Origin of the sequence: Mycobacterium sp. 1164966.3, from assembly GCF_001665395.1 — a bacterium.
In the GTDB taxonomy this organism is placed as follows: domain Bacteria; phylum Actinomycetota; class Actinomycetes; order Mycobacteriales; family Mycobacteriaceae; genus Mycobacterium.
Genome location: NZ_LZSG01000018.1, coordinates 1 through 57,671 on the forward strand (window position 1 = coordinate 1; position 57,671 = coordinate 57,671).

The window sequence follows — 57,671 nt, forward strand, 5'->3', positions numbered from 1 at the left end:
CCCCGCGCCCCCCCCCCCCCCCCCCCCGCGCCCCCCCCCACCCCCCCGTTGCGCCCCCCCCGCTGGGCCCCCCCCCCCCCCCCGCCCCCCGGCCCCCCCCCCGGGGGGGGGGGGGCCCCCCCCCCCCCCCCCCCCGGCTCGCCCGTCACGAGTTCGCCACGCCGTCCTTCTTCAGCACCTTGTCGACTTCCTCGACCGCCGTGAACGCCTGTGAGATGTCTAGGCCGTTGGCCTTCCCGTTGTCGCTGCCGTCCTGCGGCTTGGTCGCGAACATGTTGGTGACCATCTGGTAGATCGGGCCCAGCGCACCGACCAGTTCGGCCAGCCCCGCACCCCCGTTGAGGATGTTGAGGTTGGCATGCTGCAGCCCCAGACCCTGGGCCAACTCGCGGGCGATGGCAGGCATGACCTCGACCCGCTTCGCCTCGATCTGCGCATTGTTGTTGGCGGCCAGCGCCTCGGCCTTTTTCAGCGCACCGGCGGCCTCGGCCAGTTCGTAGGCTTGCTTTGCGACGGCTTCAGCCTCACCCTCGGCCCGTCGGGCAGCGGCTTTGGCTTCACCCTCGGCGCGGGTGGCCTCAGCTTTGAACGCTGCGGCATCACGTTGGGCCTCGGCCTCGACTTTCACCTTTGCCGCAGCAGCCTGGGCCTGCTTCACCTCGCGAGTCGCGGCGGCTTCGGCCTCGAACCCGGCCCGGTTGGCGGCGGCTTCGGCCGCACTGGTCTGGGCGTCTGCCTCGATGCGCAGCCGTCGGGCCTGCGCCTCGGCGGGCTTGATCTGCTCGGCGATCAGCTCACGCTCACGTAGCGCCGCGTTGGTGTCGGCGACCGCTTGGCGGCGCTCCAGCACCTGCCGCTCCACGTCGGCCTCCGCCAATTGGCCGGCGGCGGCCGCCTCGGCGTTGGCCTTGTCGACTTCGGCCTTGATCGCGGCCTGCTTGAGTTGGGTCTCGCGGATCTGGTCGTTCTTCTTGCGCTCGGCTTCTTGTCGGGCCTGGGCCGATTCTTGATCGGCGCGAGCAGCGGCAATGGCAGCTTCCTTGGCCGCCTCGGCAAGGTGAGGGGCCGCAAGGTTGTCCAGGTAGCCGGAGCCGGCGTCGTCGAAGTGCTCGATCTGCAGCGAGTCCACCGTGAGACCGAGCTTGCTCATCTCGAATTGGGACTGCTTGAGAATCTCCTCGGCCAGCGCGTCGCGGTTGCGGTGGATGTCGACCACTTTCATGGCCCCGACGATGGAGCGCAGGTGCCCGGCGAAGATGTTGCGGGTCATGTCCTCCATCTCGCCCTTTCGCTGCTCACCGAGAAATCGTTGAGCAGCGGCGTTGACGGCGGGAATGTCGGACTGAACCTTGAAAGCCACGACCGCCTTGAGGTTGAGCAGAATTCCCTCGGTACTGCGGCACGTCTCCTCGATCTCCACCTTGTGCAGGTCCAGGCCCAGAAAGCGCACCTTGCGGAAGCCCGGCAGTACCCATGCGCCGTGCCCGATCACCACCTTGAACTGCGCGCCTTCGGTCTTTTGCTTGCCGCCCGAAATCAGCATGGCCTGATCGGGGTTCGGCACTCGGTAACCGAGCATTTGTTGTTCTCCTTATCTATTGGATTTTTCGTAGCCCGTTCGCCAAAGGCGTTTGGTCGCCAGTGACGAAGTGGTTTAGGTGTTGTCGGCGCACGCACCGGTGATCGGAAGGGAATCTGGGCTAGCGGAAGACGGGGTTCGGGCGGTACCCGTCGTCAACCCCAAACCGCAGCCGCGACGCCACCCGCCGGCCAATGGTCCGCTTCAGCGTCTGGGTGGTGTTCAACTGAGTTCCCTTCGCGGGAGGGGTGCATCCCGATGCAGTCGGTCGCGGCGGCCGACAACGCTCATTCTGCGCTGAAAATCTTGCAAATTCCTTGCGTTTTTTCGCGATCGGCATGACGTCGCGTGCGCTTCGACCCCCGACGATTCCGGGCTGTCGGTCAAGAGATCCGCCTCAGCGCGATTGCGAATCAGTTAAGCGGTTATCCCAGACCTATAGCCTTTCGGGGCTGCAGCCGCACGCACGACCAACTAGGGGAGCACAAGTGGGCATTGGAATAGAAGTAGCAGGCCTGACCAAATCCTTCGGCCCTACCCGCGTCTGGGAAAACGTCACCATGAACATCCCGGCGGGCGAGGTGAGCGGACTCATAGGCCCGTCGGGGACCGGCAAGTCGGTGTTCTTGAAGTCATTGATCGGGCTGTTGCGCCCAGAACGCGGCAGCATCATCGTCGACGGAGTCGACATCATCGAGGCGTCAGCCAAAGAGCTGTACGAAATCCGCAGGCTGTTCGGAGTCATGTTCCAGGACGGTGCGCTGTTCGGCTCGATGACGCTGTACGACAACACCGCCTTCCCGCTGCGCGAGCACACCAAGAAGAAGGAAAGCGAAATCCGCGACATTGTCATGGAGAAGCTCGCGCTGGTGGGCTTGCAGGGCGACGAAAAGAAGTACCCGGGGGAGATCTCCGGTGGTATGAAGAAGCGCGCCGGGCTGGCCCGCTCACTGGTGCTCGACCCGCAGATCATCCTGTGCGACGAGCCTGACTCCGGCTTGGACCCGGTACGCACCGCCTACCTGTGCCAGCTGCTCATCGACATCAACGCGCAGATCGACGCCACGATCCTGATCGTGACGCACAACATCAACGTCGCGCGCACCGTTCCGGACAACATCGGCATGCTGTTCCGCAAGCACCTGGTGATGTTCGGTCCTCGCGAAGTGCTGCTGACCAGCGACGAACCAGTTGTCGGGCAGTTCCTCAACGGCCGCCGGATCGGCCCGATCGGTATGTCGGAGGAAAAGGACGAGGCGACGATGGCCGAAGAGCAGGCCATGGTGGATGCCGGTCAGCACGCCGGTGGTGTCGAGGACATCGAGGGCGTGCCACCGCAGGTCGTCGCAACGCCGGGGATGCCGGTGCGCAAGGCCGTCGAGCGTAGGAGGGCCCGGGTGCGCCAGATCCTGCACTCACTGCCCCCGGAGGCGCAAGAAGCCATCCGCGCCGACCTCGAGGGCTCCGAGACGGCATCGGCGGGTTCAGGCGGCCGCTGACTGGTGTGTTGCCGGGCGCGGAGAATGCGCTTATCCATGACTGATAATATGGTTCTCATGTCTCTGCGTCGCTACAGCATCATGCCATGACACGACAATCGCTTCTTAATGCCGGAAACGGCTTGCCGAAGCACGTGCAGGGTGCGGCTGACCCGCGGTTCTCCTGCGCCGTCCAAACCTTCGCCAAGCTGTTCTGCGATCCCCGGTTCGGCGGCGGGTCGCTGTCGGTGTACGTCGAGGGCGAACCCGTCGTCGACGTGTGGACAGGCTGGTCCGATCGGCACGGCGAGGTGCCCTGGACGGCGGACACCGGGGCCATGGTCTTCTCCGCAAGCAAGGGCGTGGCCGCGACGGTCCTGCACAGGCTCGTGGATCGGGGGTTGCTGTCTTATGACGAGCCGGTGGCACGGTATTGGCCGGAGTTCGGTGCCAACGGCAAGGCGGACATCACCGTCCGCGACATGCTTCGTCACCGGGCTGGGCTGTCGCACCTGCAGCGGGTCACCAGGGACGAGCTGTTGGATCACCGCTCGATGGAGCAGCGGATCGCGGCCGCGCCCGTCGATCGCTACGCCGGACGCGCTGCGTATCACGCGTTCACCTACGGCTGGCTGGTCTCCGGTCTGGCCCGGGCCATCACCGGTATGGGCATGCGCGAGTTGTTCCGTCGCGAGATTGCAGAACCACTCGACACCGACGGTCTGCACCTCGGGCGGCCACCGAAGGATGCGCCAACCAAAGTCGCGCAGATCATGTTTCCGCAAAACACCCGGGCCAACCCGCTTATCGATCGCTTGGCGCCGAGGCTTGCCGAGGCGCCGATAGCCGGTGGCTTGGGCGCAATGTACGTCCCGGGCATCACCTCGCTGGTGCAGGGCGACATCCCCTTCCTCGACAGCGAGATCCCCTCGGTGAATGCGGTGGTGACCGCCCGCGCGCTGGCGAAGATGTACGGGGCCCTGGCCAACGGGGGGCGAATCGACGGAACTCAGTTCCTGTCTTCGGAATTGGCGGACGGCCTGCTGGGCAAGATCAGTCTGCGGCCCGACCTCAACCTGGTGTTTCCCATGTCATTTCATCTCGGCTACCACGGGTCACCGGTGCCCGGGCTGTTGCGTGGATACGGCCATGCCGGTCTGGGCGGGACTATCGGATGGGCCGATCCGGCCACCAAGAGCTCTTTCGCGTTCGTGCACAATCGGCTTGTCACACCGATCGTCGTCGACATGGCCCTCTTTTCACTGCTTATCCTGCCGCTGCGACGCGCCGTCACGGCCGTCTCCAGGAGCGGCTTCGACGTTGTGCCGCGGTTCGGTTCGTCCTATCGCGAAGCGGGAGCGCAAGCCCTGGGGTGAGCCGGCTCATCTCCGTCGCGAAGCCGCCGAGATAGACGCGCGCTTCGGCTTGCTGTGGGACCATGTCGCGAATGAAGGACGACGACCCCGAGAAACGGATCCGCGAGCTGGAAAGCGGGTTCGGCGGCCCGATGCCGCCCACCGGTGGTCCGTTTTACGACGCCGGCTTCACGTCACCGCCGCGCCGGACTGGATTGCGCTGGCCAGTGCTTGCTTTCTTCGTCCTGGCGATTCTGGTGCCGATCGCGACGGCAGTTGTCTGGGGGATCACTTCGGTGCGCAATACGACCGCCAACCTCAACCGCGGCGGAGCGACCAGCGACGTCCCGATCACCCTCGAGCACGGCGCCACCTTCAGCCTCGGCGGCAACGGAGCCAACGACACGATCGCCTGCAACGACGGGAACCTGACGCTGAATGCCAATAACAGCACCGTCAACGTCACCGGCCACTGCGTCAGCCTCCAGTTGCGCGGCTTCGACACTCACGTGAACGTCGACAACGCCGACCGCATCGAGGTATCCGGCTATGGCAACGCGGTCACCGAAAACGCGTGCAATGACGGCAAGCTGAGTTTCGCGGGCTACGGCAACACGTTCACCACTCGCGGGCACTGTGCCAGCCTGACGCTCTCCGCCTACGGCAATCGGGTGCAGGCCGACAGCATCGACGGCATCGCAATCACCAATTACGGCAGCCGGGTTGCCGTCACCGGTCGCTGCGGCAGCTTGACGGTTTCGTTGTATGACAATCAGGTGCAGTGCGACAGCGTCGACACCGTCGAGTTTGCGGGTTACAGCTACAACAACACGGTGACCTACCACACCGGCTCGCCGAAGGTCACCAAGTCCGGCCGCAACAACAACGTGAATCAGCGTTGACTTTGACGCGCTCGCGGTCGGAAATCTCCGCCCCCGATCGACGAGGATCTCCGCGTATCCGCTGATGTTTTGCCGCCCGCGGCGACGCATGCTGGCTAACATGAGCCAGATCGATCGACGCGCGGACCTGTCGCCGGTGGACTGGAGCGAAGTTGACGTGAGCGGCCTTTTGCCTACGGGCACGGTCACGTTGCTGCTGGCCGATGTCGAAGGCTCGACGCGGCTGTGGGAAACCCAGCCCGACGAGATGACCGCAGCCATCGCCCGTTTGAACGAGACCGTGTCGCAGATCATCGCCAGGCATGACGGGGTGCGACCGGTCGAGCAGGGCGAGGGCGACAGCTTCGTGGTGGCGTTCACCCGTGCCTCGGATGCGGTAGCCGCCGCGCTGGAGCTGCAGCGCGCCCCGTTGGCGCCGATCCGGCTGCGCATCGGCGTCCATTCCGGCGAGATACAGCTGCGCGACGAAGGCAACTACGTCGGGCCGACGATCAACCGCACAGCGCGGCTGCGCGATCTGGGACACGGCGGCCAGACCTTATTATCCGGTGCGACAGAGCAATTGGTGGTCGACCGACTTCCGGCCGGCGCATGGCTGATCGATCTGGGCACTCATCCGCTGCGTGATCTGCCTCGTCCCGAACGGGTGATGCAGCTGTGTCATCCCGATCTGGTCAATGAGTTTCCGCCGCTGCGCGACCCCAAAGCCGTTGTTTCCCAGCGTCTTCCGGTTCAGCTAACGAGTTTTGTCGGCCGCGACTCGCAGCTGACCGAGGTACAGGAACTGTTGGCCCACAACCGACTGGTCACACTGACCGGCGCCGGCGGGGTGGGCAAGACCCGGCTCGCGGTGCAGATCGCCACGCAACTGGCCGGCGAGTTCGCTGACGGCGTCTGGTACGTCGACCTGGCACCGGTTACCGATCCCGACGTCGTGCCGATCGCGGTGGCGCGTGCGCTGGGTCTGCCTGACCAGCCGGGCCGCTCGACGATGGACACGATCCTGCGGTTCGTTGCCGACCGGCAGATGCTGGTGGTCCTGGACAATTGCGAGCATCTCTTGGATGCGAGCGCGGAGCTGATCATGGCTCTGCTTGGTGCCGACGGCTTGACCTTGTTGGCGACGAGCCGCGAACCGATCGGCGTGGCCGGCGAGGTCGGCTGGCGGGTGCCGTCGCTGTCGCTGGCCGACGAAGCCGTCGAACTGTTCACCGACCGTGCCCGACGCGCCCGGCCGGATTTTGCAGTCACCGACGACAATGCCGCGGCGGTCGCTGAAATCTGCCGGCGGCTGGACGGATTGCCGCTGGCGATCGAACTCGCCGCGGCGCGGGTGCGCGCGTTGTCGCTGACCGAGATCGTCGACACCTTGCACGACCGCTTCCGGTTGCTGACCGGTGGGGCGCGCACGGCGGTCCGCCGTCAGCAGACGTTGCGTGCGTCGGTCGATTGGTCACACGCGTTGTTGACCGCTTCCGAACGCGTGCTGTTTCGTCGTCTGGCGGTATTTCTCGGCGGGTTCGACCTCGAAGCCGCCCAAGCCGTTTCGGGCTCTAGTGACGTCGAGCGCTACCAGGTGCTCGATCAGCTCAGCCTGCTGGTCGACAAGTCGCTGGTCGTCGCGGACGACAGCGGGGACCGAACCCGTTACCGGCTGCTGGAGACGGTGCGCCAGTACGCGCTGGAAAAGCTCAGCGAGCCCGGCGAGGCGGATGCTGTGCGCTCTCGGCACCGTGACTTCTACATTTCGGTGGCGGCCGCGGTCGACGCGCCGGCAGGTAGCGACTATGAGCGGCATGTCGAGCGTGCCGAAATGGAATTCGACAATCTGCGAGCTGCGTTTGACTGGTGCCGAGAAAACTCCGACATCGAGCTGGCGTTGACGCTGGCGTCGTCGCTTCTGCCGCTGTGGTTCGCTCGGGGTCGCGTCCTGGAAGGGTTCGCATGGTTTGCCGCGGTCCTCACCGATGACGTTGCACAGGATCCCGACCTGCCGGCAGCGGTCCTCGCCCGAGCGTTATCCGACAAAGCGTTGCTCGACTCCGGGATCGGCGCTCCGAACGTGAATCAGGCGCAACAAGCCCTGGCAGTTGCACGCGACATTGGGGACGCGGCCGTGCTGGTGAGAGCACTGACCGCCTGTGGCCTGACCGCTGCCCACAACGCTGAACTGCCAGGGCAGTACTTCGCCGAAGCGATCGAACTCGCGCGCCACTCGGACGACAAATGGTTGCTCAGTCAAATCCTGGGCTGGCGGGCGCACGCGGCGTTGCTTTTCGGTGACTCCATCCCTGCGCGCGTGGCCGCCGAGGAGGGACGCGATCTCGCTGCATCAATCGGTGACGCGTTCAACTCGCGTCACTGCCGTACCTGCCTCGGTCTGGCACAAATGCTCGAAAGCGATATCGCTGGAGCGCTCACGCAATTCCGCGCGGTGGCCGCCGAGGCTGCGGCCGCCCATGACGGGATTCTTGCCTGGGGGAACCTTGCGCACCAAGCCACCGCATTGGCTTGGCGAGGTGACGGAGAGGCGGCCCTAGCCGCAGCTGAGGTGAGCCTCGAGTCAGGGACTGAATTTGGCCCTCTCGTCTCAAGCATTTGTTACTCCGCGTTGGGATTTGCGGCCCTGGCGGCGGGCGATGTCGGGACCGCGCTGGAGGCCACCGCGGCGGCCTGGCAGCACGCGCGGGTGCTTCCGGCGTATGCCGCGCACCCGCGGCCCCTCATTGCGCAGGCCATCTTGGCCAGTGGAGATCCGGTCGCTGCCAGAGGCTGGGCCGACGACGCGGTCGAGTCGGCACCGAGTCGGATCCCGTTGATGCTTTCACTGGTGACGCGCGCCCGCGTGGCAATGGCGCAAAATGAGCCAGAGCAGGCTGAGCGCGACGTCCATGAGGCTTTGGCGACCCTCCCGGAAGGCTTTCCCTATGTGGGCATTGCCGACATCCTCGAATGCGCGGCCACCTTGGCCGAGCGCAGTGGCAGCCATCGGGAAGCGGGACGACTCTTCGGTGCAGCGGCCGCTCTGCGGCAACGCATGGACATCGGGCGGCTCAAGGTTTGGGAAGCTGACTATGACGAGTCTGTCGCTGCGCTGCGAAATGCGATGGGCGATGCGGACTTTGAAGCGGCCTGGGCCGAGGGAGCCGCGCTGTCCACCGAGGAGGCAGTTGCCTATGCTCGGCGTGGTCGTGGCGAACGCAAACGCCCAACCAGCGGCTGGGAATCCCTCACACCGACCGAACGCGACGTGGTGCGCCTGGTCAGCGAGGGACTTGGCAACGGCGACATCGCCACCCGGCTTTTCGTCTCGCCGCGCACGGTGCAGTCCCACCTCACGCACGTGTACTCGAAGCTGGGCCTGACGTCGCGAGTGCAGCTGGTGCGGGAAGCCTCCCGCCACGCCTGACGGCCTGGCGAGCAGACGCAAAATTGCCCATTTCGGCACGAAAATGGGCGACTTTGCGTCTGCTCGCGCTAACTATCTTGACGACCTCGCCGGCGTGCTGCTAGACATGGCCAAGCCACACATTTGGGCGATCGCCCAAAACTCGAGCACTGGAGGTCGCATGCCGGGCCGGATAGAGGGCAAGGTCGCGTTCGTGACCGGTGCTGCGCGCGGGCAGGGCAGGAGTCACGCGGTCCGGCTTGCGCAGGAGGGCGCCGACATCATCGCCGTCGACATCTGCCGGGGATTCGACGCTTCGCCCGCAGAGGGCGCGACGCCGGAAGACCTGGCCGTCACCGCGGGAATGGTCAAGGACGCGGGCGGCCGCGTCGTCACCGCCGAAGTCGACGTCCGTGATTCTCCCGCCCTGCAGGCAGCCGTCGACAGCGGTGTCGAACAGCTTGGCCGACTTGACGTTATCGTGGCGAACGCCGGCATCGGTACCGCCGCCGGAAAGCTGCACAAGACCGACGAGGCGCTCTGGCAGGAGATGATCGACGTCAATCTGACTGGGGTTTGGAAGACCGTGAAAGCCGGCGTCCCGCACATCCTGGCGGGGAATCGCGGCGGATCGATCGTGCTGACCTCGTCGGTCGCCGGAGCCAAGGCGTATTCGCACATGGGCCATTATGTGGCCGCAAAGCATGGCGTAATCGGCCTGATGCGTTCTTTCGCAGTCGAATTGGGCCACCGTATGATCAGGGTCAACGCCGTTCTGCCGACTCACGTGAACACGCCGTTGTTGATGAACGAGCAGACCTACCGCGGCTTTCGTCCCGAGTTGGACAACCCCGGCCCCGACGATCTCGCGCCGGTGTGCCAGACCTTTCACTACCTGCCGATTCCGTGGGTGACCGCTGAAGACATCAGCAACGCGGTGTTGTTTCTGGCGTCCGACGAAGCGCGGTACATCACCGGCGTCGCGCTGCCAGTGGATGCCGGCAGTTGTCTGAAGTAAAGGAAGCATCGATGACATTGAACGACACCGCAAACGACACGGACGTCTACTACGACCCCTACGACACCGACATCATCGCCGACCCGTACCCCGTCTACGGGCGACTACGCGAAGAGGCGCCGATCTATTACAACGAGCGCTACGACTTCTGGGCGATATCAAGGCATTCCGACGTCGAGCAGGCATTGGCCAACTGGCAGGTCTTTTCCAATCGTCGCAGCGACATCCTCGAGCTGATCAAGTCGAAGTTCGACATGCCCGGTGGCGTGATGATGTTCCAGGATCCGCCCGAACACACGACGCTGCGCGGGTTGATGTCGCGGGTGTTCACGCCGCGCCGGATGGCCGCGATCGAGGACCAGATCCGTGCCTACTGCATCCGGTGCCTGGATCCGCTGGTCGGCTCCGACAGCTTCGACATCATCGCCGAGCTGGCATCGATGATGCCGATGCGGGTGATCGGGATGCTGTTGGGAATACCTGAGTCAGAACAGATTTCGGTGCGCGACGCCAATGACGCCAACCTGCGCACCAAGCCCGGCGCGCCGCTCAAGGTAGCCGACGCGGACTCCATTGCCGACGGCCGGATCTACGCCGACTACGTCGAATGGCGGTCCAAGAACCCGTCCGACGACCTGATGACGCAGTTGCTCAACGTCGAATTCGAAGACGACCAGGGTGTACACCGCAAGCTGACCCGCAAGGAGGTGCTGCACTACACCCAAGTGGTGGCCGGTGCGGGCAACGAGACGACGGGCCGGCTGATCGGCTGGTTGGCGAAGGTGCTCGCCGAGCATCCCGATCAGCGGCGCGAAATCTATCAGGATCGGTCGCTGCTGAATCGCGCCGTGGACGAGACGCTGCGGTTCGAGCCCACCGGACCTCATGTCGCGCGTTGGATGGCAAAGGATTTCGAGTGCTACGGCAGGACCGTTCCCGCGGGTAGCGCCATGCTGTTGCTCTTCGGCGCCGCCAATCGGGATCCTCGCCGCTACACAGATCCAGACACGTTCAACATCCACCGCGACAACATCTCGCACATCACCTTCGGCAAGGGCGTGCACTACTGCCTGGGCGCTAACCTGGCCCGCCTGGAAGGGCGCGTGGCACTCGACGAAATGCTCAACCGGTGGCCCGAGTGGGGGATCGATTACGACACCGCGAAACTGGCGCCGACGTCCACGGTCCGCGGCTGGGAGCGGCTGCGGGTCGTGCTGCCCTGAAATGAACTCGCTGGACATGCGCGCCGAGCGTGCTCTGAGGGCGACTCTTCGGCCAAATTATCGCCCTCAGAACACGTTCGGCGAAATGCCGAACGATCTGCGAGCGGAAGCTAAGGCTCAGTCCGAGCTGCGGCGCGCTTTGGGAGTCGGCATTTCGAATCGGTCGAGGAAGCGGCGCACCAGCGTGACGGCCTCGTCGTGGCCTCTCGACGTGCCCAACCCTTCCTCCAGGATGAGCGTGCGGCCGATCGCGGCGATGACGACCGCCAAGCCCGCCGGCGGGAATTCGGTTGCATCCAAACCATGTTCGCGAACGATGAAGTTCAGCGCGGTGATCTGCATTTCGCGCCAGCGCTCGGACCAGGCCGCGATCTCTGCGCGAATCTCCTTGCGGTGGTTGGCCAGACCCATGAACTCCAGCAACAGCCGGGTGTCCTTCGCTTCGGTAAGAGTGTCCCAGAACGCGTGCAGTGGACGGTCCGACGCGAACGCTTCTCGCTGGCGCTCGAGGTAGACCGCGGCACCGCGCCGGAAAACGGCCAGATACAACTCGTCCATCGTCGGGAAGTAGTAGTGCACCAGAGCCGGTTTGACACCGGCTTTGGCCGCGACTCGGCGCGAGGTCGCCGCGGCGTAACCCTCCTCGACCATGATCTGGCTCGTCGCGTCGACCAGCATGTCGCGCGCGCTCGAGTCGCGCGCCTTCGGCCGTTGGGAAGCCGTCATGCCGTCAGATTTCCGGCTCGACATAGACGACCGTCGAGTAAAGCATGTTCAGTTCCCCTCGGCCGTTGAGCGATCGCCCAAATAGGGCAGCCTCATGCTTCCATCTCCCGTGGTAGTGGTCAAGGCTGGGTAGGCGCCCTTGACCACCATCGACACCGGGTGATAGGCATGTGAAGCCAATCGGTTGGGCGATCGCTCAGGAAGGCGGCGTTGGGTGAAGACGGCTGTCGTGACGGGTGGCGCGTCGGGAATCGGGCGTGCGGTCGCAGAACGGCTGCGCGACGACGGTTTTCGGGTGGCCGTCATCGACCTGTCACCCACCGACGACGGGTTCGGCCATGTCGCCGACGTGACCGACCCGGCACAGGTCGACGCCACGATGTCGGCGGTCCGCGCGGAACTCGGCCCAATCCTGGTGCTGGTCAACGCGGCCGGGATGGAAGGCTTCAAGAAGTTCACCCACCTGTCGTTCGACGAGTGGTCCAGGGTGATCGACGTGAACCTGAACGGCGTCTTCCACACCATTCAAGCGGTGCTGCCGGACATGGTCGAGGCGGGATGGGGACGCATCGTCAACATCTCGTCGTCCAGCACCCATTCCGGCCAGCCGTACATGGCCCACTACGTGGCGGCGAAATCCGCGGTCAACGGCCTGACCAAGTCACTGGCGCTCGAATACGGCCCGTGCGGGATCACGGTCAATGCGGTGCCACCGGGATTTGTCGACACGCCGATGCTGCGCAGCGCCGAGCGGCGACAACTGCTCGGCGGAACCGTGGAGGACCACATCAAGCGCACCCCGGTGCGGCGGGTGGGCCGGCCCGAGGATATCGCCGCCGCATGCGCGTTCTTCATATCCGAAGAAGCGGGCTATATCACCGGTCAAATTTTAGGCGTAAACGGCGGCCGCAACACCTGAGCGGAAAAGTGCGCCAATCACTTTCGGGGCTGCGAACCACGCCGTGCTGCCCAACACGTTTAGGGCACCGGCCGGCCGGGGTATCTTGTGCCGAATCCCCCTGACCGGAAGAGATCTAGCGTGGCTGCGAGTTTCGACGACGTGATCAAGTCCAAATATCTGCTTTTGACCACCTTCACCCAGGACGGCCGTCCGAAGCCCACACCTATCTGGGGAGTGCCCGACGGCGACAAACTGCTGGTGATCACCGACGAAGGGTCGTGGAAAACCAAGCGGATCAAGAACACGCCCAGGGTGACGATCGCGAAGAGCGCGGCATTGGGCAAGCCGAAAAGTGAAGAGGTCGAAGCCGTCGCGCGCGTGCTGCCGAAGTCCGAGACCCGGCGGGTGTACAACGCCGTGCTCAAACGGTATTGGTACCACGCCCCGTGGTTCTATGCGCACTCGATCATCCGCGGCGGTATCGACAAGGTGCATGTCGGACTGGAGATCAAGCCGGCTCCGTAGCACTTGATGCGGCGCGCGCGTCACAGATTCGTAAATCGAATTTCCGGTTCAGGGAAACGTGGGCCTCGACGCGCAATAATTCTGGTATGGACGCAAGCCCGAACCGGGTACGCCGTTGTGTTAACGAATGCCGGCTGCGCGGGAATGAGGATCAGCCATGCGCAAAATGATTGCCGCGCTGACTATTATCGGTCTCTGCATTTGCGGCGCCGGTTGTCACAGTCAGCCCAGTGAAAGCCACAAGCCTTCGAGCTCAACGCCTACCAGCACCAAAAAAGCCCCGCCTCCGGTTACAGAGGGTGCGTTGAAAGGGTTTCTTCTTGCTCCTGAGCAAATCAACGCCGTCATGGGAGCAACCGACATGAAAGTCACCAACAGCCGCGACGCGATGTCCGACGACAGCGCCACGATGAGTCCCAAGGAATGCTTAGCCATCGACGGGGCGGCACAGGCCCAGGTCTATGCCAGCAGCGGTTTTATGGCTGAGCGTGACCAGACCCTGAACCGCCAAGACGGCAACAATCTAACCCATTTCGCCGAGCAGGCAGTGGTGCTGTTTCCCACCGCGAAGAAAGCCGGCGAATTCTTCAGCACTGCCGCTCAGCAATGGCAGGCTTGCCGCGAGTACACCCACGTCCAGTCCAAGACGCGGTGGGTTGTCGAGGCGATTTCCAACACCGACGGTGTGCTGAGTACCGTCACCACTCTGCAGGACCCTCCCGCCACCGGCTGGAAGGCTTGCGGACGGGCACTGACTGCGAAGAACAACGTGATTATCGACGTCAACACCTGCAGCGTCGAGCCGAAGAACTCGGCGGTCGACATCGCGAAGCAGATCGCCGCCAGAGTGCCCGGATAGGGCGTTCGCGATATTTCGCCGCAGCCGTCACTCCCGCACCGGGAAGGCGGGCATGCTACGGGTTCGGAATCCGATAGCGTCGGCGATAGCGCACTGGTCCATCACAGCGCCAGCACAGCCCGCGCGACGGCATGGGTACGCGCCGCATGCCCGCCGCCGAACAACACCACATGCGCCAGCAGCGGATACAACTGGTGTAGTCCAATTCGGTTGCGCCAGCCTGACTTCAGTGGCCGCACTTGCTGGTAGCCGTCCAGGATGGCCGCGTAGTGCGGGCAACCGAACAACGCAAGCATCGCCAGATCCGCCTCGCGGTGACCGCCGTGCGCAGCCGGGTCGATCAACACCACCCCGTCGGATGTCCACATCACGTTGCCGCCCCACAAATCCCCGTGCAACCGAGCGGGCTGGTCATCATCGTCGAAATCGCCCGCACGACAACGTGTTACGACGGAGTCGATCAAAGCATGGGTAGCCGCATCGAGTCGCCCGGCAGCGCGCCCTGCCATCGGCGCCAGCCGCTCGTCGGCGTAAAACTCGCCCCACCGCTGATGCGGGCGCAACGAAAGCGGCAGTGGCTCGGACAGCGGCCCGAAGAACCCGGGCCCGTCCCAGCCATCGGGGCCCGCGCCGAATCCCGCGGCACCGGCGTCGTGCATAACGGCCAATCGACTGCCGAATAAGAACGCCGCTTGTCGGTTGGGAGTTACCGAATCAAGGCGCCGCAACGTCAGGCTGTCCGAGGCGACCGAAATCACCTGCGCGCAGGGCACACCGCCGTCAACGCCGGAAAGCCAATGCAGTCCCGCGGCTTCCCACTCGAAGTAGCCCGCGGGCACGCTCGGATGGCGCTTGACGAAGTCGGCTTTCATCGCGGTTCGACTGTAGTAGCGTCGTGCCAGCGGGGTGGCGGAGGAGTGCCAATGGATCTGCATCTAGCGGGCAAGATTGCCGTCGTCACCGGCGCCAGCAAGGGCATCGGATTTGCGATCACCAAGGCCTTCGTCGAGGCCGGCGCGCACGTGGTAGGCGGAGCGCGAAGCTGTGGCGAGGGGCTGGCGGCGCTCCAGCAGGCCGGTCAGGTGTCGTTCGTGCAAGTGGATTTGGCTCAGCCCGATTCCGCCGAGGAGCTGATCGCCGCGGCGGCCGACCGCGGCGGAATCGACGTTCTGGTCAACAACGTCGGCGGTGCCACGGTTCACCCGGACGGATTCGCCAGCATCACCGACGATCAGTGGCAAGCGTCCTGGGACCTGAATGTGCTGGGCGCCGTGCGGCCCACTCGCGCGGCGCTGCCGCAGATAGAAAGGCGCGGCGGCGGTTCGATCGTCTTTGTCGGTTCGATCAGCGCGTATCTTCCTGGCCCCGATACCTATAACTACTGCGCCGCGAAGGCCGCCATCACCAATATCGCGAAGGCATTGTCAAAAGAATTGGCGCCGAACAACATTCGTGTCAACTCGGTCAGCCCGGGTGCGGTGTCCACCCGACGATGGATGGAGCATGGCGGGCCGGCCGATGTGTTCGCCGCGGCCAACGGCCAGACGCCCGACGAGGTCAGGGCGGAGCTCGCAAGCGCCGCACCCACGGGCCGGTTCAGCACTCCTGAAGAAGTCGCAGACCTGATCGTCTTCCTGGCCAGTGACCGCGCCGGGAACATCACCGGATCCGACTACCGCATCGACGGCGGGTACGTCACGACCCTGTGACGTGGCCTGAACAGCTAGGAGCCCGCTCCGCATCGTTTGAGTTCTGCTCGGGCTTCGTCGATTTGGTCGGATGCGTAGGTCGCGATGACGGCGTGGCTCATCGTCTCACCCCTGCGGGCGAGTGATTCATAAGTTTCGTCGCCAAGGACCTCGCGGAGGCCCGCAATGGCGGGCCTAAGTTCAGGCCACGCGCCCACCACGAGCGAGATGGCCGCATGGCCGGCCAGCGTCGCCGCCGGTGCGTGGCGCCCGAGACGGTACAGATGCGCTGCAAGGAGGGCCAGGTGAAAACTCATACTCGGGAAATTGCCCGACCGGCGATAATTCTCGATGGCCACAGCGATATAGTCCAACGCCGCCAGCTGGTCGCCGTGCAGGGCCTCAAGTCGGGCCAGGTTGCCCGCCAGGTATGACTCGTTGCAGCGGATACCGCTGTTTTGGGCGATCACCCAGCCGCGGCGCAGGGCGTCCAGTGCGCCAACAGGATCGGCGTCCGCGAAGGCGAGGCCGTGGCTCAGCAATGCGTACGAGATTTCCCAGGGGTTTCCGCTAGCCTCCGCCGCTTCGATCAGGCCATCGGCGGCGGCCATCGCCTCATCGTGGCGGCCTGCCAGGACCAGTGCGCAGATCATGCAGTCGCGGGCGAGTGTGCGATCATCACGGCCAGCTTTGAAATAAGCGCGGTACCACTCGAAGCACCGCTCGTACTGACCCGTCAACACGTACACACCACCCGGCAAGCCGTCGAGACCAAACGCCACCGCGTCGCTGCGCCTGGCGAGCAGGCTCGCCTCGGCGTAGCCGATCGCCTGGTCGACCCGTCCCAGCGCCCAGCAGACCGCCGCAGTCCCGTATAGGGTCGCCAGCCGGGGATGGTGGACGGCACGGGCGGGCTCGATGAGCTCTTCAGCCCAGGCAACCGGCTCGTAGTTCTCCACCAGATAGCCGAACAGCCCCGAGTAAGTGACGATGGCCACGGTGACGTCGAGGTCATTGTGGTCGGCGCCCCACCGAAACGCGGTGCGCAGGTTCGCCAGTTCCGTGGTGAACCATTCGTAGGCTTCACGCTGGCGAGGGCTGTCCCATAGCGCCAGGATGTCGGTTTCGCGGCCGGCGAAGTAGCGCGCATGGGCATTCCGAACCTGGGTTGCCTCGCCACGGGCGACCAGTTGCTCCTCGGCGAATTGGCGAATCGTCTCCAACATCGAGAACCTGGTGCGCCCGGCCGACCTGTCGGCGACAAGCAGCGACTTACGCACGAGGGCGCCAAGTAGATCGAGCACTTCGAAGTCATCTGGGAGATCGGCGGCAGCGGCGAAACCTGTGATCGCACAAGCGCTTTGCAGGTCAAATCCGCCGGCGAATACCGAACACCGTTCCAGCAGCGCCTTTTCGGCATCGCCAAGCTGGTCGTAAGACCATGCCACCGCATGGTGCAAGGTTTGATGGCGTTCCAGCCCGCGCCGTGAGCCGACGAGTAGCCGGAACCGTTGATCCAGGCGATCGCGCACCTCGTTCAGCGTCATCGACGCCATCCGTGAGGCCGCCAGTTCGATCGCCAACGGGATTCCGTCCAGACGACGGCAGATCTCGACCGCTGCGTCGGCGTCGCTCGCATCGGTCAGCGAGAAGTGCGGCGAAACGTTGCCCGCCCGTTCGACGTACAGCTTGACGGCGGCCGAGTCGGTACCGGCGCCGACGTCCAGCGAGGGCACCGGCCGTAGTTGTTCATCGCCAAGCCCAAGCCCCTCCCGGCTGGTCGTCAGAACCCGCACGGTCGGTGACACCGCCAGCACGGTCTCGATCAAATCGGCAGCGGCGTCGCGCAGGTGCTCGCAGTTGTCGAACACCAACAGCCGGATTCTGCCCTCCTGGGCGGCGGCCACACTTTCGGCCATTGTCATGCCCGGTCGCTGGGTGACACCCAGTTCCGTGGCCACCGCATCGGGCACCGCCGCGGGATCGGTGACCGCGGCCAGCTCGAAAAGCCATATGCCGTCCGGGAATTCATGGGACAGCTGTGCCGCGGCTTCGGTTGCCAGACGGGTCTTGCCGACCCCGCCTACCCCGGTCAGCGTCACCAACCGATGTGCCCGCAACGCAGCCTGCACCTCGGCGATCTCGGCCTCGCGGCCGACGAAGCTGGTTACCGCCGGGCGGAGGTTTCCCGCGTTGACCTCCAGCGTCCGAAGCGGTGGGAAATCCGTCCCCAGTCCCGGTGCTTGCAGCTGGAAAACCCCAACCGGACTAGGGAGATCTCGCAACCGCCGTCGTCCCAAGTCCCGTAGATCCACCCCGCTGAGCAGGCTGGCCGTCGACTCGGCCAGCAGCACCTGACCACCGTGCCCGGCAGCCATCACCCGCGCGGTCCGGTTGAGCACCGGACCGAAGTAGTCAGCTCCCCGCAACTCGGCTTCGCCGGTGGCCAACCCCATCCGGACTGGCAGCTCAAGCGCTCTTTGCGCAGCCGTCGCAGCATCGACAGCAGACCGGGCCGAGGCGAACGCGGCGCACACCCCGTCACCCGTGTGCTTGAACAGCCAGCCGCCGTGCGCCTCGATCGCGTTGCGCAATACCTCGTCATGCGTTGCGAGCGCCGCCCGCATACCGTCGGCGTCGGCCTCCCACCGGCTAGTCGAACCCTCGACGTCGGTGAACAAGAAAGTCACTACACCCGACGGCGCGTTCGCCGCAGGAGACGCGGACACCCGCACAGAATCTCACAAGCACGTGTTCCTTTTCGGACTTTGCCGCGCCGGCCTGCCACCATGGAGGAGTGACCACCGCAATCATCGTGGTGACGCTGGTGCTGCTGGCGCTCGGCATCGTGATCAACCAGCTGTTCCGGCTGAAGGATTGGCTGAAGAACGCGCCGCCCGTTGCGTCGCCTCCGCCGGTCGCCCCACCCGACGACGACGTCGATGGTCCGGCCCGGGAAACTTAACCGGCTTGTGCGCGTAGCGCCGCGACCGTGTCGGCCAGGGTGGTGCGCGGATCCCGATAGGTGATGCCGAGATCCCGCTCACTCGGCGAATCGTCGGACTCCGGCATCTGCGTGTAGTACTGCATGCCCGCCGCGGTAAACGGATTGTCGAAAGGCAGATACGGCCCCGCCAGGTCCAACAACGTACCCGCCACCCGCAGCACGGTGTCGGGCACCGGAACGCTCACTATCGGGGTGCCCGCGACCTTTCCGAGCATGTTCGCCAGCTCGGCCACCGGAACCCGATGGCCGCCAACCATATAGCGACGCGGGCCGCGTCCCGGTTCCAGCAATGCCGCGTGCACCGCCGCCACATCGCGAGCGTCGATGACCAGCCACGCCGCGCCCCGGCCCGGAATGGTGTGAATTTGCAGCGCAGCCTTGACACCTTCGCCGGCCTCGCCGAATTGGTCGCCGACGGGCGGACCGAGCACCATGCCGGGATAGGTGATGTTCACCGGCGCCCCGGCGTCCTGCAATCCGCGGGCATAGATTTCGACCTGCGCTTTGGAGATTCCGTAGCCGTCCGTTCCGCCGACGACGGGCAGGTCGGCGGTCAGAGTCTGCAAGTCCGGATGGAAAAGCGCGGTAAAGCTCGACACGTGCACGATCGGATCGAGTCCGAGTTGGACGGCTTGCCCGAGGACGTTTCCGGCGCCCTGCATGTTCGTGCTCAGCATCTGCGGCGTCTGCCGCGGGTCGGTTGCCACCAGGGCGGCGCTGTGTACGACGGCGTCGCAGCCGGTCAACGCCTTGCGGACGGAGTCGCGGTCCTTGATGTCGCCGACGACGTAATCCGACACGTCGACGCCGAGCTTGGCGACGGACGTCTGCAGCTTGGCCGGGGTTCGCACCAGGAAGCGAACGGAGTGGCCCGCATCAGCAATCGCCTTGGCGGTCCAACCGCCGACAAATCCAGTACCACCTGTCACCAGAACACGCATGATGCGATGTTATGGGGAGCTCTGGCCAACCTCACAGGTGACTGGCGGCGAAGTCCGCAGCCTGGTCCGTCATGCCGTTGGCGGCGTAGAGGGTGTGCTCGGCATTGGGGCCGCTGCCGCCGGGGCCGCAGATTCCGTCACCGGGGGCGCACAGCTCGATGGTCTTGGGCCGGTACAGCGGCCCGATGACGATCGGCGGTGCGCCGTACTGTGACAGGAATTGATCCGACGGAGTCCCGAAGAGCGTGACCGCGGCGACGTGATTTGCGATGTCGGGCGCCAGCGGCCTGGGCACCGCGGCCGCGGGCACGCCCGGCGGAACCGCGGCCGACGTGACGTAGCCCGCGACTGCCGCGCCCTGGGAGTATCCGCCGAGGACCTCGCGGGTTTGGGGACAGTTCGCTGCCATCGACTGAATGTGAGATCCGGCGTCGCGAATCCCGTCGATGACGGTCAGGGGGAAATCCGGGCTGCCGAAATCGGTGCTGGCCGGGTAGTTGACCGGATAAACGCCGAGCGACCTCGATCCGATCTTCGAGCGCAGCTGCTCGACGAAAGATCCTCCGATGCCACCGACGCCAGGCGGCTCTCCGGAGCCACGGGCGAACACCACCTCGACGTCGGGACACGGATCCGCGGATGCGGCCGGCGTGGGCACCGCTCCCAGTGCGAAAGCAAACGCCATCGCGGCTCCACCGCCGGCCGCCGCGAGCCGGCGCACGCAGCGCGTCTCTGCCAATTTTTCGACGTGCATATCTCCAACCGTTTCGTATCGTGCGGTCTTGCTCACTTGGTATTCGGACCCGATGACGCTTTAGATTGCCCGAAGCCGCAGGTCTCAATCCGCGAACCGGATCGGTGCTCCCTCAAAAACAAACAGCAAGTCGCCGGACATGCCGGCAACTTGCTGACTGTGCGGAGCGCTATTTCCTGAAGGCGTCCTTCACTTTCTCACCGGCGTCCTTCAGGCTGGACTTCGCCTGATCGCCCCGGCCTTCATCCCTGGTGCGGTCATCACCGGTGGCCTTGCCTACGGCCTCCTTGGCCTTGCCGCCCAAGTCGTCGATCTTGTTCTTGATCTTGTCTTCCGCGCTCATGGGATTCCTCTGCTCCTGCGAAATCGCGATTGATACGCGCGTTGGTTACCCCGCACCGGCCGATCTTGAACCCTGGCGCGTCGGCCGGGCAGCAAGCTCCAGAAAGCGTCTCTCACCTTCTCTCCGGCATCTTTCAGGTTGGCCTTCACCTGATCGCGCTGGCCTTCGTACTCGGTACGCCTGTTTCCGGTGACCCGGCCGACGGTCTCTCTGGCCCGGCCGCCCCAATATTGGGCTTTGTTTCTCAGTTTGTTTTCGATGGTCATCTGGATCGACTACCCGAGAGCGCATGGCCGCAAAACTTAGCAGCGCGAGGAGACGCAAAATCGCTTAAAAAAGGGGGGTCCTAGTGCGATTTTGCGTTCCCCTACCTGCGGTGTGGGCCCAGCTCGCCCCTGGCTACGCGGGCACCACGCCACGGGGCAGCGTCAACGGCAAATCGTTGTACGTCGCGATGCCCGGCGCCGCGGCGACGACGGCCGGGATCGCGTTGACGGGGGGCATGGCGACCATGATGTGCCCGATAACCATGAAGTCGGCAATTGTCTCGGCCTGGAAGTACGGCGGCGGCAGGAAGCCGACCTTGGTGGTTACCGTCGGCTGCCCGTCGACCTGAATCACCCAGCCGTCCTGCTCGATCTTCCAGTCGGGCTCGAGCGTCTGCCCCTTGCGCCAGCGGACGTTCAGGTCGATCAAGGTTTTGTCGCCGACGATCCCCTGCCAGCTGATGAAGGTGCCTGCCACGCATCCGGCGGGTATGGTCCACGAACCGAGGTCGAGATCTGCTGTGGTCTGGGCGAATTCGGACACACAACGCACGTCGTCGAGCTCGACACCGAGCGCGTCGGCCACCAGCCGGACGGCTTCACCGAAGATGGCGGTGCCGTTGGCCGCCATCTGCTGCAGTTCCGGGTGATCAATCGGCTGGCCGAAGCCCACCGGCTTCTCGGTGTCCGGCGAATCGTAGAACGTGGTGTCGGCGGCCTCGCTGACGGTTACCTTGTCGACCCGGTTACAGACCATCGCCGAGACGATGGCCAACAGCTCGGCGAACCCGGGGCTGACGCCAGAACCGAAGATGGTGGAGCCACCCTGCTGGCATGCCGCCAAGATGCGGTCGCGGCCTTCGCCCAGGTTGTGACCGGTGATGAACGCTGCCGTCGTCACCACGTTCACACCCGCGGAAAGAATGCGGACCAGTTCGTCGACGTTGATCCACATCGGGTTGTAGACGACGCAATCGGGTTTCAGACTCAGCAGCGCATCGACGTCGTTGGTGGCGGCTATGCCCAGCGGCGCTATCCCGCACAGTTCGCCGGCGTCGCGGCCGGCCTTCTCGGGTGACCAGGCGTAGCACCCGACCAGTTCGAGCGATGGGTGCGCGGCGACCGCCTCCAACGAGCACTTGCCGACGTTTCCGGTGGTCCATTGCACGACGCGATAGCTGTTTGGCACTCGCTCAGCATAGGCGAACGATCCAGCGCTCAGTAGGCCGATTCGGCGGCCAGGATCTCGGCGAGGAAGGCGTCCGCCGACGGCCGGTCCAACCGGGATCGGGCCCAGCGGCGAACCCGCTCCCGCGTCTGCGGTGTCTCCGCTGCACCGGCACCCACGTGTACCGACGTCGCGGCCCAATCATGGTCCCACGCAGCCGATTCCGAGAGTGGCCGCTGTTGCGCGTCGACCACGGGAAGGATGGCCTGGCCGTCGGCGGCCAGCGCGCCGGCGGCGGTGACGTTTCCGGATTCGACACGCACCGAAACGCCGGTGGCGGGGTGCGGCCCGATGACCATGGCCGACACGACGGCGGCCACCGCCGTGTCCTGCACGTTGACGCTCCACTCGACGGTGTCTTCGCCCGCGTCGAAGATTCCGGGCGGCACCGCACTCCAGTTGATCGATGCAACGCCGCGACTGATTGCGGCCGCGCCACGCCGACCCGCATCGGACCCGGCGGCCAACGCGTAATCATCCTGACGGGCCGCCGGTGCGGCCAGCTTGAAACTTGAATCATCAAGAGCGGCAAACAATTCCGGCCAACCCAAGCCGTCCAGGCCGACTTCGTCGGCCAGGCCGGCGCCGGCGCGCACCAGATCGCCCACCCGCGGATCGCCACGGCTTAGATCCCTGAGCAGCGCGCCGGCGTGCGGTGCCAGCAACTCCGTCACATCCGAGTCGAGGGTGTCGTCAGTGAAGAAGTCCTGTGCGCCGGCTGTCAACAACGCGACCTCGACGTCGAGCAGCGCGCGGTCCAAGGCGACGATGCCGTCGCGCCGGCTGGCGGGCCACCACCGGCGCAGCCAATGGCCGATGGCCAGCCTGCGCAGCGGCGTCAACGATCCGGGCGCGATGTCGACACCGGTGAGCTCGATGCTGTCAGTATCGCCGGGAGTGCGGCCGTTTACCGCCGATGCCAGCGTGACATGCCCGTGATCGCCGACAACACGCCAAAGCCAGTCGGCGCGAGTCAGATCGGTGAAGGTGATCTGGGCGGTCGTGTCGTCGGGCGGGTCGTCGACCGTCCAGGACAACACCGCGCCACTGACTTCCAGCACCGCGACCAACGGCGTTGCCGCAGAGGCGCGATGCTCCCCGGCGGTCCACAGGCCGGAGTCCGCGACCAATCTCATCCCGCCACCTGCAATTCCAGCATCGACTTGATTCGCTGACGGTGATCCAGGCTCACCGATCTGGCCGCCCCTTCGAGCAGGGACCGCACCTCGTCGACGTCGTCACACGGCTCCTGCCAGACGTCGCGGCCGTGCAGACGCGCCCACAGCCGGCTCAGGTAGGGCTGGGCGTAGTTGGCGAGGTCGTCGACCACTTGCTGTTGGCGCGGATGGATCGGGCCGCCTTCGGCGAGATAGCGCCTGGCGTGCAGCACATACGCCTCTTTCCGCAGCCGGGCCTGGATCTGTGCGGCCAGGGCGTAGCGACTGGTGACCGACGGGTCCAGTGGCGTGAGTTCGACTGCGACTTCGATGCCGGTCACCAGCGTGGCCTGTTTGTCCTCGCCCAATAATCCCCAGGGCGCGCAGGCCCGGTCGACCTCTTCGTCGCACAGCAGCGGGATGTCAGGCAAGGCGTCGCGATCCAGCGCGCGGCGCAAGGTCGCGCGCACCCGGTCCACCACGCTGCGATCCAACGGGCGTTCGCCTGGCTCATTTGCGCTGCCTTGGATTTGCGGCCGTCGTTGTGGCACAACGGAACTCAATCCCAACCCGACGATGGACCAGGGCAACTGCGCGGTCTCGACGCGGGCCAGGGCGCCCAGCTGGTAGGGCACCGTGTCCGCGATCACGGTCGACCAGACGCGCTGACGCGCGACAGACGCGCCGTGACTGCCGGCAGGTCCCAGGACCGTGGTCAGACGAGCCAGGAACGGATCGATGACCGCATCTTCGGCGTGCACGTCGGCCCAGCTGCGGTTCAGCTGGTCGGTCAGCATGGCGACCGCATCGGGATTCGCCACGTATTGGTTGAGCACCTCGATCGCGGTGCGGTCGCGGCCCTGGTGGATGTCGTGCAGTACCGCAGCAGGCGTCTCGCGATCTTCCGGGGTGGGCGCACCTTTCGTCACGGCGAGTTCGAAGCAGACCGGAAAGTACAGCTCCTGAGCGTTTCCGCTGCGAATGCGCGCCCTGCGGCGCTCGAGTTTGAGAACCTCGAACCATGCTGCGGCAGCGCGCAGTTGGGGTGCATTGTCGATGATCAGCTCGCGCATTGCCGCGGCGCAGTCCGCGCTCACGACCGGTACCGAATACTGCGGGTTCGCCCGTAAGCGCAGCACCAGCGGGTCGATGATGCGTTTGACGGTCCTGGTCAAGGGTCCGCCGTCGTCGCTGCTGAGCACCTCGACGCCGGGACCGATTGCGCGCCAGGCTTGCTCGATCACCGCCCGCCGGGGATGCCCCGCCACCCGCGCCGTTGCGGCAGTCGTCACCTGCGGCTCGGCGCTCATCTGCACAGGATAGGGGCATTCCGGAAATATCGACATCGGAAAAGTTGGGTTCGGTAGCCGATCGGCAGCGAGAACCTGGTCGCATGAACATGGCACAGATTTCAGCGGACGACCGTATCGTCGGAGTCGGAACCGTATGCGATGCATCCGGCAGGGACCGGATCAGGATTCAGGTGACCAGTGTGGACGGGGCGACGTTCGTCGGCCGCTTGACTCATCACGACGGTGACCAGGTGGCCTCGTGGTTGCGTCCGGGAGCCGTACTGCTGGTGGCATTCGATCCTGCTGCACCAGAGCAGCTTTCGTTGCCCGACGACGTGCTGGCCGTCCGGGCGGCGGAGCTGACCTCCATCTGAGCGTCATCGCACTCCGTCGACCGTAAACGTCACCAATGCAGCCCAATACAGCGGGCTGGCGGTGACGTCACCGTCGCGCCAGCGTCGCATCTGCTCGCGCTGCCAGCGATTCACGGCGCATCCCGCGTCGACGTCCTCGTGCGCCCGATCGACGGCGATGACCACGTCGGCCATCGGGTCACCGTCGGTCGCGCCAAATCGCCGATAGGCGGCGGTGGTCGGCAGCGACCACAGCGTGGCGGTCACCAACTGCGCGCCACCGAGGATCATCGCCGCCACCAGACCGGTCGCCTCGTCGAATTGATAGTCACCGCCCGACGCGCAGGCCAGCAGGGCCACCCGGGGCGGCATCGGCAACCGCAACGACATGAGGTCCGACGCGGTTAGCGGCCGGTGCTCACCGACGGGATCGGCGTCACCGGGAATCGCTGCGGTGCAGGCCAAGTGCAGGGCGGCCCGATCGGCCCGGCCGGCTTGATCCGGATCGCCGTCGGCCGAACTCGCGTGCCCGACGTAGATGAGCCGACGCGGTGGCCGCGCGCTTTGCCCCAGGAGCTCCGCCAACCATTTGCGGTTCGCGTCCTGGCGGCGAAACAGCTCCACGGCCGCACCGACCGCCGGCAGCACCGGCCCGCGGTCCAACAGTTCGGCGAAGTGTTGCGCCAACGGCGTCTGTTCGGAGGGTCTGCCCAGCACCGAGCCCAGCGGCGAGTCCGGAAGTTGCCCCGGAACCCGTGGATCGAGGACCAGCAGCGGCGGGCCGTCCTGACGGGCATGCCACAGCGCCGGGGTTCGAGGCGCGTGCACGATGTTCTGCGGTACCGCCATCAACACGTCCACCAGCTCCATCAGCCGATAGCCGTCGGTGTGGTCACGAACATCGGTTAACTGCCAAGGGATTGGGGCGGCCACAGTACCGCTGACAGTGAACGCCTCCGCCCGGAGGCGTACCAGGTCCTCTGGACTGGGCCACGATTTCGGCAACGCCAGCACTGCCCAGGGGACACGCGCCAGCCGGGCCGTGGGCGAGACGAACAGCGCCGCACGCGGCGAAGCCACGCACTCCGCCAGCAGCTGCCATCCCGCCGCGCCGATCAGCAGCACGCCGAGGATGTAGGCGACCGTCAGTTCGGTGTCCGGTGCCGCGAACGGTCCGCGGGTCAGGGCACGCTCGATGGCATCGCGTCGGTTCTCCGACCCGCGCGGCTCAGGCAAGGCGTCCGCCAATTCCTGCAGCGCCGCAAGCAGAATGGGTTCGTCCACCACCCAGGTCACCGTTTTCGACGGCTGCCCGACCACCCGCAAACTGCCGTATGTGGCGATCCCGACATCGGCGTAACGCAGGACCAGAGTCAGCCGGTCCGGTTCGCTCATGGCCAGGTCGTCCAGGCAGGCTCGGCGGCGGTGACGTCACGGCCGTAGCGCCGCAACGCCAGTGCGCGATAGTGGCTCATAATCGGCGCGGCATCCGGTTGCATCTGCAACGGTGGCAACGGGCCCAGCCGGGTGAGGGTAACCTGGCCGCCCACTGCGGGTCCGGCTGCGGCCAGCGCCGCGACGTCTGCGTCGGCCAGGACCGGCGCGGTGGCGGTGGATGCCCACTCCTGGCTTTCACGTTGCACCGGTTCGCTACTGAACGTGCCACGCGCGCTGTGGTATTCAATCAACTCGCTGACTAGTTCGGTGTTCTCCCACTCCCACGCGGCCGCGAAGGCGCCGGCCAACATGGGCGCCGAAACATAGGTGGCCCAACGGGATCTGGCGTCGGCGTCGGCGATGGAATACCGCACCGAGTCGACCGCCAGCGCGGCAGGAACTTTCAGCTCCGCCGCTTGCTCGAGCTTGGTCATCGCGCGCCGATGCTGCTGAGCGTTGACCTGCCCCCGGATGACGCCGAGCGACTTCCCGTGCCGCGCTTCGACCTCCTGCCAGCTGTCCGAAGGGTCGCCCATGGCGTCGAGGCCCAAGTCCGTCAATGCGTCCGCACGCCACACCGTACCGAGGTGGTAGTCGAGCCGGGCGTATTGCAGCCAGCTGCTGCGCGGTGAGGCGTCAAGGAATTCCCGGGCTTGGGCAATCAGCTCAACGGCTGCCGAGAAGCGGCCGCGGAATATCTCTAACCAGCTGCGCTGCAACAGAATACGATGAATATGCAACGGCTTTCCGAACTCGCGCCAGTGCCGTTCGGCGTGCTCCCAGCACTGGTCGGCGGCTTCCAGTGCGTTGGCCGCCATGCGGGTGAGGCCGAGGTACAGCCAGCACCGCGAGACGTCGTGGGCTCGGGCGTGCCGGGCGATGACCGGGTAGGCTCCCGATGCCAACTGCTCGGTGGTCACCTTGTCGCGCGCCGACCAGGCCGCCGCCGCTCGCTCCAATTGTGTTCTGGCCGAGGCTAATTCCCACCCGTTCGTCTGTGCGCGGGCGCCGGCACGGCGGAGCCACGGCTGGGCCTCCGAGAGCCGCCCGGTCTCGACGCAGTACCGGCCGTACGCGGTGCCGGCGGTCACCCGCAGAAAGTCCATCGCCTCGTCGCCGTCCACTCCCCGATCCAGTGCATTAATCACCTTCTTCCACAAAGCAACTGACTGCACGTGCAGGTCGTCGTCGCAGAGCGCGCTCGCACACAGGACCTGCGCGTAGGTGACCAGGAAAGCGTGTTCCTCGGCGAGGGCGGGGAAGTCGCCGTCCGCTTCCAGGGCCGTCAGGGACGCAGCGGCATGATCGTGATCGCCTTGTGCCGCGGCCAGGCCCGCTTCCAAAAATTGGGCACGTCGCGAATATCGACGGATCATCGCCGCAACCTCGGTGTCGGAAAAGCGAACCTGCGCGGCCGCTTCCGGCAGTGCGCCGGCGGCAATGTCGGCGTAAATCCGCACACAGTCGCGGATCCGTCGGATACACTCGGCTACACCGTCATTCGCGCCGCGGACCAGGTAGATCTCGCCCAGCTGGGCGAGCACTTCCAGCATGAGATCGTCGCGATCGGCCTGCTCGATCTGGGGGATCAGGGACAGCAGCAGATCCCTGGCCGCGATCTCGTCGGCGGCAAACGTCAGGCGCCGCGCGCGCTGCAATTCGCCGGGGATCGACACGGCTGCATCATAAGTCCGTTTCGATCCGGGGCGCCCCGTCTGCCGCCGCAAAGACCGGAGCGGCGGACATGCGTTGCACGTCCGCCGTCCGTGTTCCGGCCCATCAGCCACATGTCGCCTTGATGCTGAAGTCCTTGGTGATCAATCCGGCCATCGGGTTCTTCATGTCCGCACCCTGGGCCTGGCCGGTGATGGTGTAGGTCTTGCCGTCCACCGCCACCTTCGCCGAGCCGAGGTTCTGGCCCATGTTGTTTGCGACGGACAGGGCGTTGCCGTCGACGACCAGGATCAGCGACTCGACCTTCGGAGCGGCCTCGTCGGTCATCACCACGGCCACGGCCTGTTGCTTACCGGCGGTGTTGCCGCTGCCGATGCTGATCTTGCCGGCCTGCTTGACGCATGTCACAGTGGCCGGGTCCAAGCCCGCCAGGTCGCTACCGCCGACCTTGACCTGCGTGACCCCGCCGCCGCTGGCCATGCTCGCCGGTCCGGCAGCGGGATGCCACCGCTTGAACAACCCACCAGAGCCGACGCGCAGCCCAGGCTTCCAATCGCTGCTGCGAGAAGACGTTTCACTGGAGTTCCCTTCCTTCGTGCGCCGCCCTGTTGACGACGTCATCCGGGCAAGTACAGAACCCCCGGGGTGCTACCGATCCCAATTTTTCGCGGCGGCAGATAGGCTGCTTCGACAGATGAAGGGAGGCATTCGATGCCACGCGTGAGATGGCTGGAAAAGCCTGAGGCCCATGACTTTCCAGCGGCTTCCGACTACCTTGATCTGCTCGCGGACCCGCACGTCGTGAAGGAGTTGACGGAGCGGCTGCGGGCCGGTGTCGTCGTGCACAGAAAGGCCAAGGACATTCTCCGGGCCGCTCGGCTGCCGCTGCTGCCGCGAGACAACCCGCACGTCGCCGCGGATCTGTCCAAGATCAAGGACAAGCAGCCACTGTCGCCGATTCTGCTGGTCCGTGGCGATCTCGACACCTGTGTACCGGTGCAGATCGCCGACGGCTACCACCGCGTTTGCGCGAGCTATTACACCGACGAGAACACCGATATACCGGTGATTCTCGTTTCCGGCCGGAAGTAGAGTCGGCAGCGTGATCGAGGTCCAGACGCAGGGCGCGGTCCGCGTGCTGACTTTCTCGTCGGGGCGCGTCAACGCCCTCGACGTCGAGTTCGCTGACGAGCTGACCGAGGCGGTGCGTGAGTTGCAGCGGGCCGGCGGCGCGCCTTTGGTCGTCACCGGTGCCGGCCGGGTGTTCAGCGCAGGGGTCGACCTCGATCGCGTCGTACAGGGCGGCGCTGACTACACCGATCGGCTGATCCCGGCTCTGTCGGATCTGTTCGTGGCGCTGTTCGGCTACCCCGGGCCGACGGTCGCGGCGGTTAACGGCGCCGCCATAGCGGGCGGGTGCGTGCTGGCCTGCGCATGTGATCGTCGCGTGATGACGTCGTCCGGGCAGATCGGGGCGTCCGAGGTCCGCGTCGGGGTTCCGTTTCCGGTGGCCGCGCTGGAGGTGATGCGTTACGCCTGCGGACATCGCGCGGAGGAAGTCGTGCTGGGCGGTCGGATCTATCGCGATGCCGACGCTGTCGAAATGAGGCTGGTCGACCGCATCGTCGCCGACGAGCTCATCGACGCGGCTCTGGCGGAGGCGTCGGACCTCGCCGAGATTCCGCCCGCCGCGTATCGCCAGACCAAAGCGCAGTTGCGAAACCCCACTTTGGCGCGGATCAGCAACGGCGCCGATTTCGACCGCGAGGTCCGCGGGCTATGGGGGACAGAGGAGACGCGTCAGCGCATCGCGGCCTACCTCGAGCGCCTCCGTCGTCGAGACGGCTAGCTGTATTCGCCTCAGTCCTCGACTGCGACGCCGCCGCCTCGGGTGCGCCGGCGCCGATGTGATGTCTTGCCGGTCGGGCGCCGGTTCTGCAGCTTCGGCTTGGGCTTCTCCGCGGCTTTGCTGACCTGGGTGTCGGCTGCCGGGGCTTCCTGCGTCGGGGTGTCGGATTCTGGCGTGGGCTTGGGGATTTCGGTGGTGGCCTGCGAGCCTTCGGTGCTCTCTTTAGTGGCGTCGACGGATTCGTCGGCCGGCTCCGATTCGACCTCCTGTGATTCGCTGAGTTCGACCTCGGTGGTCTCGGCGGCCTCGGCGTCGCTGGCCTCGACAGCCTCGGTGTCGGTGATCTCGTCGGCCCCGGACTCGGCGTCGCCGGCCTCGGTGTCGGTGATCTCGTGGGACTCGTCGGCCGCTTCGGCGTCTGTGTCCTTGCCCCGCTTCTTGCGCTCCTTGCGCTTCGCCTTGGGCTCCTTCAACTTGATCGGTTTCGGTGGCGGCGCCGGCAACTCGGCGACAAATGACAGGTAGAACCCGAAGATTCCCAGCACGGCGATCGCGGCGGCGGCGCCGTAAACACCGAACAACCACTGGCCGGCCGCGTCCAGACTGAGCCAGATCTCGCTGATCGCGGTGCCGATGATGAGCACCCCGGCCAGCACGTGGGCGACGATCGACCAAAGCCGTATGGACAAAGCCAACTGCGGGGTGCCCAGCTCGGGCCTGCGGGTGCGCAGCAACGTGAAGACCACCGGCAGGGCAGCCAGACCGATCAGCGCGCCCGAGGCGATCCGGCCCGCCATGCCCAATGCGTGCGGCGTCTCACCCATCAGCTCCGACCAGCGCGGCAACACGCAGAAGAAGTAGAGGACGCCGGCAATGATCGAAAACAATGCATGCCACACGATGGCCCACGTGCGTCCCATACTTCTCCCTCAGTCCCGCAAGCTGCCGGAGCTCAGGCCAGCATAGAGGCCGACCAGCCCACAATCGTGCATGTCCGCGCCCCGAAACCAAGGGCGACCCGTTGCGGAGGATGCGGGATTTGAACCCGCGAGGGCTGTTAACCCAACCCGCGTTCCAGGCGAGCGCCATAGGCCACTAGGCGAATCCTCCGCCGCCATGGTAGCCGCTGAGTCAACGTCCAGCGTTTCGCGGCCTGCTACGACCGAAGCCGAGTGTTCCACGCCCAGGTATTACACTCGCCGATGGACCCCGCGCGGCGTTTATCCTGTGAACTCCCCCAGGGCCGGAAGGCAGCAAGGGTCAATGGGCTCTGTCGGGTGCGCGGGGTCCCCTCAATCGGGGGCGCAGAGGCCAATACCGGCCCAACTTTTGCTGCCTAGGACCCGAAAGGCCGTGTAGTGGCGTTCGATTCCCTCAGCCCTGAAGAGCTGGCTGCCCTGCATGCCCGCCATCAGCAGGACTATGCGGAGCTGCAGGCCAAAAAGCTGTCGCTGGATCTGACCCGCGGCAAGCCGTCCGGCGAACAGCTTGATCTGTCCAATCAGGTGCTCAGCCTGCCGGGTGACGACTACCGCGACGAGGAGGGCACCGACACCCGCAACTACGGCGGCCTGCACGGCTTGCCCGGACTGCGTGCCATCTTCGGCGAGTTGCTGGGCATCCCGGTGCAGAACCTGATCGCGGGCAACAATTCCAGCCTGGAGCTGATGCACGACCTGGTGGCGTTCTCGCTGTTGTACGGCGGCGTGGACTCGCCGCGGCCCTGGATTCAGGAGCAGGGCGGCGTCAAATTCCTCTGTCCCGTTCCGGGTTACGACCGGCACTTCGCCATCACCGAGACGATGGGCATCGAGATGATCCCGGTCCCGATGCTTCAGGACGGTCCGGACGTCGACCTGATCGAGGAGCTGGTCGCCGCCGACCCGGCGATCAAGGGCATGTGGTCCGTGCCCGTGTTCGGCAACCCCACCGGCGTCACCTATTCCTGGGAAACGGTGCGCCGGCTGGTGCAGATGCGGACGGCGGCGCCCGACTTCCGGCTGTTCTGGGATAACGCCTATGCGGTGCACACCCTGACGTTGGACTTCGTCCGTCAGGTTGATGTGCTGGGACTGGCCGCGAAGGCCGGCAACCCGCATCGGCCCTACGTCTTCGCATCCACCTCGAAGATCACCTTCGCCGGCGCCGGGGTCAGTTTCCTGGGCGGATCGCTGGGCAACATCGCCTGGTATCTGCAGTACGCGGGCAAGAAGTCGATCGGCCCGGACAAGGTCAACCAGCTGCGGCATCTGCGCTTCTTCGGCGACGCGGACGGGGTGCGCCTGCACATGTTGCGCCACCAGCAGCTGTTGGCGCCGAAGTTCGCTGCGACGCTGGAAATTCTGGATCGGCGCTTGAGCGAATCCAAGATCGCCTCCTGGACGGAGCCGAAGGGCGGTTACTTCGTAAGCCTCGACGTATTGCCCGGCACGGCGCGGCGGACCGTCGCCCTGGCCAGGGACGCCGGTATCGCCGTCACCGAGGCGGGAGCGTCGTTCCCGTATCGAAAAGATCCCGACGACAAGAACATTCGGATTGCGCCCACTTTTCCGAAGTTGCCCGACCTGCGTAACGCGGTCGAGGGACTGGCCACTTGTGCGCTGCTGGCGGCGTCTGAGTCGCTGCTTGGACTGGCTTCGTCTGCTGCGCACTGAAGTGGCTCCTCCCGGTCATTGAGTGTGAAATGACGGCTTTGCCTGTGAAGCTGTGGCTTTCAATGTGAGCCGAGGGTGGCGTCGCGGCGGGCGAAAAAACCCGCCCTGGATTCACTCGCAAAGCCGTAGGTACACACGCGAAATCGTGGCTTCACTCTCGTCGCCCGGGCGTCCGCTTCGTCACCGGCCGCCGGTAGCCTGCTGACGTGGCCTTGTACCGCAAGTATCGACCGGCTTCGTTCGCAGAGGTGGTGGGGCAGGAGCACGTCACCGAGCCGCTGTCCATCGCCCTGGAAGCCGGCCGCATCAACCACGCATACCTGTTCTCCGGGCCGCGGGGCTGCGGAAAGACCTCGTCGGCGCGCATCTTGGCCCGGTCGTTGAACTGCGCTCAGGGACCGACGGCCCATCCGTGTGGGGTGTGCGAGTCCTGCGTGGCGCTGGCGCCGAACGCTCCCGGAAGCATCGACGTCGTCGAACTCGACGCTGCCAGCCACGGCGGCGTCGACGATACGCGCGAACTGCGTGACCGCGCCTTCTATGCGCCGGCACAGTCGCGCTACCGGGTGTTCATCGTCGACGAGGCGCACATGGTGACCACGGCCGGCTTCAATGCGCTGCTCAAGATCGTGGAGGAACCACCCGAGCACCTGATCTTCATCTTCGCCACCACCGAGCCGGACAAAGTGTTGCCGACGATTCGGTCGCGCACCCATCACTACCCGTTCCGCCTGCTGCCGCCGCGCACCATGCGGTCCTTGATCGGACGGATCTGTGAACAGGAAGGCGTGATCCTCGACGACGCGGTGTATCCGCTGGTTATCCGCGCCGGCGGCGGTTCCCCGCGCGACACGCTCTCGGTGCTGGACCAGCTGGTGGCCGGGGCCGAAAGCAACCACCTGACATACCAGCGGGCACTCGGTCTGTTGGGTGCGACCGACGTCGCACTGATCGACGGTGCCGTCGATGCGCTGGCCGCTGGGGACGCCGCGGCGCTGTTCGGTGCGGTCGAATCAGTGATCGACGCCGGCCACGACCCGCGACGTTTCGCCACCGACCTGTTGGAGCGATTCCGCGACCTCATCGTGTTGCAGGCGGTGCCGGATGCGGCGAGTCGCGGCGTGGTGGATGCGCCTGAAGACGTGCTGGACCGGATGCGGGAGCAAGCGGCCCGCATCGGGTCGGCGACCCTGACCCGCTATGCCGAGGTGGTGCAAGCCGGGCTGGGCGAGATGCGCGGTGCGACGGCGCCGCGCCTGCTGCTCGAGGTCGTCTGCGCGCGACTGTTGCTGCCCTCGGCCAGTGAGGCGGAGTCGGCGCTGCTGCAACGTGTCGAGAGGATCGAGACCCGGCTGGACATCTCGATTCCCGAGTCCGCGCCGGCAACTGCACCCGCGCCCGCCAAGCCGGCAACGCAGCCGCGAAAGTCGGTAGCCCCGGAGGCCAAGCGCAATCCGGCCCCTGAACCGACCGCACCCACCGCCCCTGTGCCTACCGGTGAAGCAGCCCCGGTGCCGGGCGAACCCAGTGCGGCCGCTGTGCGAACTATGTGGCAGACCGTTCGCGACAAGGTGCGCCAGCGTAGCCGTACTACCGAAGTGATGCTGGCGGGCGCCACTGTGCGTGCCGTGGAGGACAACACCCTGGTGCTGACCCATACTTCGGCGCCGCTGGCCAAACGCCTATGCGAGCAACGCAACGCCGACGTGATCGCCGAGGCGCTTAAGGATGCGCTGGGCGTGAACTGGCGGGTGCGCTGCGAGGCGGGCGGACCCGAGCCGGGTCAGCCGGTGTTCACCGCGAAGGTGGAAGAGCCTGCGCCCGAAGCGGATTCCCCGCAGCGCTTCGCACGCGAGGAGCGCGACGAAGAGGAAAGCATGCTTGCCGAAGCCGGCCGCAGCGACTCGTCACAGCCGCGTCGGGATCCCGAGGAAGCCGCGCTGGAACTGTTGCAGAGCGAACTGGGCGCCCGCCGTATTGAAGGCTGAACGAGCTACGGGGTCCACCAAGGTCGCAGCGGCAAATTGTCATTGCCCCAGGTGTCGACGTTGGCCGCCAGCACGTGATGCAGCTGAAGGTTGTTCTGCTCGAAGGCCACTCGGGAAGCGGCCATATACAAACCCCACACTTTGGCGATGGGCAGACCAACTTCCCCGACCGCTGCTTCCCAGTGCTCGACGAGATTGCGGCACCAGTCGCGCAGCGTCATCGCGTAGTGGTGGCGGAAGTTCTCCTCGTGCAGCACTTCCAGCCCGACGTCCTGCACTTCGGTGATGATGCGGCCCGAGCCCGTCAGCTCCCCGTCGGGGAAGACGTAGCGGTCGGTGAAGCCGCCCGCGAAGGAGGTCTGCTTGTTGTCCTGGCGGGTGATGCAGTGGTTGAGCAGCAGCCCGCCGGTGCGCAACTTCGACTTGAGAAAACCGAAGTAGGCCGGGTAGTTCTTCACGCCGATGTGCTCGGTCAGTCCGATCGACGACACGGCGTCGAACCCCGTCTCGGGCACGTCGCGGTAGTCGGAGTGCCGCACCTCGGCCAGATCCTGCAGGCCCTCGTCCTCGATTGCCTTTCGCGCCCACTTGGCCTGCTCGGCCGACAGCGTCGCGCCGATGGCGCGGACGCCGCGGCGCGCCGCGTAACGGACCATGCCGCCCCAGCCGCAGCCCACGTCGAGCAGCCGGTCGCCGGGCTTGAGCCCCAGCTTTTCGAAAATCAGCCGGTACTTGTTCTCCTGGGCCTCTTCCAGCGTCGCGTCGGCGGTCGGATAGACGGCGCAGGTGTAGGTCATCGACGGACCGAGCACCCATTCGTAGAACGTGTTGGAGACGTCGTAGTGGTGGTGGATCGCCTCGGCGTCGCGGGTCTTGCTGTGCATGAAGCCGTCCGCGACCCGACGCCAGCGTGGCGGATTTTCCTGCGGCGGCGGTGCGACCGGCAGCAGGTGTTCGACGCCGATCGACCGCACGACGTTAGCCAGCGTCCGCAACGACGGCCGCTTGAACTCGACCTTGTCGGTCAGCATCTTCAGCAGCTCGTACGGGTCGCCGGGGTGCACACCACGCGCTTGCAGATCACCCGATATGTAGGCGCGGGCGATGCCGAGCTCGCCGGGCGCCGTGGCGAGATAGGTGGCCCCCCGGGGAGTGCAGAGGTCCAGGCCCATCTCGGCGTCGTTGCGTCCCGCCGTGCTGCCGTCGTAGGCGGTGAACTTCAGCGGATGTTGTCCGCCGGCCGTCAGGATCTCCAGCACCTCGGCCATGCTCAGCTTGCCGGTGGTGGCACGCTCTGATTGTTTCGTGGTCGTCATTGTCGTTGCACCGCCTTTGCGTAGAGATCGAGCAGACGCGAGTCGGGGTCGTACGTCTTTTTCACGGTGTTGTAGCACTCCCCGCCGTAGAGCTGATCAAACTCGTCGCGGGTATAAAAGGAATCCGAGTAGAGCGACTTGTGGCCGTCGAGCTCGCTGACCTTGGCTTCGATCCTCCGGTTGGTCGCACCCTCGTCGGAACCGGCCGGCACCGAGGACCAGAACCCGACGTTGACGAAGGTGTGGTCCGGCCGGATCGGATACAGCGGCCAGCCGGCGTTGTCCCGCAACCGCAGGGGGCACAACCACAGCGGCGCGATGGGCACGTTTTCCAGGAACCACCCCAGGAACTCGGTGGTCCTTTCGATCGGCACCTCGACATCCTGCACCACTCGCTCCCGCGGTGGGCGCCCATTGCGTGCCTCGATCCGGTCGGCGATGCCGAAGCGCTGATCCAGCGCCACCAGCTTCCAGTAGACGCTGCTGCGCCGGTACCGGCGGGGCCACCACCGTCGCAGCCGCGGGTGCTGCGCCCCGAAAGCGCGCGAGCACCAAAACCAATCGGTGTCCCACCGCCAGAAGTAGTCGTGGATGGTCAACCGGTCTTCTTTGACGCCGGCGTCGTGCTGAATCGACCGGTAGTAGATGTCTTTACCGGTGTAGTCGCTGACGGGTCCCGGGGTGGTGGTCCGGGTGCCCACACAGAGGTAGCTCTCGTCGGCGCTGAACACCACCCCGTCGAGGTAGTCCACTGCGACGCCGTCCAGTCCGTTGGTGTCGACGACGCGTTCCATCGCCTCTAGCAGCTCGGGCAACGAGTGAAATCGTATGTGCCGCAGCGTTACAAAGGGGGCGACGGGCTCCAACTCTATCCGCAATCTGGTCGAATATCCCAGCGTCCCATAGGAATTCGGAAAGGAGCGATACAGGTCGGCGTGCTTTTCTGGAGACACGGTGAGCAATTCGCCTGCGCCGGTGAGGATGTCCATCTCCAGCACCGATTCGTGCGGCAGACCGTTGCGGAACGATGCCGACTCAATGCCCAATCCGGTGACCGCGCCGCCCAGGGTGATGGTCTTCAGCTGCGGGACCACCAGCGGCGAAAGCCCGTATGGCAGTGTCTCGGTCACCAGATCCTCATAGGTGCACATGCCGGCCACGTCGGCGGTGCGGGCTTCGGGATCGATGCTGATGACCCCGGTCAGTCCGGAGACGTCCAACCCGGGCGCATCGCGTTTGGTGCGGGCGCGGAACAGGTTTGATGTCGGCTTGGCGAGTCGAACCGTGGATGTCGCGGGGATGGACCGATAGCTTGCCAGCAGCCGCTCTACGCCCGACGTGTGAGCCCACAGGGCGGATCTCGGGACAGGCACCAGATATACCCTAGTCTCCGATGACACAGCATGCACCCGCACGCAAGCGGCACCGCAATCACACACTGAGGAGTTGCGCCTGATGGGACAGGTGAGCGCAGCCAGCACGATCTTGGTCAGTGCTGAGCCCGCGGCGACACTGGCTGCAGTCGCGGATTACCAGAACGTCCGCCCGAAAATCCTTTCTCCGCACTACAGCGAGTACGAGGTGCTCGAGGGCGGCCAAGGGCAGGGCACTGTTGCCAAATGGCGGCTGCAGGCCACCGAATCACGCGTCCGCGATGTGCAGGTCAACGTCGACGTGGCCGGCCACACCGTCATCGAAAAGGACGCGAACTCGTCGATGGTCACCAACTGGACCGTGGCTCCGGCGGGACCCGGATCCAGCGTCAGCGTCAAGACCACCTGGAATGGCGCGGGCGGTGTCAAGGGCTTCTTCGAGAAGACGTTTGCGCCGCTGGGGCTGAAGAAGATTCAGGCCGAGGTGCTGGCCAACCTGAAGAAGGAACTGGAGAGCTAGCCCGGCGAGCAGACGCAAAATCGCCCTTTTCGGCGCGAAAACGGGCGATTTTCCGTCTGCTCGCCAGCTAACGCACTTGGCCCTGGGTGGCCAGGAAGCCCGCGATCCCGCGCACCACTGCGTCGGCGTATTTCTGCCGTCCGTCGGGGGACTCCATCAGCGCCGAATCGGCGGGGTTCTTCATATTGCCCAGCTCGACCAGGACGGACGGATACTGCGCCAGGTTCAGTCCGGCCAGATCCGAGCGGCCGTACAGGCCGCCCTGGCCGATGTAGTTGGCAGGCGGGATGCCCGACGCCTGCAGCTGGTCACGCATGATTCGCGCGTACTGCACCGACGGTCCGCCTTGAGCGGCGTTGAGCGGCGGCGCCGAGTAGTTCACGTGGAATCCGCGGCCGGATGGTGGGCCGCCATCGCCGTGCAGGCTGATGATGGCGTTGGGGTGTATCGCGTTCGCCATTTCGGCGCGTTGATCGACGCACGGGCCCAGCGCGTTGTCGTTGGCGCGCGACATCGCGGTCCGGACACCCAGGGCGTTCAAGGCGGCCCGGACTCGCAGCGCGGTGTCCCACGTGAAGGTGTGTTCCTGATAGCCGGTGTTCGTCGAGGTCCCGCTGGCCTGGCAGTCCTTGGTGCCGCCGCGGCCGGTCGGCACCTGCCGGGTGATCGACGCGTCGTTGGCGCCGTTGTGGCCCGGGTCGATGAACACGACCATTCCGTTGATGTTGGACGGGGCTGCGGTGGCCGCCGGCATGATCGCCGTCGCAGCGGCTACAACGACACCGACTAAACCGAGGATCGCTTTGATGCCGGCACTTGTCCCGACACGGGAGCCGTCTGGTACGTCCACGGCGCAAAGGTAACGGCGCTCGGTCTACGCTGGGTGTTTCGAATCGCCCGACAACCGCAGGCGAAACCAACTCGAGACCAAGATGCGAGAGGACTGTCATGCAACCCGGAGGCGATATGTCGGCACTGCTCGCTCAGGCGCAGCAGATGCAGCAAAAGCTGATGGAAGCTCAGCAGCAGTTGGCGAACGCCGAGTTGCTCGGTCAGGCCGGCGGCGGCTTGGTCAAGGTCCTCGTAAAGGGCAGCGGCGAAGTGGTTTCGGTGACCATCGATCCCAAGGTCGTGGACCCGTCGGACATCGAGACCTTGCAGGACCTGATCGTCGGCGCCATGGCCGACGCGTCTAAGCAAGTCACGAAAATGGCGCAGGAGCGGTTGGGAGCACTGGCCGGAGCCATGACGCCGCCGAGTCCGCCGAGCCCGCCGGGTGTGCCCGGCGTTGGTGGGCCCTGACCCGGACTGACATGTTCGAAGGACCCGTCCAGGATCTGATCGACGAGCTCGGCAAGCTGCCGGGTATCGGCCCCAAGAGTGCCCAGCGCATCGCCTTCCACCTGCTGTCGGTCGAACCGCCGGAGATCGACCGGCTGACCGCCGTGCTGGCGAAAGTCCGTGCCGGCGTGCAGTTCTGCGCGGTGTGCGGCAACGTTTCCGACCACGAGCGGTGCCGGATCTGCGCCGATCCGCGCCGGGACGGCTCGCTGGTGTGCGTCGTTGAGGAGCCGAAGGACATCCAGGCCGTCGAGCGCACTCGCGAGTTTCGGGGCCGCTACCACGTCCTTGGTGGCGCGCTGGATCCGCTGTCCGGGATCGGTCCCGAACAGCTGCGCATCCGTGAGCTGCTGAGTCGCATCGGCGAGCGGGTCGACGGGGTGGACATCACCGAAGTGATCATCGCTACCGACCCAAACACCGAGGGCGAGGCCACCGCGACCTACCTGGTTCGCATGCTGCGCGACATCCCCGGCCTGACCGTGACGCGGATTGCGTCCGGGCTGCCGATGGGCGGCGACCTGGAGTTCGCCGACGAGCTGACCCTTGGCCGCGCGTTGACCGGCCGCCGCGCCATGGTTTAGCGCGTCACCTACTTGCAGCGACCAAATCTGTGTGACGGCGCCTCGATCGCCGACTAAGCTTCGGCCTCGAGGGATCCGGTTGAACCGTTCGACCCAGATCCTCGTCACGGGGTGGGACCAATGAGCGTAATTGCAGGCGTGTTTGGCGCGTTGCCGCCGTATCGGTATTCCCAGGAAGAGCTCACGGATCTGTTTTCCAGCATCCCGGAGTTCAAGGGTTACGAAGACATCATCCGGCAGGTGCATGCCAGCGCCAAAGTCAACGGCCGCCACCTCGTCCTGCCGAAGGAAAGGTATCGGGCGCTGGCCGACTTCGGCGAGGCAAACCGGATCTTCATCGAAAACGCTGTGGACCTCGGGTGTCAGGCACTAATGGGAGCGCTGGAGGAGGCGCGCCTGCAACCGCAAGACCTCGACATGCTCATTACGACGACGGTCACCGGGCTCGCGGCGCCGTCGTTGGACGCCCGGATCGCCGGGCGGCTGGGCCTGCGTGACGATGTGCGGCGGGTTCCGCTGTTCGGCCTGGGGTGTGTGGCCGGAGCGGCCGGGGTAGCACGGCTGCACGACTTCGTGCGCGGCATGCCGGACGGCGCCGCGGCCCTGATCTCGGTCGAGCTCTGCTCGCTCACCTACCCGGGGTACAAGCCGACGCTGGCCGGTTCGGTGGGCAGTGCGCTGTTTGCTGACGGAGCTGCGGCGGTGGTTGCCGTCGGCGAGCGTCGCGCCGAACACATCGGCGCCGGGGGCCCGGACATCCTCGATTCGCGTAGCTGTCTCTACCCCGGCTCGCTGGACGCCATGGGCTACGACGTGGGCACCGGAGGGTTTGAACTGGTGTTGTCCAAGGACGTCGCGACTGCGCTGGAGCAAAACATCGGCGCGGACGTCACGAAGTTTCTGGCCGCGCACGGCTTGACCACCACCGACATCGGCGCCTGGGTTGTCCATCCCGGTGGTCCCAAGATCATCGATGCGATCACCAAGGCCCTCGACCTCCCACCTGAGGCCCTGGAACTGACGTGGCGTTCGCTAGGCGAGGTAGGCAACCTGTCGTCGGCGTCGGTGTTGCACGTGCTGCGCGACACCCTCGCCAAACCGCCGCCCAGCGAAAGCCCGGGCCTGATGATCGGTATGGGCCCTGGCTTGTGTGCCGAACTCGTGTTGCTGCGCTGGCACTGATTCGCGCGTGGCGCCTAGGCCTCAACGTGCCGAGAGTCGTTCGCGGCGCAGCAGGTCCACCTCGGGCAGCTCCAGCGGCGGCAACTCGCCCACCACTTGCGAAAGCAGCCAGTCGGCGAGCTCGGGGTTGCGCGCCAGGCATGGCCCGTGCATATAAGTCGCGACGACGCTGCCCTGAACCGCGCCGTCGGCGCCATCGCCGGCGCGGTTTCCCGCGCCCTTGACGACCTGGCCCAGCGGGGACGCCGCGGCGCCCAGTACCGTGCCGCCGCGATGGTTCTCGAACCCGGTGAGGTGCTGGGTCAGGCCGCCGAGCAGCGGCTTGCTCACCAGCTCGCCGATGGTGCGCGAATGCTGCGGCGAGGTGGTCAGGTCGAGCAGCCCCACCCCTTCGACTCGCTCCCCGGCAGACGTTTCATACCAGTGCCCGAGCACCTGAATGGCGGCACAGATGGCCAGCACGGGAGCGCCACGGCCGGCCGCGCGCTGCAGGCCCGGGTGTCGCGTCAGGTGTCGAGTGGCCAGCCGCTGCGCGTAGTCCTCGGCGCCGCCCAGCGTGTACAGGTCCAGTGACTCCGGCACCGGTTCGGCAAGCGTGATCTCGACGACCTCGGCCGCGATGCCGCGCAAGAGCAGTCGTCGGCGCAGCACGACGGCGTTGCCGCCGTCGCCGTAGGTGCCCATCACGTCGGGCAGCACCAACCCGATGCGCACAGTTGAGTCAGCCACGGCGCATCAACCTGCGCTGCAGCTGAAGAAACGCGGTGTAGTTGGCGACGACCTCGACCCGCCCTGGTGGGCACGAGGCGATGGCGGCGAGCGTGTCGTGCACCAGGGTGTGCGGCACGCCCGCGTATCCCAGGCGCACTGCCAGGTCGGTGCCGCGTTCCCCGGCGGCTACCACCGGGGTGGTTTTGCTAGCGTCCGCGAAGTGCTCGAAGCGCACGTCCCACAGCCAGGACAAGTCCTCGCCGTCGGGAATCTGCCCGTTGACCGCGATCACCACCCCGTCCGCGTTCTCGTCCACCATGGACAGAGCCTCCTGCCAGCCCGCCGGATTCTTGGCCAGCAGGATGCGCGCCTCATGTGGACCGATGCGCACGGTCCGGTAGCGTCCGGCAACTTCGTCGACGGCGGATACCGCCGCGACGGCCTTCGCCGGATCGGCGCCCAGCACGACGGCAGCGGCGACGGCCTGAGCGGCGTTGCCGCGATTGACCGAGCCGGGAAGCGCCAGGCGCATCGGCAGCGTCAGCCCGTCGGGCCCGTATAGGTTGTCCTCATCGAACCACCAGTCAGGGCTGGGCCGCTTGAAGTCGGTGCCGGTGCTGTGCCACTGCCCCGCCTCGCGGACGATGACCTCGCCGCTGCGGGGACAGCTCACCGAGTCGTTCGACCAGGCTCCGCCCGCGGCGACCCACACCACGTTGGGGCTGTCGTAGGCCGCCGATGCCATCAGCACGTCGTCGCAGTTGGCGATCACGACCGCCGTCGGGTGCCGGGCCAACCCGGCCCGCAGCGTTCGTTCGATGACGTTGATCTCGCCGACGCGGTCAAGCTGGTCGCGGGACAGGTTGAGCAGCACGACGGCGGACGGCTCGACCGCGTCGGACACATGCGGCACATGCATCTCGTCGACCTCCAGGGCTGCCAGCGGGGCCCGACGGTCGGCGGCCAGCGCGGCCACCAGACCGGCGTCCATGTTGGCGCCCTCGGCGTTGGTGGCCACCGCGCCCAGCGTCCCCAAGGCCGCGGCGACCATGCGGGTGGTCGTCGACTTGCCGTTGGTGCCGGTGACGACGACCGTGCGCCGGCCCTGCCCCAGCTGGCGCAGCACAGAGCGATCCAGGGTCATCGCCACCAGGCCGCCGATCATCGCCCCGGCCCCGCGTCCGGTTGCACGCGACGCCCAGCGCGCGCCTGCCCCGGCGGCCAGGGCAAGACGTGCACGGGTGGTAATCACCCGCGCAGTTTAAGGGCGATCGCAAGCGCGGCGCTCAGCGCCGGGCGCCGCGGGTCGACCTCGTCCGGTTCAAGGGCGATCGCAAGCGCGGCGCTCAGCGCCGGGCGCGGCGGGTCGACCTCACCGACTTCAAGGGCGATCGCAAGCGCGGCGCTCAGCGCCGGGCGCCAGCGGGTCGGCCTCAGCGACTCAAGTGCCGACACGTTGCGCAGCGACCGGGTGATGTCGGTTGGGCGTGCCATCCTCAACCCATGAGCCACACCTGGGGACGGCCGGCCAGCCACCCGGACGAGGGCTGGGCCGTCATCGATGTCGAGACATCGGGTTTTCGCCCGGGACAGGCGCGCGTCATCAGCATCGCTGCCCTTGGCCTCGATGCCGACGGCCGGGTGGAGCAATCTGTGGTCAGCCTCCTGAACCCTGGCGTGGATCCGGGCCCCACCCACGTGCACGGCCTGACCGCCGCGATGCTGGAAGACCAGCCGCAGTTCTCCGACATCGTGGGTGATGTGGTGAAGGTGCTGCGTGGCCGCACGCTGGTGGCACACAATGTCGCCTTCGACTACGCGTTCCTGGCTGCCGAGGCCGAGATCGCGGAAGCCGAGCTTCCCGTCGACACCGTCATGTGCACTGTCGAGCTGGCACGCCGGCTGAACCTCGGCATCGACAACTTGCGGCTGGAAACGCTGGCGGCGCACTGGGGTGTGAGCCAGCAGCGCCCGCACGACGCGTTCGACGACGCAACGGTGTTGACCGGGGTGCTGGCGGCGGCGCTACGGCGGGCACGTGAACGCGATGTGTGGCTGCCGGTTCGTCCGGTGACCCGACGGCGGTGGCCCAACGGCCGGGTGACGCACGACGAGCTGCGACCGCTCAAAGCGCTGGCTTCCCGACTGCCCTGTCCATATCTGAACCCGGGCCGCTACGTCCGCGGCAGGCCGCTGGTCCAGGGCATGCGGGTGGCGCTGGCCGCTGAGGTAGGACGTACCCATGAGGAGCTCGTCGAGCGGATCCTGCACGCCGGGCTGGCCTACAGCGACGCCGTAGACGTCGAGACCTCGCTGGTGGTTTGCAATGAAAACGCTCCCGAACAGGGCAAGGGATATCACGCCGTGCAGTTGGGGGTGCCGATGGTGTCTGACGCCCAGTTCATGGACAGCGTCGACTCGGTCGTCGGTGGTCGCAGCATGGAGGAGTTCACCGCCATCGTCGACGACCAGTTCGCCCTGTTCTGACACCCCGGCTGCAAAGACCGACCTACTGGGGCTGGCCGATCTCGTAGCTGCCCGCATTGTCGGTGAACCGCACGGGAAACTGCCACCGCACGCTGTCGATGGTCGCCTCGCAGGTGAACGTGGTCCCCTTCTTGATGGTGGGGTTGCGACCACCGTTGCAGACGACGCCGTCGACGTTCCTGGCGCGGTAACCGGCGGGGTCGACGAGAACGCGTTCGATACCCGCCTGCGCCTGGTGGACGTCGAGCTGGCGGGTGAGAAAGAAGCCTGGCGCACCGAAGCCCAATATCAACAGCACAGCGATCAACAGGATGGACAGCACAGCAGCAGTGAGCAGCAGGGCCCGCTTCGGATACCGGCCGGGCGCCGGGGGCGGCGTCGGGAAATATTGCTGGGCGAACGGCGGCCAGGGCGGCGCCATCGGATATGCAACGTGTTGAGGGTTCATGGTTCGACCTTGCTGATGACGTTCAAAGCGTGTTATACGGCATTAGCATAGCGTCGCAACAGTTTAGTTATTGCAGCACGACGGGGAATGGTCAGCTCATCGTCAGCTGGGCGATAAGGGTTGTGATTGCCTCGGCAGCATCCTGCGGAATTGGGCGGTCGGATTCGGCATCTTCGAGGACATCGATCGGCAGTCCTGCGGCGGTCGCGGCCTCGTCGAGGCTTATCTCGGCGCGATGGCGAGCTCCGTGCAAGCGTTGACCCAGCGTGGCGCGGGGGGATCCCGCGGCGCGGGTCATCAGGTCGTTGTAGGTGCGCCGCACGCTGCTCAACGCCAAGACGACGGACGGTGTCCCTTTGGCGTTGCGCGCGGCGTTGGCCGCCACCTTCTCGAGTTTCCGCAGATCAGCAAGGATGCTGCTGGCGCGCGGGGTGAAGTCGGGATCCGACGGGTCAGGCAGGGCCGTGATTGCCGCGGCGATGCTGTGCATGGCCAACTCGACCGCCTCGGCCATCAACGGCGCCCGCACGGTATCGCTGAACGCTTCGGTCGCCTGGTCGGACGGAGCGGCGGCGGGTGCGCCGGGCGCGGCGGCCGCTCCGCTGCGGATGCGAGCGATGGTGCCGGGCGGCCAATTCAGCACCTTCTCCAGCTTCGACAGCGTCGCGCGGCGCGGCCAGCTGCGGCCCTTCTCGAACGCGATCAGGGTGCCCGCGTTGATGATCTTGTCCCGGGCAAGGCTGCGTTGCGTGAGCTCGAGTTCATTCCGGCGCGCGGCTACCGCGCGGCCGGCACGCGCGACACCGGGATCCGTCTCACCTTCCCACCACTCGTCCTCGTCAGGCTCGGCCACGTCGAGCACACCTGTTACTTCGAGTGAGTCGTCAATCGGTTGACCGGGCCTCAGGCTCACCGGAATCCCGTCGGGGGCGCCGAGGTGAATCGTGGTGGGGCCGGTGATGAGCACCGAGTTGCGGCGCACGTCGTCCAGGTACATGCCATTGGTGCTGGTGTCGATCGCTTCCCAGCCGTCGCGGCGCGGTTCCAGTCGAAGATGCCACCGGGAGATCCGGTCGTCGGTGATCCGCATGGCCGCCCCGGCGTCTCGGCCGATGACGGCGACGCCGGACCGCGGGTCGAGGGTCTGTGTTTCTGCCCCGATTTGCACCGCCAGACGCGGTGCGACCGGCGGAGCGCCGTGGTCAATTGTCACTGCTGACTCCCGTTGTCCGTGCAAGCTGCGCCTACAGATGCTACATCTTTCCTGCGACGTGATCGGGCGCTGAATCGCGGAAGCGCTTCAATACTCACCCGCCACCACGCAGCCAAGGTGGCGTCGGCCCGGCAAACACATTGTGAGATGCGGATAGTCATAGCGGGCTGAAGTGTCTATTGGCGCAGTTCAGCCACGCAATCGGAAGCCTGGCCGCGCATTCCGGACGTAGCGCTACAGATAATATGTTGCATAAATGCCACTGCTTCGTTTATAGTCGTGGCATCCGCGCGTCCGAGAGCGAGCTAGAAGCGATGAGTGCAGGCATGAGGCCCCAGCGGAGGGCGACCGGGCCGGTCGAGGGGTTGGGCCGGGTCGTGCCGCCGAATCGGCCTGCTAGCGGGAAGGAATCCATGATGTCCCCAGCCACGAATCTGTCTGAACCTGCTGGTCGCGCTCGAGGGCGCGGGCGTCGCGCCGGTCGGGCGCGGATTGCTGTCGGTTTGCGGGGCGCCACGTTCGCAGCCTTCGGCCTGTGTCTGATGCTGACCGGCTGCTCAGTCACCACCGCGGGCCGACCGACCGCCGCACCTGACCTCGGTCGTTGGCAGCCCGCGCCCATTCAGCCCGCGCAACTCAACGGGCTGTTGCTCTCCCCGAGCGAAGTCAACGACATCGGTGGATCGACCGACCTGACCTTGCGCAGCACGCTCTCTCAGATGGCCACCGACGACGAGAATGTGATCGGCCGTCACTGCCTGGATATCTACTCGCCGGTCCAAGAGACCGTCTACCGCGACAGCAATTGGAACGTCGTGACCGGGCAGCTGCTGAACGATGCGGAAGCGCAGGGCAGCGCTCGCCACGCGGTCATTCAAGCGCTGGTGGGTTTCCCGGACGCCGAAGCGGCTCAGCAATTCTTCCAGCAGGCCGAACAACGGTGGTCTGCATGCTCCGGCAGGTCCGCCTTCGTGGTCCGGCCGGGCCATGCCCCCGTCGCCTGGACGTTTCACGATGTCGAGACCAGCGACAACACCCTGACCGCGACGCAGATCCCCAGCTTCAGAGACGGCTACACCTGCCAACGAGCGATGGGACTGCGCAACAACGTGATCATCGACACGCTGTGGTGCGGCTTCGGCACGACGAACCAAGCGGCCCAGGTCGTCGGCAAGATTGCTGCCGCCGTCTCACATACGTAAGTGGCTTATCCGGCGAGTGCCCGATTGACCGCGGACACCACAGCGCGCAGTGACGCCGTGGTGATCGACGGCGCAATCCCCACCCCCCACACGGTCCGGCCTGCAATCGAGGCCTCGACGTAGGCGGCCGCCTGAGCGTCGCCGCCGGCGCTCATCGCGTGCTCGGAGTAGTCCAAAACCGCAACCTGGAAGCCGACGCTGCCCAGCGCATCCACGAACGCGTCCAGCGGGCCATTGCCGGAGCCGCTGATCTCGGTCTCGACCCCGTTGATCTTGACCGTCGCGGTGATGCTGGTCGTGCCGCTGTCCTCCTCGGGAGCATCGACTCGTTGCTTCATGCGCTCCAGCGGCAGTATCGGCGCCAGGTACTCCTCGGAGAAGGCCTCCCACATCTCCTTCGGCGAGACCTCGCCGCCCTCGCCGCCTTCTCCTTCACTGATCCTTTGGATCAGCCGCGAGAACTCGATCTGTAACCGTCGCGGCAGGACCAGGCCGTAATCGGCCTTCATGATGTAGGCCACCCCACCCTTGCCGGACTGTGAGTTGACCCGGATCACCGCCTCGTAGGTGCGACCGACATCTTTGGGGTCGATCGGCAGATACGGCACCTGCCACAGCATGTCCTCGACGTCGGAGTCGGCGGCGTCCGCATCCACTTTCATCGCGTCGAGTCCCTTGTTGATGGCGTCCTGATGGCTGCCGGAGAACGCGGTGTAGACCAGATCGCCGCCGTAGGGGTGACGCTCGTGTACGGGCAGTTGGTTGCAGTACTCCACGGTGCGCCGGATCTCGTCGATGTTGGAGAAGTCGATCTGCGGGTCGATGCCGCGGGAGAACAGGTTCAGCCCCAGCGTCACCAGGCAGACGTTGCCGGTGCGCTCGCCGTTGCCGAACAGGCAGCCCTCGATCCGGTCGGCGCCGGCGGCGAAGCCCAATTCGGCTGCGGCGACAGCGGTTCCGCGATCGTTGTGCGGATGCAGGCTGAGGATGACGGACTCCCGGTTGGCCAGGTTGCGGCTCATCCACTCGATCGAGTCGGCGTAGACGTTGGGGGTCGCCATCTCGACGGTGGCCGGCAGGTTGAAGATGATCGGGTTCGCCGGCGTCGGCTGGATGACCTCGGCCACGGCGTCGCAGACCTGTTTGGCGTACTCCAGTTCGGTTCCGGTGTAAGACTCCGGCGAATACTCGAACCGCCACCGTGTCCCCGGATATTTAGCGGCTTCCTCGACGCACTTTCGGGCGCCGTCGGTCGCGATCGCCTGCACCGCGGGCCGGTCGGCGTGAAAGACCACGCGGCGCTGCAGGATCGACGTCGAGTTGTAGAAGTGCACGATGGCCTGCGGCGCTCCCTCGCACGCCTCGAATGTGCGCTCGATCAGCTCGGGGCGGCATTGGGTCAGCACCTGGATGGTGACGTCGTCGGGAATGACGCCGTCGGTGATGATCTCCCGAACGAAGTCGAAGTCGGTCTGGCTGGCCGACGGGAAGCCAACTTCGATCTCCTTGTAGCCCATGCGGACCAGCAGATCGAACATGCGGCGCTTGCGGGCTGGGCTCATCGGATCGATCAACGCCTGATTGCCGTCACGCAGGTCCACCGCGCACCACAGGGGAGCACGTGTGATGATCCGGTCCGGCCAGGTGCGGTCGGGCAGGGTGATGGGCTCGACCTCGTCGGCGAACGGCCGGTACCGGTGAATCGGCATCGACGAGCCGCGTTGGGGATTCCACACCGGCTGACCGAGCCTGGGTGGCCCGGCGGGTTTCACGACGGTGCGAGCTTTCGAAGACTCGGTATAGGCGTCAGGTGAATCGAAACTGGTCACGGTAATTGCTCCGGGGATGTGAGAAGGAACCTCAGACCGGCGCATCGCCGACGCCCGCGACGGGAAGCCGGTCTGGATCAGACCCCGTCGCGGCGTCCGAGGAGGAGCACCCGCTGCACGTCAAGAACTCTACCGCGATCCGCGCCGAGCCCAAAACCGCGCCTGAGCGCCGAACCTGGGGCCTAGGGACGATTCGAGCGCAGTTTTCGTACCTAGAGCCCACACTCGGCACCTGAGAGCCGACGAAATCGGGATGCGCCGCCAAGTATTCTGTTGAGGACTTAATCCACGAGACAGGACAGATCAGTGGCGCTCGTCGTGCAGAAGTACGGCGGATCCTCGGTGTCCGACGCCGACCGAATCCGTCGCGTCGCCGAGCGCATCGTGGAGACCAAGAAGCAGGGCAACGATGTGGTGGTCGTTGTTTCTGCGATGGGCGACACCACCGACGACCTGCTCGACCTGGCTCAACAGGTATGCCCCGTCCCGCCGCCGCGGGAACTCGACATGCTGCTGACCGCCGGTGAACGCATCTCCAACGCGCTGGTCGCGATGGCGATCGAATCGCTTGGCGCCAAAGCGCGGTCGTTCACCGGGTCGCAGGCCGGGGTGATCACCACCGGCACGCACGGCAACGCGAAAATCATCGACGTGACACCGGGACGGCTGCAGGCGGCGCTGGACGAAGGGCGCGTCGTATTGGTGGCCGGATTTCAAGGCGTCAGCCAGGACACCCGCGACGTCACCACGCTGGGTCGCGGCGGTTCGGACACCACGGCGGTGGCCCTGGCGTCGGCCCTGCGCGCCGATGTCTGCGAGATCTACACCGATGTGGATGGCATCTTCAGCGCGGACCCGCGGATCGTGCCCAACGCCCGCAAGCTGGACACGGTCACCTTCGAGGAGATGCTCGAGATGGCGGCGTGCGGGGCCAAGGTGTTGATGCTGCGCTGCGTGGAGTACGCCCGCCGCTACAACATGCCGGTGCATGTCCGGTCGTCGTATTCGGACAAGCTGGGCACCGTCGTCGTCGGATCGATCAAGGACATACCCATGGAAGACCCCATCCTGACCGGTGTAGCTCATGACCGCAGCGAGGCCAAGGTCACCGTCGTCGGAATACCGGACATCCCGGGCTATGCGGCCAAGGTTTTCCGGGCGGTCGCCGACGCCGACGTCAACATCGACATGGTCTTGCAGAACGTGTCCAAGGTGGAGGACGGCAAAACCGACATCACCTTCACCTGTTCACGCGACATCGGGCCCACCGCCGTCGCCAAGCTGGACGCACTCAAAGATGAGATCGGCTTCACCCAACTGCTCTATGACGACCACATCGGCAAGGTGTCGCTGATCGGCGCGGGAATGCGCAGCCACCCGGGCGTGACGGCGACCTTCTGCGAGACGCTGGCCGGCGTGGGGGTCAACATCGACCTGATCTCCACCTCCGAGATCCGCATTTCGGTGTTGTGCCGCGACACCGAACTGGACAAGGCCGTCGTGGCGTTGCACGAGGCGTTCGGGCTCGGCGGTGAGGAGAAGGCGACGGTGTACGCGGGGACGGGTAGATAACGTGGTGTCAATCGGAGTAGTGGGAGCCACCGGTCAGGTGGGGCAGGTGATGCGCGCCCTGCTCGACGAGCGCGACTTCCCGGCAGACACGGTGCGGTTCTTCGCATCGGCCCGTTCCCAGGGGCGCAAGCTGCCGTTCCGTGGCCAGGAGATCGAGGTCGAAGACGCCGCGACCGCCGACCCTAGCGGCTTGGACATCGCATTGTTCTCGGCCGGCAAGACGACGTCGCTGGCGCAGGCGCCGCGCTTCGCCGCCGCCGGGGTAACCGTGATCGACAACTCGTCGGCGTGGCGCAAGGACCCCGACGTGCCGTTGGTGGTGTCCGAGGTGAACTTCTCACGCGACGCGCACAACCGACCGAAAGGCATCATCGCCAACCCGAACTGCACCACGATGGTCGCGATGCCGGTGCTCAAGGTGTTACACGACGAAGCCCAGCTGGTGCGCATGGTCGCCTCGACATATCAAGCGGTCTCCGGGACGGGCCTGGCCGGGGTGGCGGGCGTGGCCGCGCAGGCGCGCGCGGTGGTCGACGACGCCGAACAGCTGGTGCACGACGGCGGCGCGGTCGAGTTTCCGGCGCCGAATGCCTATGTCGCGCCGATCGCCTTCAATGTGTTGCCCCTGGCCGGATCCCTGGTGGACGACGGCTCCGGCGAAACCGACGAGGACCAGAAGCTGCGCCACGAAAGTCGCAAGATCCTCGGCATCCCCGACCTGCACGTCAGCGGCACCTGCGTGCGAGTGCCGGTGTATACCGGGCACTCACTGTCCATCAATGCCGAGTTCGCCCGGCCACTGTCACCCGAACGGGCGCGTGAACTGCTCGATGGCGCCCCGGGAGTGAAGCTGGTTGATGTTCCGACTCCGCTGGCCGCCGCCGGCATCGACGACTCACTGGTCGGGCGCATCCGCAATGACCCTGGGGTGCCGGACGGGCGAGGGCTGGCATTGTTCATCTCGGGTGACAACCTGCGCAAGGGCGCGGCACTGAACACCATCCAGATCGCCGAGTTGCTGGCCTGCGAATTTTGACATCCTCCCCGCCCTAAAGGACCAGGATTCCCGGCTCGGCAAGCACCCGTACCTCGTGGAGATCCGAATGTCTTACACCTTCAGCACCGACAGGGTTGAGACCAGCCCTGGCCAGAATGACTCTGGCAGCGTTTCGGTCGCGGTCGCTAATTGCCCCGCAGGACCCGCACACGAAAACCCGTTGCGACAACAGCAGGCGGGACTTGGCTCTCGTACCGCAACCGCTGCACGTCATCGTGGTGTAGGCGGGCGGCACCAACACCACCTTTCGGCCCGCCCGCTGGGCGTACTCGATCAATGTGGCTTTAGTCGCGCCGATGGCGCCGTCGGCAGACTTACGCGCCATACGGGACTTCGCCAGAAACCGCGGCTTGAAATCCTCAACCGCCAACACCCCGTGGGCGGCAACGACTTTGGTGGCCCACTTACGCGCGTTGTCTTGGCGCTGCCGGGCGACCTTCTTCGACAATTTGGCCACCGCGCGTTTCGCGCCGAAGTAACCCTTAGACGCTCCTTGGCCGCGAGCCGGTTTGCGCCGCGCCATAGTGCGCTGCGCACGCGCAAGTTCGCTGGCGGCACGCTTTCCGTGTTCGGGGTGCGCCAGGTCGTATTGCGGGTCGGTGGTGGTCGCCACCGCGCTCACCCCCCAGTCAACGCCGATGGCCTGATCGCAAGCCGGCAGCGTTTCGCCGTCGCGGCGCACGACGAAGCTGGCATACCAGTGCCCGATGCTGTCGCGGTAGACGCGCACACTGCTCGGCTCCGCCGGCAACTCCCGCGACCACACCACCGGGATGCGCAGCCCACCGGCAAGACACAAACAGCTCTTGCTGAGGGCGAATCCCCGCTTGGTGTAGTTCAAGCTCGGCCGGCAGCGTTTGGCGGACTTAAACTTGCGGCGCCCCTTGCCCTTGGCGCGCTTGGCGCGGAAATTGCGCAGCATCTGCTGTTGGGTCACCACCGAACCCTGACGCAACCACTCGCGCTCACCCCGCCAGCCGGTCAAGGTGGTGTCATCGACCCACTCACCCGTTTCGTTGAGTCGTTCCACCGCTCGATTCCACACCCACCGACAACGGTCCCACTCGGCCAGCAACGCCGCCAGGGCGGCCGCGCCCGGACGCAACCGGTACCGATACCTGACGATGTTCACGCATCGGACGTTACCGACGCGGTACGACAACAGCGCCCATTCCTTCCCGGCCGAAAGGCCGAGGCTTCCTGGGCGGTAATTAGGTGATCTGCGGGTGAAGTCCGCCCGCACCCGCCGGTTTTCGCGATGCTCGCGGTTGGCTGCGTATCTCTTTGTCGCGCAGTGCCTTTGGGGTCTGTGGGTGGCTCACGCCGACCCGCCGGCGCCGATTCCGCAGCCGATCCTGCAGCCGCTGGCGCCGGGTCAGGTGCTGCGCATCGGGCCAACGGCCGGCACCGGAACGCCCACCGGGGACTACGGCGTCGGCGCCACGGACCTGTGCGAGTTCGTCGAGTTCCCGACGCAGCTGCTGCAGGTCTGCGGCGACAGTTTCGCCGGCCAGGGCGTCGGCTTCGGAGGCTGGTACTCGCCGGTTGCGCTGCACGTCGACACCGCATCGGTCGACGACCCCTCCGGGGTGCGCTACACGGGTGTCACCGGAATCAGCCAACCGCTGCTGGCCGATCCCGCCCCGCCCGGAGACTCACAGCTACCCGCCGGAGTGGTGCAGATCAACCGGCGCAACTACCTGATGGTGACCACCACCCACAACCTCGAGCCGCAGAGCTCGCGGCTGGTCATGCCGGTACCGGCGCGCGCCGGTTGGCAGACCATTGCCGGATCCCGCCGCGATGCGTCATACCAGGGCGGTCGTCAGACCCAGATCAGCGGATATTATGACCCGATCCCCACCCCCGACTCGGCGAGCGGATGGGTATACATCGTCGCCAACAGCTTCACCCGCAGAGATCCCGTGATGCTGTACCGCGCAACGCCTCAGACCTTCGTCGACCGGTCTCGCTGGCAGGGCTGGGCGGCTGGACCCGGCGGCGGATGGAACAGGCCGCCGACGCCGCTGTGGCCCGACAAGGTGGGCGAGATGTGCATCCGGCAGATCGACGGCAAGACCGTGCTGTCCTATTTCAACGCCAGCACGGGCGACATGGAGGTCCGGGTCGCCAACGATCCGACGTCGCTGGGCGATGCGCCGGCGACCACGGTGGTGCAGCACGACGAATGGCCCGAGCCCGCGGAAAGTCTGCCGGCCCCGTATGACAACCGGCTGGCGCAGCCCTACGGCGGGTACATCTCGCCGGGGTCCACACTCGACGAACTGCGAATCTTCGTCAGCCAGTGGGACACTCGCGCGCGGGTCAGTGCGCCGTACCGGGTGATCCAATTCGCCGTCAACCCGTTCAAGCCGTAGTCAGCGGGTACGCGGTAGATCCCGCGAGGTCACGCCGCGCATGACATCCGCGGATTGCAGACGGGGCTGTCGCGTCGAAACCTATGCTGCGCACATGGGCGAGTTTCAGGCGTCGCTGCCGCCGGATCTTCCCGGCGTCCCGTCGGCCGAGGGACCTCTGCCCGGCCCGGAGCGACTGGTCGGGCGCCCCCGCGCGTTGGCCGTGGACTTACTCGGTGAATTGCACGGTCCGCTGTTCTACTCGGACTTCAACGGCGGCATCAGGAAGCTCTATGCATGCTCGCTGGAGCTCGTTGCCGAGCTTTGCGACGAAAGCCGCTTCGCCAAGAACCTCACGGCAACCCTGGCCCGAGTCAGGCCGTTGGCCGGTGACGGCCTGTTCACGGCCTACCACGGCGAACCGAACTGGCAGCGGGCCCACGATGTCCTTTTACCGGGTTTCAGTTACGCGGGCTTGCGTGCCTATCACGGCGCAATGCTGGACATCAACTGCAAACTGACCGACCGGTGGGACGCCAGCGCCGGAGGGCCGGTCGATGTGTCGAACGACTTGCAGAAGCTGGCCATGGACACCGTGGCGCTCGCAGGATTCGGTTCGCGCTTCGACTCTTTCGACTGCCCGGGCCTGGCTCCGATCCCCCAGAGCTTCACAACGGCTTTGGGGGAGTTGGCATCTGAAACGCCGACGCCGCTGTTCAGCGAAGAATTGGGCACTTTGTACACCTTCATCGACGGGCTGATAGCCGAGCACAGGTCCGGCGATCGTGAGTTCGAGGACCTGTTGGCGTTGATGCTGCAACAGGATTCGGACGGCAAACCTGTGCTGGAGACGGAGAACATCCGCAACCAGATCATGACCTTCCTGATCGCCGGTCAGCTCACCACATCCGAACTGATGCCCAACGCGCTGTACAACATGGTCAACGAACCGACGGTGCTACATCGGGTGCAGGCAGAGGTAGACGCGGTGTTCGGGGCCGAAGACGACTACCTGCCCGGATACGACGACATCGGCAAGCTGACCTATCTGCGGCAGGTCATCGAGGAAACCCTGCGACTGTCCCCGCCGGTGCTGGCCTTTGATCGAATGGCCTTGGAAGACACCGTGATCGGTGGCAAGTATCCGATCAAGCGCGGCGAGGCGGTCACGGTACTCACCGGCGCATTGCACCGCCAGCCGCAGTGGGGTGACAACGTCGAGCTCTTCGATCCCGACCGCTTCGCTCCCGAACAATCGGCGGCCCGGCCGGCCGCGTTGTTCAAACCTTTCGGCACCGGCGCGCGATCGTGCATCGGCCGGCAGTTCGCGCTGCATGAGGCGGCCATGACACTGGCCCGGATCGTCCACCGCTACCGCCTCATTGACGCCTACCACTATGTGCCGCAGTGGGAAACTCCGAACAGCCGTCGGCCCGTCGGATTCCGGCTTGATGTCCTGCGGCGCACCGAACAAAACCGCCATACCGATGCACCTGGCCCCGACGCCGCTGCCGTACAGAACACAGTCCAGCACCCAACGTCGATCACGGCCGGCATCAGGCTGGCCATTTTTCACGGCTCCAACCTCGGCACGTGCCGCGCCCTGGCCCGCCAATTCGCCGACGATGCAACGGCTTTGGGCTGCGCAGCGACGGTGGCACCGCTCGACGACGCCGTCGGCGGTTTCCCCGAAGCCGAGGCCATCCTGATCATCGCGTCCTCCTACAACGGACAGCCGAGCGACGATGCGCGCGCATTCCTCACCTGGCTGCTCGACGCGGACACCACACTGAATCCGACACCCAACCTCGCGGTTCTCGGTGTGGGTGACCACAACTGGGCCGACACCTACCAGGCGATCCCGCAGCGCATCGACGAGCGCCTCGGTGAGCTGGGCGCCAACCGATTGGTCCCGCGGGCATCGGCCGACACCTCGGGGGACATGGTCGGCACGATCGAGGAGTTCGCCGCCGCGTTATGGTCTTCGTTGGCTGAACGCTTCGGTGACCCCGACGCTGCGCCGCTCACGGATGCGGCCGAACCGCTCTACGAGTTGCGCCAGATCGTCGGTCCGGTGACGGCGGCGATGGACGCCCGGTCGTCGGTAATACCGATGACCGTCGTCGAGAACACCCAACTCGTGAGGCCCGGCCTAGGTCAAGCTAAAACCAATGTCCGCGTGGACCTTCCGGACGGCGTCGACTACCAGACGGGCGACCACCTCACGGTGATGGCCGACAACCCACCCGAGGTAGTCGACGCGGTTTTGGCGCAACTCGGCATCGACCCCGCATTGAGGCTGGCGATCAATCCTCGACGCAGCTCTCGGCGGCTCATCGCGCTGGACCGGGAGGTCAGCGCGCGAGAACTGCTCACGCACTTCGTCGAATTGCGAAAACCGGTTACCAGCAGTCAATTACGCACGCTTGCTGCGGCCAACAACAATCCTGCGGAGCGCCAGCGGCTCACCGAACTGGCCGAGGTCCCAGACGGCTGCCCGCTCAGCGTGTTGGAGTGCCTCGACGAATACCCGGCTTGCGTTCTCACTGGCGCCGAACTGCTCGAACTGCTGGATCCCATGGTGCCCAGGCACTATTCGATCGCATCGTCGTCGATGCTTTCGCCACGCACGGTGGGACTGGTCGTCAGTGTGCTCGATGCGCCGGCTCGTTCCGGTCACGGTCTGTTCAAAGGTGTCGCGTCCAACTACCTGGCGACAGTCCAAGCCGGCCAAGTGATCCGGGCGCGCGTGGACCCGGCCCGGCAGGCATTCCGGGCCGGTGCCGATCCGGCCAAGAACGTGATCCTGGTCAGTGCCGGTACCGGCGTCGCGCCATTCCTCGGATTCCTGGGTGATCGACTGGCGGCACAGAGAGCCGGAGCGCCGGTGGAGCCTGCGTTGTGCTTCTTCGGAGTGCGTGACCCGGAGGTCGATTACATCTTCCGGGACCGGTTCGAGCAGGCCGAATCCATCGGCATCGTGCAGATGCGCCCAGCCTTCTCCCGTGCGCCGCAGGGCGGGATTCGCTACGTGCAGGACCGGATCGCCGCGGACGCGGACGACGTGTGGGAGTTGCTGGGTGACCCGGGCAAGGATGCCCACGTCTACGTGTGCGGCGACGGCGCGCGGATGGCGCCGGCGGTGCGCGGGTCATTCCTCGACATTTATCGGGCACGCACGGGCACCGACGATGGTCAGGCCCGCGACTGGCTGAATGGTCTCATCGAGTCCGACCACTATGTCGAGGACGTTTGGGCGGGGTGAAAGTGATTCCGGCAGAACACAGTTCGAACCTGCGGTGTCTTGTGCGGTAGAACGGTCAGCGCCATCGGTGCCAGCGCTTTCCTGAAACAATGTTCGCCGTCAACCCGCGAATAGTCAGCGGCTATTGCCAGGACAAATCGGTAGGAGGAAGGTATCCGGTACCGGTGGCGCCGCCCAGGGTGCCGCCCCGACTTCAGACGGGTTGACCGTGTACGCGCGCTCTACCACCATCCAGGCGCAGCCATCGTTGATCGACGCTGGGATTGCGCATTTCCGCGATGTCACTTGGCCCATCCTCCAGGGCATCGATGGTTGTCTCGGCATGTCCGTGTTGGTCGACCGTGGGTCGGGGAGATGCATATTGACCAACTCGTGGCAGACAAAAGAGGCGATGCATGCGAGCGCCGAACAGGTGCTGCCGGAGAACAAGCGAGCCGCCGACATTCTGGGCGGCTCGCCGATCGACAACCTGTGGCAGATCGCGGTCGTGCGCCGCGACGACAGCAAAGGTGCTGGTGCCTGCGTGCGTGCCGCCTGGCTCAAAGCGCGACCGGAGCTGTTCGACGGCGCCATCGACTTTTACCGGCGGCAGATGCTGCCGGCTATCGAAGGTTTCGACGGCTTCTGCA

General features: G+C 65.8%; 51 protein-coding genes, 1 tRNA gene, 1 other RNA gene and 1 pseudogene (1 of these 54 running past the window's edge). 28 read left to right on the forward strand and 26 right to left on the reverse strand.

What is annotated here, in order from left to right:
- Positions 1-145 precede the first annotated feature (145 nt).
- A complete protein-coding gene (locus A9W99_RS05990; RefSeq protein ID WP_067374820.1) occupies positions 146-1,579 on the reverse strand; it encodes a flotillin family protein in 1,434 nt (477 codons plus the stop codon).
- 488 nt (positions 1,580-2,067) lie between these two features.
- Here A9W99_RS05990 and A9W99_RS05995 point away from each other — a divergent pair, with 488 nt between their 5' ends.
- The 6 genes from A9W99_RS05995 (at position 2,068) to A9W99_RS06020 (ending at position 10,943) form a co-directional block, all read left to right on the forward strand.
- Positions 2,068-3,078, forward strand: a complete 1,011-nt coding sequence (locus tag A9W99_RS05995; RefSeq protein ID WP_067374822.1) for an ABC transporter ATP-binding protein — start codon at positions 2,068-2,070, stop codon at positions 3,076-3,078.
- Positions 3,079-3,164: 86 nt separating this feature from the next.
- Positions 3,165-4,433, forward strand: a complete 1,269-nt coding sequence (locus A9W99_RS06000; RefSeq protein ID WP_067374824.1) for a serine hydrolase domain-containing protein — start codon at positions 3,165-3,167, stop codon at positions 4,431-4,433.
- Positions 4,434-4,504: 71 nt separating this feature from the next.
- A complete protein-coding gene (locus A9W99_RS06005) occupies positions 4,505-5,314 on the forward strand; it encodes a DUF3060 domain-containing protein (protein WP_067374827.1) in 810 nt (269 codons plus the stop codon).
- A 157-nt stretch (positions 5,315-5,471) separates the two neighbouring features.
- Complete coding sequence (locus A9W99_RS06010) at positions 5,472-8,723, forward strand: LuxR C-terminal-related transcriptional regulator (RefSeq protein ID WP_067374939.1); 3,252 nt, start codon at positions 5,472-5,474, stop codon at positions 8,721-8,723.
- A gap of 160 nt (positions 8,724-8,883) precedes the next feature.
- Positions 8,884-9,720, forward strand: a complete 837-nt coding sequence (locus tag A9W99_RS06015) for a mycofactocin-coupled SDR family oxidoreductase (protein ID WP_067374941.1) — start codon at positions 8,884-8,886, stop codon at positions 9,718-9,720.
- A gap of 11 nt (positions 9,721-9,731) precedes the next feature.
- Positions 9,732-10,943: a cytochrome P450 gene (locus tag A9W99_RS06020; RefSeq protein WP_067374829.1), complete on the forward strand. Its 1,212-nt coding sequence runs from the start codon at positions 9,732-9,734 to the stop codon at positions 10,941-10,943.
- A 117-nt stretch (positions 10,944-11,060) separates the two neighbouring features.
- Here the strand turns inward: A9W99_RS06020 and A9W99_RS06025 are convergent, their stop codons facing one another.
- Positions 11,061-11,669, reverse strand: coding sequence for a TetR/AcrR family transcriptional regulator (locus A9W99_RS06025; protein WP_067374831.1), 609 nt, complete (start codon positions 11,667-11,669; stop codon positions 11,061-11,063).
- 214 nt (positions 11,670-11,883) lie between these two features.
- On the opposite strand from A9W99_RS06025, the gene A9W99_RS06030 reads away from it, so the two are divergent.
- The 3 genes from A9W99_RS06030 to A9W99_RS06040 all read left to right on the forward strand — a co-directional run bounded on the left by A9W99_RS06030 (position 11,884) and on the right by A9W99_RS06040 (position 13,954).
- The gene (locus tag A9W99_RS06030) at positions 11,884-12,588 is read left to right on the forward strand and encodes an SDR family NAD(P)-dependent oxidoreductase (protein ID WP_067374835.1); all 705 of its coding nucleotides are present in this window, start codon (positions 11,884-11,886) and stop codon (positions 12,586-12,588) included.
- Between the two features lie 120 nt (positions 12,589-12,708).
- A complete protein-coding gene (locus A9W99_RS06035) occupies positions 12,709-13,095 on the forward strand; it encodes a PPOX class F420-dependent oxidoreductase (protein WP_067374837.1) in 387 nt (128 codons plus the stop codon).
- A 157-nt stretch (positions 13,096-13,252) separates the two neighbouring features.
- Complete coding sequence (locus A9W99_RS06040) at positions 13,253-13,954, forward strand: sensor domain-containing protein (RefSeq protein WP_067374840.1); 702 nt, start codon at positions 13,253-13,255, stop codon at positions 13,952-13,954.
- 101 nt (positions 13,955-14,055) lie between these two features.
- Here A9W99_RS06040 and A9W99_RS06045 read toward each other — a convergent pair whose 3' ends face one another.
- Entirely contained in the window at positions 14,056-14,889 is an 834-nt protein-coding gene (locus tag A9W99_RS06045; protein ID WP_082929855.1) for a fructosamine kinase family protein, read from the reverse strand.
- Here A9W99_RS06045 and A9W99_RS06050 point away from each other — a divergent pair.
- A complete protein-coding gene (locus A9W99_RS06050; protein ID WP_067374842.1) occupies positions 14,878-15,663 on the forward strand; it encodes an SDR family NAD(P)-dependent oxidoreductase in 786 nt (261 codons plus the stop codon). The two genes, A9W99_RS06045 and A9W99_RS06050, sit on opposite strands and share 12 nt — an antisense overlap.
- Before the next feature lie 14 nt (positions 15,664-15,677).
- Here the strand turns inward: A9W99_RS06050 and A9W99_RS06055 are convergent, their stop codons facing one another.
- Complete coding sequence (locus A9W99_RS06055; protein WP_067374844.1) at positions 15,678-18,377, reverse strand: AAA family ATPase; 2,700 nt, start codon at positions 18,375-18,377, stop codon at positions 15,678-15,680.
- A gap of 62 nt (positions 18,378-18,439) precedes the next feature.
- On the opposite strand from A9W99_RS06055, the gene A9W99_RS26435 reads away from it, so the two are divergent.
- Complete coding sequence (locus A9W99_RS26435; protein ID WP_156622971.1) at positions 18,440-18,607, forward strand: hypothetical protein; 168 nt, start codon at positions 18,440-18,442, stop codon at positions 18,605-18,607.
- On the opposite strand, the gene A9W99_RS06060 is transcribed toward A9W99_RS26435, so the two are convergent.
- The 7 genes from A9W99_RS06060 to A9W99_RS06090 all read right to left on the reverse strand — a co-directional run bounded on the left by A9W99_RS06060 (position 18,604) and on the right by A9W99_RS06090 (position 24,648).
- Complete coding sequence (locus A9W99_RS06060) at positions 18,604-19,590, reverse strand: SDR family NAD(P)-dependent oxidoreductase (RefSeq protein WP_067374846.1); 987 nt, start codon at positions 19,588-19,590, stop codon at positions 18,604-18,606. The two genes, A9W99_RS26435 and A9W99_RS06060, sit on opposite strands and share 4 nt — an antisense overlap.
- A 31-nt stretch (positions 19,591-19,621) precedes the next feature.
- A complete protein-coding gene (locus A9W99_RS06065; protein WP_067374945.1) occupies positions 19,622-20,275 on the reverse strand; it encodes a cutinase family protein in 654 nt (217 codons plus the stop codon).
- A gap of 238 nt (positions 20,276-20,513) precedes the next feature.
- The gene (locus A9W99_RS06070) at positions 20,514-20,687 is read right to left on the reverse strand and encodes a CsbD family protein (protein ID WP_067374848.1); all 174 of its coding nucleotides are present in this window, start codon (positions 20,685-20,687) and stop codon (positions 20,514-20,516) included.
- Positions 20,684-20,953 carry a CsbD family protein gene (locus A9W99_RS27700; protein ID WP_067374849.1) on the reverse strand — a complete coding sequence of 90 codons (270 nt, stop codon included), beginning with the start codon at positions 20,951-20,953 and terminating at the stop codon, positions 20,684-20,686. Before A9W99_RS27700 ends, A9W99_RS06070 begins: the two co-directional genes overlap by 4 nt.
- 133 nt (positions 20,954-21,086) lie before the next feature.
- Complete coding sequence (locus A9W99_RS06080) at positions 21,087-22,142, reverse strand: dihydrodipicolinate reductase (protein ID WP_067374851.1); 1,056 nt, start codon at positions 22,140-22,142, stop codon at positions 21,087-21,089.
- A 29-nt stretch (positions 22,143-22,171) separates the two neighbouring features.
- Complete coding sequence (locus A9W99_RS06085) at positions 22,172-23,317, reverse strand: hypothetical protein (protein ID WP_067374853.1); 1,146 nt, start codon at positions 23,315-23,317, stop codon at positions 22,172-22,174.
- Positions 23,314-24,648, reverse strand: coding sequence for a hypothetical protein (locus A9W99_RS06090; protein WP_067374854.1), 1,335 nt, complete (start codon positions 24,646-24,648; stop codon positions 23,314-23,316). Before A9W99_RS06090 ends, A9W99_RS06085 begins: the two co-directional genes overlap by 4 nt.
- 83 nt (positions 24,649-24,731) lie before the next feature.
- On the opposite strand from A9W99_RS06090, the gene A9W99_RS06095 reads away from it, so the two are divergent.
- A complete protein-coding gene (locus A9W99_RS06095) occupies positions 24,732-25,004 on the forward strand; it encodes a hypothetical protein (RefSeq protein WP_253869635.1) in 273 nt (90 codons plus the stop codon).
- Between the two features lie 3 nt (positions 25,005-25,007).
- Here A9W99_RS06095 and A9W99_RS06100 read toward each other — a convergent pair whose 3' ends face one another.
- The 3 genes and pseudogenes from A9W99_RS06100 to A9W99_RS06110 all read right to left on the reverse strand — a co-directional run bounded on the left by A9W99_RS06100 (position 25,008) and on the right by A9W99_RS06110 (position 28,639).
- The gene (locus tag A9W99_RS06100; protein ID WP_067374857.1) at positions 25,008-26,378 is read right to left on the reverse strand and encodes a CHAT domain-containing protein; all 1,371 of its coding nucleotides are present in this window, start codon (positions 26,376-26,378) and stop codon (positions 25,008-25,010) included.
- A complete protein-coding gene (locus A9W99_RS06105; RefSeq protein WP_067374859.1) occupies positions 26,375-28,096 on the reverse strand; it encodes a hypothetical protein in 1,722 nt (573 codons plus the stop codon). Before A9W99_RS06105 ends, A9W99_RS06100 begins: the two co-directional genes overlap by 4 nt.
- Before the next feature lie 103 nt (positions 28,097-28,199).
- Positions 28,200-28,639, reverse strand: a pseudogene (locus A9W99_RS06110) (lipoprotein LpqH).
- A 166-nt stretch (positions 28,640-28,805) separates the two neighbouring features.
- Here A9W99_RS06110 and A9W99_RS06115 point away from each other — a divergent pair.
- A complete protein-coding gene (locus A9W99_RS06115) occupies positions 28,806-29,186 on the forward strand; it encodes a hypothetical protein (RefSeq protein WP_067374861.1) in 381 nt (126 codons plus the stop codon).
- Between the two features lie 10 nt (positions 29,187-29,196).
- Positions 29,197-29,943, forward strand: a complete 747-nt coding sequence (locus A9W99_RS06120; RefSeq protein WP_067374863.1) for an enoyl-CoA hydratase/isomerase family protein — start codon at positions 29,197-29,199, stop codon at positions 29,941-29,943.
- An 11-nt stretch (positions 29,944-29,954) separates the two neighbouring features.
- On the opposite strand, the gene A9W99_RS06125 is transcribed toward A9W99_RS06120, so the two are convergent.
- Positions 29,955-30,863, reverse strand: a complete 909-nt coding sequence (locus A9W99_RS06125) for a hypothetical protein (RefSeq protein WP_067374865.1) — start codon at positions 30,861-30,863, stop codon at positions 29,955-29,957.
- Between the two features lie 104 nt (positions 30,864-30,967).
- Positions 30,968-31,053: transfer RNA gene (locus tag A9W99_RS06130), tRNA-Ser, on the reverse strand.
- A 90-nt stretch (positions 31,054-31,143) separates the two neighbouring features.
- Here A9W99_RS06130 and ffs point away from each other — a divergent pair.
- The 3 genes from ffs (at position 31,144) to A9W99_RS06145 (ending at position 34,585) form a co-directional block, all read left to right on the forward strand.
- Positions 31,144-31,240, forward strand: an RNA gene (gene ffs, locus A9W99_RS06135) — signal recognition particle sRNA small type.
- Positions 31,241-31,301: 61 nt separating this feature from the next.
- Complete coding sequence (locus tag A9W99_RS06140; protein ID WP_067374867.1) at positions 31,302-32,597, forward strand: aminotransferase class I/II-fold pyridoxal phosphate-dependent enzyme; 1,296 nt, start codon at positions 31,302-31,304, stop codon at positions 32,595-32,597.
- A 206-nt stretch (positions 32,598-32,803) separates the two neighbouring features.
- A complete protein-coding gene (locus A9W99_RS06145; protein ID WP_067374869.1) occupies positions 32,804-34,585 on the forward strand; it encodes a DNA polymerase III subunits gamma/tau in 1,782 nt (593 codons plus the stop codon).
- A gap of 5 nt (positions 34,586-34,590) precedes the next feature.
- Here the strand turns inward: A9W99_RS06145 and A9W99_RS06150 are convergent, their stop codons facing one another.
- Together A9W99_RS06150 and A9W99_RS06155 are read right to left on the reverse strand one after the other, a co-directional pair.
- Positions 34,591-35,901: a class I SAM-dependent methyltransferase gene (locus tag A9W99_RS06150; RefSeq protein ID WP_216639709.1), complete on the reverse strand. Its 1,311-nt coding sequence runs from the start codon at positions 35,899-35,901 to the stop codon at positions 34,591-34,593.
- On the reverse strand, positions 35,898-37,277 hold the full coding sequence (locus tag A9W99_RS06155) for an FAD-binding oxidoreductase (protein WP_067374947.1): 1,380 nt from the start codon (positions 37,275-37,277) through the stop codon (positions 35,898-35,900). Before A9W99_RS06155 ends, A9W99_RS06150 begins: the two co-directional genes overlap by 4 nt.
- A gap of 79 nt (positions 37,278-37,356) precedes the next feature.
- Here A9W99_RS06155 and A9W99_RS06160 point away from each other — a divergent pair, with 79 nt between their 5' ends.
- Positions 37,357-37,794, forward strand: coding sequence for an SRPBCC family protein (locus A9W99_RS06160; RefSeq protein WP_067374871.1), 438 nt, complete (start codon positions 37,357-37,359; stop codon positions 37,792-37,794).
- 67 nt (positions 37,795-37,861) lie between these two features.
- Here the strand turns inward: A9W99_RS06160 and A9W99_RS06165 are convergent, their stop codons facing one another.
- Positions 37,862-38,593, reverse strand: coding sequence for an Rv3717 family N-acetylmuramoyl-L-alanine amidase (locus A9W99_RS06165; RefSeq protein ID WP_256389940.1), 732 nt, complete (start codon positions 38,591-38,593; stop codon positions 37,862-37,864).
- A gap of 149 nt (positions 38,594-38,742) precedes the next feature.
- Between A9W99_RS06165 and A9W99_RS06170 the strand changes: the two genes are divergently transcribed.
- The 3 genes from A9W99_RS06170 to A9W99_RS06180 all read left to right on the forward strand — a co-directional run bounded on the left by A9W99_RS06170 (position 38,743) and on the right by A9W99_RS06180 (position 40,901).
- Positions 38,743-39,096, forward strand: coding sequence for a YbaB/EbfC family nucleoid-associated protein (locus tag A9W99_RS06170; protein WP_067374873.1), 354 nt, complete (start codon positions 38,743-38,745; stop codon positions 39,094-39,096).
- Positions 39,097-39,107: 11 nt separating this feature from the next.
- A complete protein-coding gene (recR, locus tag A9W99_RS06175; RefSeq protein ID WP_067374875.1) occupies positions 39,108-39,719 on the forward strand; it encodes a recombination mediator RecR in 612 nt (203 codons plus the stop codon).
- Between the two features lie 120 nt (positions 39,720-39,839).
- Positions 39,840-40,901, forward strand: coding sequence for a type III polyketide synthase (locus tag A9W99_RS06180; RefSeq protein WP_067374877.1), 1,062 nt, complete (start codon positions 39,840-39,842; stop codon positions 40,899-40,901).
- A 21-nt stretch (positions 40,902-40,922) separates the two neighbouring features.
- Here the strand turns inward: A9W99_RS06180 and A9W99_RS06185 are convergent, their stop codons facing one another.
- The 3 genes from A9W99_RS06185 to A9W99_RS26440 are packed head-to-tail and all read right to left on the reverse strand — an operon-like array spanning position 40,923 to position 43,106.
- Positions 40,923-41,630, reverse strand: a complete 708-nt coding sequence (locus A9W99_RS06185; RefSeq protein WP_082929858.1) for a type 1 glutamine amidotransferase — start codon at positions 41,628-41,630, stop codon at positions 40,923-40,925.
- A complete protein-coding gene (locus A9W99_RS06190; RefSeq protein ID WP_067374879.1) occupies positions 41,623-42,864 on the reverse strand; it encodes a Mur ligase family protein in 1,242 nt (413 codons plus the stop codon). Before A9W99_RS06190 ends, A9W99_RS06185 begins: the two co-directional genes overlap by 8 nt.
- A complete protein-coding gene (locus A9W99_RS26440; protein ID WP_067374881.1) occupies positions 42,861-43,106 on the reverse strand; it encodes a hypothetical protein in 246 nt (81 codons plus the stop codon). The genes A9W99_RS06190 and A9W99_RS26440 overlap by 4 nt, the downstream gene beginning before the upstream one ends.
- A 9-nt stretch (positions 43,107-43,115) precedes the next feature.
- On the opposite strand from A9W99_RS26440, the gene A9W99_RS06200 reads away from it, so the two are divergent.
- Positions 43,116-44,099: a DEDDh family exonuclease gene (locus A9W99_RS06200; RefSeq protein WP_067374883.1), complete on the forward strand. Its 984-nt coding sequence runs from the start codon at positions 43,116-43,118 to the stop codon at positions 44,097-44,099.
- Between the two features lie 22 nt (positions 44,100-44,121).
- Here the strand turns inward: A9W99_RS06200 and A9W99_RS06205 are convergent, their stop codons facing one another.
- Entirely contained in the window at positions 44,122-44,547 is a 426-nt protein-coding gene (locus A9W99_RS06205; protein ID WP_067374885.1) for a DUF4333 domain-containing protein, read from the reverse strand.
- A 91-nt stretch (positions 44,548-44,638) separates the two neighbouring features.
- Positions 44,639-45,760 (reverse strand): FHA domain-containing protein, encoded by a 1,122-nt coding sequence (locus tag A9W99_RS06210; RefSeq protein WP_156622972.1) that lies wholly within the window; start codon positions 45,758-45,760, stop codon positions 44,639-44,641.
- 542 nt (positions 45,761-46,302) lie between these two features.
- Between A9W99_RS06210 and A9W99_RS26770 the strand changes: the two genes are divergently transcribed.
- On the forward strand, positions 46,303-46,962 hold the full coding sequence (locus A9W99_RS26770) for a sensor domain-containing protein (protein ID WP_067374887.1): 660 nt from the start codon (positions 46,303-46,305) through the stop codon (positions 46,960-46,962).
- Positions 46,963-46,967: 5 nt separating this feature from the next.
- Here the strand turns inward: A9W99_RS26770 and leuA are convergent, their stop codons facing one another.
- Complete coding sequence (gene leuA / locus A9W99_RS06220) at positions 46,968-48,791, reverse strand: 2-isopropylmalate synthase (protein ID WP_067374889.1); 1,824 nt, start codon at positions 48,789-48,791, stop codon at positions 46,968-46,970.
- A 306-nt stretch (positions 48,792-49,097) separates the two neighbouring features.
- On the opposite strand from leuA, the gene A9W99_RS06225 reads away from it, so the two are divergent.
- Positions 49,098-50,363 carry an aspartate kinase gene (locus tag A9W99_RS06225; RefSeq protein ID WP_067374891.1) on the forward strand — a complete coding sequence of 422 codons (1,266 nt, stop codon included), beginning with the start codon at positions 49,098-49,100 and terminating at the stop codon, positions 50,361-50,363.
- Position 50,364: 1 nt separating this feature from the next.
- Positions 50,365-51,399, forward strand: a complete 1,035-nt coding sequence (locus A9W99_RS06230; protein WP_067374893.1) for an aspartate-semialdehyde dehydrogenase — start codon at positions 50,365-50,367, stop codon at positions 51,397-51,399.
- A 13-nt stretch (positions 51,400-51,412) separates the two neighbouring features.
- On the opposite strand, the gene A9W99_RS06235 is transcribed toward A9W99_RS06230, so the two are convergent.
- Positions 51,413-52,552: an RNA-guided endonuclease TnpB family protein gene (locus A9W99_RS06235; protein WP_067374895.1), complete on the reverse strand. Its 1,140-nt coding sequence runs from the start codon at positions 52,550-52,552 to the stop codon at positions 51,413-51,415.
- Between the two features lie 136 nt (positions 52,553-52,688).
- On the opposite strand from A9W99_RS06235, the gene A9W99_RS06240 reads away from it, so the two are divergent.
- From A9W99_RS06240 to A9W99_RS06250, 3 genes are all read left to right on the forward strand, one after another.
- Positions 52,689-53,798 (forward strand): DUF4185 domain-containing protein, encoded by a 1,110-nt coding sequence (locus A9W99_RS06240; RefSeq protein ID WP_371514927.1) that lies wholly within the window; start codon positions 52,689-52,691, stop codon positions 53,796-53,798.
- Positions 53,799-53,892: 94 nt separating this feature from the next.
- On the forward strand, positions 53,893-57,042 hold the full coding sequence (locus A9W99_RS06245; RefSeq protein ID WP_067374899.1) for a cytochrome P450: 3,150 nt from the start codon (positions 53,893-53,895) through the stop codon (positions 57,040-57,042).
- Positions 57,043-57,250: 208 nt separating this feature from the next.
- Positions 57,251-57,671, forward strand: the 5' portion of a protein-coding gene (locus tag A9W99_RS06250) for a hypothetical protein (RefSeq protein ID WP_067374901.1). The gene runs 200 nt beyond the window's last position; the window shows 421 of its 621 coding nt (coding positions 1-421); its start codon is at positions 57,251-57,253; the stop codon falls past the right edge of the window.

What these genes read in the sequence shown, in the direction of transcription:
- A9W99_RS05990 (WP_067374820.1), bottom strand. Translation starts at nt 1,579, where the DNA reads ATGCTCGGTTACCGAGTGCCGAACCCCGATCAGGCCATGCTGATTTCG.
- A9W99_RS06000 (WP_067374824.1), top strand. Translation starts at nt 3,165, where the DNA reads ATGACACGACAATCGCTTCTTAATGCCGGAAACGGCTTGCCGAAGCAC.
- A9W99_RS06005 (WP_067374827.1), top strand. Translation starts at nt 4,505, where the DNA reads ATGAAGGACGACGACCCCGAGAAACGGATCCGCGAGCTGGAAAGCGGG.
- A9W99_RS06015 (WP_067374941.1), top strand. Translation starts at nt 8,884, where the DNA reads ATGCCGGGCCGGATAGAGGGCAAGGTCGCGTTCGTGACCGGTGCTGCG.
- A9W99_RS06020 (WP_067374829.1), top strand. Translation starts at nt 9,732, where the DNA reads ATGACATTGAACGACACCGCAAACGACACGGACGTCTACTACGACCCC.
- A9W99_RS06025 (WP_067374831.1), bottom strand. Translation starts at nt 11,669, where the DNA reads ATGACGGCTTCCCAACGGCCGAAGGCGCGCGACTCGAGCGCGCGCGAC.
- A9W99_RS06040 (WP_067374840.1), top strand. Translation starts at nt 13,253, where the DNA reads ATGCGCAAAATGATTGCCGCGCTGACTATTATCGGTCTCTGCATTTGC.
- A9W99_RS06050 (WP_067374842.1), top strand. Translation starts at nt 14,878, where the DNA reads ATGGATCTGCATCTAGCGGGCAAGATTGCCGTCGTCACCGGCGCCAGC.
- A9W99_RS06045 (WP_082929855.1), bottom strand. Translation starts at nt 14,889, where the DNA reads ATGCAGATCCATTGGCACTCCTCCGCCACCCCGCTGGCACGACGCTAC.
- A9W99_RS06060 (WP_067374846.1), bottom strand. Translation starts at nt 19,590, where the DNA reads ATGCGTGTTCTGGTGACAGGTGGTACTGGATTTGTCGGCGGTTGGACC.
- A9W99_RS06065 (WP_067374945.1), bottom strand. Translation starts at nt 20,275, where the DNA reads ATGGCGTTTGCTTTCGCACTGGGAGCGGTGCCCACGCCGGCCGCATCC.
- A9W99_RS06070 (WP_067374848.1), bottom strand. Translation starts at nt 20,687, where the DNA reads ATGAGCGCGGAAGACAAGATCAAGAACAAGATCGACGACTTGGGCGGC.
- A9W99_RS27700 (WP_067374849.1), bottom strand. Translation starts at nt 20,953, where the DNA reads ATGACCATCGAAAACAAACTGAGAAACAAAGCCCAATATTGGGGCGGC.
- A9W99_RS06085 (WP_067374853.1), bottom strand. Translation starts at nt 23,317, where the DNA reads ATGAGATTGGTCGCGGACTCCGGCCTGTGGACCGCCGGGGAGCATCGC.
- A9W99_RS06090 (WP_067374854.1), bottom strand. Translation starts at nt 24,648, where the DNA reads ATGAGCGCCGAGCCGCAGGTGACGACTGCCGCAACGGCGCGGGTGGCG.
- A9W99_RS06095 (WP_253869635.1), top strand. Translation starts at nt 24,732, where the DNA reads ATGAACATGGCACAGATTTCAGCGGACGACCGTATCGTCGGAGTCGGA.
- A9W99_RS06100 (WP_067374857.1), bottom strand. Translation starts at nt 26,378, where the DNA reads ATGAGCGAACCGGACCGGCTGACTCTGGTCCTGCGTTACGCCGATGTC.
- A9W99_RS06115 (WP_067374861.1), top strand. Translation starts at nt 28,806, where the DNA reads ATGCCACGCGTGAGATGGCTGGAAAAGCCTGAGGCCCATGACTTTCCA.
- A9W99_RS06125 (WP_067374865.1), bottom strand. Translation starts at nt 30,863, where the DNA reads ATGGGACGCACGTGGGCCATCGTGTGGCATGCATTGTTTTCGATCATT.
- A9W99_RS06150 (WP_216639709.1), bottom strand. Translation starts at nt 35,901, where the DNA reads ATGACGACCACGAAACAATCAGAGCGTGCCACCACCGGCAAGCTGAGC.
- A9W99_RS06160 (WP_067374871.1), top strand. Translation starts at nt 37,357, where the DNA reads ATGGGACAGGTGAGCGCAGCCAGCACGATCTTGGTCAGTGCTGAGCCC.
- A9W99_RS06170 (WP_067374873.1), top strand. Translation starts at nt 38,743, where the DNA reads ATGCAACCCGGAGGCGATATGTCGGCACTGCTCGCTCAGGCGCAGCAG.
- recR (WP_067374875.1), top strand. Translation starts at nt 39,108, where the DNA reads ATGTTCGAAGGACCCGTCCAGGATCTGATCGACGAGCTCGGCAAGCTG.
- A9W99_RS06180 (WP_067374877.1), top strand. Translation starts at nt 39,840, where the DNA reads ATGAGCGTAATTGCAGGCGTGTTTGGCGCGTTGCCGCCGTATCGGTAT.
- A9W99_RS26440 (WP_067374881.1), bottom strand. Translation starts at nt 43,106, where the DNA reads ATGGCACGCCCAACCGACATCACCCGGTCGCTGCGCAACGTGTCGGCA.
- A9W99_RS06200 (WP_067374883.1), top strand. Translation starts at nt 43,116, where the DNA reads ATGAGCCACACCTGGGGACGGCCGGCCAGCCACCCGGACGAGGGCTGG.
- A9W99_RS06205 (WP_067374885.1), bottom strand. Translation starts at nt 44,547, where the DNA reads ATGAACCCTCAACACGTTGCATATCCGATGGCGCCGCCCTGGCCGCCG.
- A9W99_RS26770 (WP_067374887.1), top strand. Translation starts at nt 46,303, where the DNA reads ATGCTGACCGGCTGCTCAGTCACCACCGCGGGCCGACCGACCGCCGCA.
- A9W99_RS06245 (WP_067374899.1), top strand. Translation starts at nt 53,893, where the DNA reads ATGGGCGAGTTTCAGGCGTCGCTGCCGCCGGATCTTCCCGGCGTCCCG.